Raw genomic sequence first — 56,821 nt, forward strand, 5'->3', positions numbered from 1 at the left:
CAATGTGGTGGTTAACCGACAAGATCCGCTTACCCGTCCACCGCTCGCCGATGATGTTGCGCTGAGTAGCTTTGGCGGCGCCGCTGACTTTAAAAATATCGGCACGATTGAGCAGCAAGGTGAACTTTATCTATCCGCCGATTTAAAACCGTTAATCCCGGTTAGCGAATTAAAGATTAAAGGCCAGCATAATATCGCCAATGCCCAAGCGGCACTGGCCATTGGCCGCGCCGCAGGTTTGCCGATGGCAGACATGTTGGCGGCGCTGCGCGAATTTACGGGTCTGGCTCATCGCTGTGAGTGGGTCGGCCAGGTGCAAGGCGTCGATTACATTAACGACTCCAAAGGCACCAACGTCGGCGCTACTTTGGCAGCCATTAATGGTATGGCGCCAGCTACAGGAAAGCTGGTGGTGTTGTTGGGTGGCGTGGCGAAAGACAGAGATTTTTCTTCGCTTATTCCCGCACTCAATGCCAACGCCAAAGCCGTGATTCTTTACGGTCAAGATGCCGATGTGATCGCGACCTCATTGGGCGATAAGGTCGACACCATTGTGCGCGCTCAGGGTTTGCAAGATGCCGTCGGCGCGGCAGCGCGTGTGGCGACAGCGGGCGATGCGGTGTTACTAAGTCCGGCCTGTGCAAGCTTTGACGAATTCAATAACTACAGCGAGCGCGGCGATGCGTTTCGCCGTTACGCGCAGGAGGCGGCCCATGCTTAAGCTGGATCAGCCTCTGTTACGCGGTGTTGAGCCGGACTGGACGCTGGTGTGTCTGTGGTTTGCGCTTATGTCCATTGGGGTGGTGATGGTGGCCTCGGCATCCGTGGCCTTTGCTGGCGCTACCTACGATAACAGTTGGTTCTTTTTACAGCGCCACATGCTGTTTATGTTGCTGAGCTTGGCGATTGCGACAGTCATTTTTCTTCTGCCTTCCGAATACTTACAGCGCTTTAACTTGCTGTTTATTATTGGTGCCGTCGCTTTACTGGTATTGGTGTTGGTGCCGGGGATTGGCAAGCGGGTGAATGGCGCGCAGCGCTGGATAGATTTGGGAGTGTTTACGCTGCAAATATCCGAAGTGGCTAAGTTTGCGGTTATTGTTTATTTCTCCAACTATTTTGCCAAGCGCCATCCCAATGCCGTTAGTAGCTGGAAAGAATTCGGCCGCTTGATTGGACTCTTGGGCATTATTCTTATGCTGCTGGTTCTGGAACCAGATTTTGGCGGTACCGTGGTGATTGGTGCTACCGCTATAGCCATAATGTTTATCGCCGGCCTTAAACTGCGTTACTTTGTGCCTTTGGCTTTGGGCGCGGTGGGCGTGTTGGCAACCCTGGCGGTGGTAAGCCCCTACCGCATGAAGCGTCTGGTCACCTTTATGGACCCCTGGGCAGATCAGTTTAACGCCGGCTATCAGCTAACTCAGTCCCTGATCGCGTTCGGGCGCGGGGAGTGGTTAGGCATGGGACTAGGGAACAGTGTGCAAAAACTATTTTATTTGCCCGAAGCCCACACTGATTTTATTTTTGCCATTCTCGCCGAAGAGCTTGGCCTGATCGGTTGCTTGTTGGTGCTGGGGCTGTTTGCTGCACTGATTATCAAGTTACTGGCAATCTCCAAGGCCTGTCGTCAGCACGGCAACTACTTTCTGTGTTACTTCGTATTCGCCACCGCAGTTCTTTTTACCTTGCAGGTATTTATCAATATTGGCGTGGCCAGCGGGTTGCTGCCAACCAAAGGCTTGACGCTGCCGTTTATCAGTTACGGCGGCAACAGCTTGTTGGTTAGCTGCGCCCTGATGGCCGCCGTTTTGCGCGCAGATATGGAAATTAGAACTATACCTAAAGCGCGCGTGCCTGTAACCAATCCTTCGCGTGTGCGTCAGGACAGCGCCGTGGCTGGAGGTGCAGCGTGAGCCGCATGTTGATTATGGCCGGTGGTACCGGCGGGCATGTGTTTCCGGCACTCGCTGTTGCGCGCGAGCTGCAGAGCCGCGGGCACACTGTTAGCTGGCTGGGTACCCAGCGCGGTATTGAAGCGCGCCTGGTACCAGAGGCGAGGATTGAGCTGAATTTTATTTCTGTTGAGGGTGTGCGCGGTAAAGGCGCGGCCGGTTTGCTTAAGGCACCTTTCTTAGTCAGTTATGCAGTCTTGCAGGCGCTTAAAATTTTGCGCCGGGTTAAACCGTCAGTGGTTATTGGCTTTGGTGGCTTTGCTTCGGGACCGGGGGCAGTGGCAGCAAAAATTCTGCGCCTGCCTTTGCTTATTCACGAACAAAATGCGGTGGCGGGTACCACTAATAAACTCTCAGCCAAGTTCGCCCAGCGAGTGCTCACTGGCTTTGATCAGGTGCTGCCGGGTGGCGAATGGGTGGGCAACCCGGTGCGCGACGAAATTCGCAATTTGCCTGCGCCCGCCGAGCGGTTTTCCGCCCGCGCGGATCAGCCGATTAACTTACTGGTGTTGGGCGGCAGCCTGGGCGCATTGGCGATTAACGAATTAGTTCCCCAGGCGTTGGCAATGCTGCCGCCCGAGCTGCGCCCACGGGTACAGCATCAATGCGGTGCCAGGCACGAAGAGGCTACCACCCAGGCCTATGTTCGCCACCAGGTGGAAGCATCGGTCAAACCATTTATTTCCGATATGGCCGAAGCCTATGCCTGGGCCGATTTCGTGATCTGTCGTGCCGGAGCACTGACTGTGGCTGAGCTGGCGGCAGCGGGAATTGGGGCGCTGTTGGTGCCTCTGCCTTCGGCCATCGACGATCACCAAACACATAACGCTGCGGTTCTCGCCGGTGCCAGTGCCGGTATCAGCGTACCGCAAAGAGATTTAACGCCAGAGAGTCTGGCTAAACTGCTGCAGGAAAGACTTTTGCACCGCGACACTTTATTACAGCTGGCCGAGCGCGCCCGCACTGTGCATAAAGGTGATGCCGCCGCAAAAGTCGCCGACGCCGCAGGGGAGTTGATGCATGGATAAAACCATACCCTATTACGAAGTGCCGGAGATGCGTCGCATTCGCCGCATTCATTTTATCGGTATCGGTGGCGCCGGTATGAGTGGTATTGCCGAGGTGTTGTTGAATCAGGGTTATTTAATTTCTGGCTCGGATTTAAAAGAATCCAGTGTGACCCAGCGTCTGAAAGAAAAAGGCGCCGAGGTTTTTATCGGCCACAGCGCGGAGAATATCAGCGGTGCTGATGTAGTGGTTAACTCCAGCGCCGTGGATGAGAACAACCCCGAAATGGTAGCCGCGCGCAGCAACCGGGTGCCGGTAGTGCGCCGCGCCGAAATGCTGGCCGAACTGATGCGTTATCGCCACGGTATTGCTGTCGCGGGCACCCACGGTAAAACCACCACCACCAGTTTAATGGCCTCGGTGTTAGCCGCTGCCGATCGCGATCCGACTTTTATTATTGGCGGTTTGGTTAACAGTGCTGGCAGTAACGCGCAGTTGGGACAGAGCCGCTACCTGGTGGCCGAAGCTGACGAGAGCGACGCGTCGTTTTTGCACCTGCAACCCATGGTGGCGATCGTGACCAACATTGACGCCGACCACATGGATACCTACGAGGGCGACTTCTCTCGTTTAAAGCAGACCTTTATCGAATTTTTGCACAACCTGCCTTTCTACGGCTTGGCGGTGGTCTGTGGTGATGACCCTATCGTGCAGGAAATTATGCCCGAAGTATCGCGTGCGATTACCACCTATGGTTTTTCTGAGCAGTGTGACTTGCGCGCGGTGAATATTGTGCAAGACAAAATGCATTCAGAGTTTGATGTGGTGCATGGCGATGCTGCGCCTTTGCATGTACGTCTGAACATTCCAGGGCAACACAATATTCTAAACGCGCTAGCGGTTATTGCGGTGGCGCGCGATGAGGGCATTGATGACAGCGCCATAGCCAAAGGGCTGGAAAACTTTGCCGGGGTCGGGCGCCGCTTTCAGGTATACGGCAACTATCCGGTGGGCGATGGCGAAGCCATGCTGGTGGATGACTACGGACATCACCCGCGCGAAGTGGCGGCCACCATTAAAGCCATTCGCGACGGTTGGCCAGAGCGCCGTTTGGTTATGGTCTACCAGCCTCATCGCTACACTCGCACCCGCGATTTATATGAAGACTTTGTCGAGGTGTTGTCGGCGGTGGACACATTAGTGTTGCTAGAGGTGTACAGCGCTGGAGAAGAACCTATTCCGGGAGCCGATGGTCGCCATCTGTGCCGCAGCATCCGTACTCGCGCTCAGGTGGACCCTATTTTCGTTGAAGGTATCGACGGCGTGCCGGGCGTGATGCGCGACATTGTACAGCCGGGCGATATTGTCATTACTCAGGGGGCTGGCAACGTCGGCGCCCTGGCCCAAGAGCTGGCCAAGCGTCAGTTGGTGGAGTAGATCGTGGCGACTATTGATAACAGTTTAATTGCGCAATTTGGTCGCGTCGGAGTCTTGTACGGCGGTCAGTCGGCGGAGCGTGAAATTTCCCTGAAAAGCGGCGCGGCAGTCATGGCTGCTTTGCAGCGCTTGGGGGTTAACACCGTGGACTTGGATATTGGCGCCGACGGGATAAACCAATTGCAGCAGGCGCAAATTGATCGCGCTTTTATTGCGCTGCACGGGCCGGGTGGTGAAGACGGTCGCATTCAGGCGGTACTGGAATACTTGGGTATTCCGTTTACCGGCTGCGATGTGCAGTCCTCGGCCATCGCCATGGACAAACTGCGCACCAAACAATTGTGGCGAGGTGTGGGCGTACAAACCCCGGACTTTGTTTTACTCAATGACAACAGCTCGTGGCAGTTGGTGATTGAGCAGCTTGGCGGCGAAGTGATGGTGAAGCCGGCGCACGAAGGCTCAAGCATTGGCATGGCGCGCGTCGATAACGCAGATGCTTTAGCCGCCGCTTATCGCAAAGCGGCTGAGTTTGATGCTGTGGTAATTGCCGAGCGGGTGATACGCGGGCCCGAGTACACCGTGGCCATTTTAGCCGGTGAAGCCCTCCCGCCCATTCGCCTGGAAACTCATCATCACTTTTACGACTTTGATGCCAAGTATCTGGCCAGTGACACCCGTTATATCTGCCCCTGCGGTTTAGACGAAGTGCGCGAGTCGGCCATTCGCGCTCAGGCACTGGAAGCTTTTACCGCTATTGGTTGTCGCGACTGGGGGCGGGTGGATGTTATGGCCGATGAAGAAGGCGAGTTTTACATGCTGGAAGTGAATACGGTTCCGGGAATGACTAACCACTCGCTGGTGCCCATGGCTGCTAAGGCTAAAGGTATGGACTTTGATGAGCTGGTATTAAAAGTACTGACGGAGAGTTTACAGCGATGAGCCAGCACGCCCGGCGCGCTAAAGGTTATCGGCAGGCCACTCCCAAGGGAGCGGTCAAACGCGGTGCCCCGCGTTTTGTCGGCCTGCGCCGAGCGTTTGCGCTACTGCAAAAAGCCAGTGTCGTGGCTTTAGTCGTAGCGCTGGGTGCAGGGCTTTATCATTTTGGCGGCCAGACGCTCGGCGCATTGTTACAGCACCCGGTGGATGAAGTTCGGGTTGAGGGGCAGTTTGCGCAAATCAGTCGTGAGCAGGCAACCAATCTGATTGGCAACGCCATTGATCGCGAGTACGTCGAGCTGGATTTAGCTCGGCTGAAAGAAAAACTCGAGGCTCACCCCTGGGTCGAGCGAGCGGTTATCAGCCGCGAGCTGCCCAGCGCACTGAGCGTTACTTTAATCGAGCAAGTACCTATTGCGCGCTGGGGAAAAAGCGGCTTTTTAAATCAGCGCGGTGAGGTGATTTACACCGAGCAAATTGACAGCTTGTCGCAGTTGCCCGAGTTATCCGGCCGCGATATTGAGTCGGCAAAAATTATGCGGCAGTACCAGGATTTTTCGCGTCTATTGCGCTCGCGCAACTTAGGTATTGCCCGGCTTTGGGTAGACGAGCTGGATACTTGGCGAATTCAGTTGGAAAGTCGTACCGAGCTGGTGCTGGGTAAAGACGAGCTGCCGGAAAAGCTACAGCGGTTTTTGCGCGTGTACGACGAACACTTAGTACAGAACTTTGATGCAGTAGAACGCATCGACTTGCGTTATGCCAATGGCCTTGCAGTGTCCTGGTCCGATGAGTATGACGTAACGATTGAGACAACGGGATAAACCACACAGTGAATCAATACAACACAGCAGTTTTGGGGAAAAGAGGTCCTATCAATGGCGGGCTCTAATGACAACAAAATGGTAGTGGGGCTGGATATTGGCACATCCAAAGTGGTGGCCATTGTCGGCGCCGTCACGCCCGAAGGCGAGTTGGAAATTGTCGGCATAGGTTCGTGCCGTTCTAATGGCCTGAAAAAGGGTGTGGTGGTAAATATTGAATCCACTGTGCACTCCATTCAGCGCGCGGTCGAAGAGGCCGAGCTAATGGCGGGCTGCCAAATTCACTCTGTTTATGCAGGCATTGCCGGCAGCCATATTCGCAGCCTTAACTCGCACGGCATAGTGGCGATTAAAGACCGCGAAGTGTACAGCCAGGATATTGACCGGGTGATTGATGCCGCCCAGGCGGTGGCGATTCCGGCGGATCAAAAAATTCTGCATATTTTGCCGCAGGAATTTTTAATCGATGATCAAGAGGGCGTGAAAGAGCCCCTGGGTATGAGTGGCGTGCGCCTTGAAGCCAAGGTGCACTTGGTAACTTGCGCGGTAAATGCTGCGCAGAATATTGAAAAATGCATTCGTCGCTGTGGGCTTGAGGTGGAAGATATTATCCTCGAGCAGTTGGCTTCCAGTTACTCGGTGCTTACCGACGATGAGCGAGAGCTGGGCGTGTGTATTGTCGATATCGGCGGCGGCACCACAGACATTGCCATTTTCACCGACGGCGCCATCCGCCATACCGGCGTCATTCCCATCGCTGGCGATCAAGTTACTAACGATATCGCCATGGCGTTGCGCACACCGACGCAGCACGCCGAAGAAATCAAAATTAAATACGCCTGCGCGCTTGCCAAGCTAACCGGCCCTGATGAAACCATCAAGGTGCCCAGTGTGGGTGATCGCGGCTCGCGCAGTTTGTCGCGCCAGGCATTGGCTGAAGTGGTCGAGCCACGCTATGACGAGCTGTTTACTCTGGTGCAAGCCGAACTGCGCCGCAGCGGTTTTGAAGACATGCTGCCCGGCGGCATCGTATTAACCGGTGGCACCGCAAAAATGGAAGGTGTGGTTGAGCTGGCCGAAGAAATTTTTCACATGCCTGTGCGCCTGGGGGCGCCAGCCAATATTTCTGGGTTGTCCGACATAGTCAACAACCCGATTTACTCCACCGGTGTGGGGCTTTTGCAATACGCGCTGAAGCAACGTCAGGGCGAACATTCTGCAACACCGGCCAGCGACGGCGAACCCGGGTGGTTCGCACGGCTGAAAAAAATGTTTCAAGGCGAATTTTAAATTTTTCACTTTTTAATTTTTCATTTTACGGACGATGAGAGGGGACTACCATGTTTGAACTAGTAGATGACATGCCACAAAACGCAGTGATTAAAGTCATTGGTGTGGGCGGTGGCGGCGGTAACGCCATCAAACACATGATTGCCAACCAGGTAGAAGGGGTAGAGTTTATCTGCGCCAATACCGATGCTCAGGCGCTTAACGACATCGATGCCAAAGTCGCGTTGCAACTGGGCAACAGCATGACCAAGGGTTTGGGGGCAGGTGCCAACCCCGAGGTGGGCCGTCAGGCGGCGATGGAAGATCGCGAGCGCATTGCCGAGTCTCTGCGCGGCGCCGATATGGTGTTTATTGCCGCCGGCATGGGCGGCGGCACTGGCACCGGCGCGGCGCCCATTGTTGCCGAAGTGGCGCGCGATATGGATATTCTTACGGTTGCGGTGGTGACCAAGCCCTTCCCGTTTGAAGGCCGCAAGCGGATGCAAATCGCCGACGCGGGCATCAAAGAGCTGCAAGAGCGAGTTGACTCGTTGATTACCATCCCCAACGAAAAGCTGCTTTCAGTGCTGGGTAAAACCACCAGCCTGCTGGACGCTTTTAAAGCCGCCAACAGTGTGTTGCAAGGCGCGGTACAGGGCATTGCCGATCTCATCATCCGCCCCGGCATGATCAACGTCGACTTTGCCGATGTGCGCACCGTTATGTCGGAAATGGGTATGGCGATGATGGGTACCGCTCACGCCCAGGGTGAGAATCGCGCTCGCGAAGCGGCCGAAGCGGCCATCCGCAGCCCGCTGCTGGAGGATGTAAACCTGCAGGGCGCGCGCGGCATTCTGGTGAACATTACCGCCGGTATGGATTTGTCGCTGGGCGAGTACGGCGAAGTGGGCGATACCATTGCCGAATTCTCTTCCGACGATGCCACCATTGTGGTGGGAACGGTTATCGATCCGGAGCTGTCTGACGAGCTGCGAGTCACGGTAGTGGCAACCGGTTTGGGCGCTGCCGAGGAAATGGCCAAGGCCCCTACCAAAGTAGTCGTGGATAACACCCGTCGCGCTGACGGCCAGGTTGACTACGCGGCTTTGGATCGTCCCACTGTGATGCGCAACGGTGCCAGTGCCCAGGCAGCAGCGGCTCCGGCGGCTGATCGCGATATGGAATATCTGGACATTCCGGCGTTTTTGCGTCGCCAGGCAGACTAATGCAGTGCCGGGGTGCGCTAACGCGCCCCGGGTAACTTGCATCCCTGGGTAACTGTGCTCCTCGCAACTTGCACCAGAGTTGGGCGAAAAGCGGTTAAAACTGGTGAACTTGGCGAAATTTTGCTATAGTCCGCCGTTTTAGACAGCCGTATTTTCAGGCGGCGTCGCGGTTAGTGCAAAAAATGGCTCAAACCAGTGCTTGGTATGGGTCGCACATGCTGCGAGACAGTCGCGCCTGCCCAGATGTTTGTCCAAACCATCGACATTAGAGCCATACCGTAAAATGATCAGACAGCGTACGCTAAAAAATGCCATTCGCGCCACAGGCGTTGGCTTGCACACCGGCCAGAAGGTTTATCTGACCCTGTTACCCGCTCCAGTAGACTCCGGCATCGTATTTCGCCGCGTGGATCTGGACCCGGTGGTGGAAATTGAAGCCAAGGCCGAAAACGTGGGAGATACCACCCTCTCTACCAGTTTGGTCAAGGATGACGTTAAGGTATCAACCGTTGAGCATTTGCTCTCCGCCATGGCCGGGCTTGGCATTGATAACGCGATTGTCGAGGTAAGTGCTCCCGAAGTGCCAATTATGGACGGCAGCGCCGGGCCTTTTGTCTTTTTGATTCAGTCAGCCGGTATCCAGGAGCAGGCCGCAGCGAAGAAGTTTATTCGCATCAAGCGTCCGGTCACTGTCACCGATGGCGACAAGTCCGCAAGCTTTGTGCCTTTCGAAGGCTTCAAAGTGTCTTTCTCTATCGAGTTTGATCACCCGGTTTTTCAGGGGCGCTCTCTGGAAACCTCGGTGGACTTCTCCAGCACCTCCTTTGTAAAAGAAGTCAGCCGTGCGCGTACCTTCGGTTTTATGCATGAAATCGAATATTTGCGCTCCAAGGGTTTGGCCAAAGGCGGCAGCGTCGATAACGCCATTGTGGTGGATGAATACCGCATTTTGAACGAAGACGGCTTGCGCTACGAAGATGAGTTTGTAAAGCATAAGGTTCTGGACGCCATCGGCGATTTGTACCTGTTGGGTAACAGTCTGATTGGCGAATTTAAGGCTCACAAGTCTGGCCATGCCCTTAACAACAAGTCGCTGCGCCAGCTGATCGCCCAACCCGATGCCTGGGAAGTAGTCACTTTCGATGACGAGACCGCTGCGCCTATCTCCTACATGAAACCCCTGCTGGCGGTATAAAATCGTCAAATTTAAGGCCTGTGGATTGTACTCTGCGGGCCTTTTTACTATAGTTGGCGACAATTTCCTGCAAGCTAATCGTTATAAGCGCGGCACACAATTATAATCGCCGCCCCAAAAAGTGTCGGTTAGTTAGCACTCAATAACCCGAAAAGTCGCTAATATAGTGCTATGAAAATCATATTGGTCAGTAAACGTCACGGTCATGCCCGCAGCATTACGCTGGGTGGGTGGACGCGTGCCGTGCTGTCCGTATGCATTTTGGGGTTGCCTGCGGTAGCAGGGGTGCTGGGCTACCACTTATTGGTGGCGCAGGCTGGGCACAGTGATGTTTTCACCGCCGAAACCCGCCGAGCGTGGGAGGCGGCTTTGGCCCAGCAGAAGGAGCAGGTGGTTGAAAACCAGCGCCGCGCCCGTGCCGAAGTCGCCGCACTAACCCTAAAGGTAGCCGAGCTGCAGGCCCGCTTGGTGCGACTGGATGCACTGGGTGAGCGCCTGACCACCATCGCTAAGCTCGATCGCGGCGAGTTTGATTTTTCCCAATCTCCTGCATTGGGTGGCCCCGAGGGCGAAACTCTGGGCGATGCCTATGCCCCGCCCGACTTTCTTAGCGCCATTGATGATCTTACCCGGCAAATTGAAAACCGCGAGCAGCAGCTGGAAACCCTGGATGCTCTGCTGGTTAACCGCCGTCTAAAAGAAGATATTTTTGTCGCTGGCCGGCCTATCGAAAAAGGCTGGATGTCGTCGCGCTTTGGCCGCCGTACTGACCCCTTTAGCGGCAAGGCCGCCTGGCACGGCGGGGTAGACTTCGCCGGTAAAGAGGGCGCCAATATTATCGCCGTGGCCTCGGGCGTGGTTACCTGGTCCGGCGAGCGCAGTGGCTACGGCCAGTTGGTTGAGATTAACCACGGTAATGGTTTTACCACCCGCTACGCCCACAACAAAGAAAACACAGTAGATGTGGGCGATGTGGTGAAAAAGGGCCAGGTTATTGGCCTGATGGGCTCTACCGGCCGTTCTACCGGCCCCCATGTGCACTTTGAAGTGTACAAAAACGGTCGCGCCGTCGATCCGGCCTCTTATATCCATCGCACCCTGCGATAACTCTTCTTCCAACCCCGCAATTATTTATTCCTCTGGCGCCTACCGGGTCGCTGGAGACACTGATTTATCTATTCGGATTTTTAACATGTTAGGCAAAATTACCAAATTTATCGTCGGTTCTAAAAACGACCGGGTACTCAAGCGCATGCGCAAAGTGGTTGCGCGCATTAACGGGCTGGAAGAGCAAATGCAGGCGTTGTCCGACGCCGAGCTTAGAGCAAAAACCGACGAGTTTCGCGAGCGTTTTCAAAACGGTGAAAAGTTAGACGCGATTCTGCCCGAAGCCTTTGCCGTGGTGCGCGAAGCGGGTCAGCGCACTCTGGGTATGCGCCACTTTGATGTCCAGATGATTGGCGGTATGACCCTGCACGAAGGCTGCATTGCTGAAATGCGTACTGGTGAGGGTAAGACATTGATGTCCACCCTGCCGGCTTACCTGCGCGCCATTACCGGCCTGGGTGTGCACATCGTAACGGTTAACGACTATCTTGCCAGCCGCGACGCCGCTTGGATGAAACCCCTGTACAGCTTTTTGGGCATTTCTGTCGGGGTTATCTACTCCGGGCAAGACCCGCAGAGCAAACGTGAAGCCTACGCTGCCGACATTACCTACGGCACCAACAATGAATTTGGCTTTGACTACCTGCGCGACAACATGGCTATGTCCAAAGCCGACAAAGCCCAGCGCCCACTGCACTTTGCGGTGGTAGACGAGGTGGACTCCATCTTGATTGACGAGGCGCGTACGCCGTTGATTATCTCTGGGCCCTCGCAAAACAGCTCGGAAATGTATCAGCGTATGAACAAGCTGATTGGCAGCCTGTCGCGTCAGCAGGAGGACGAAGAAGACGGCGATTACTTTGTTGATGAAAAAAGCCGCCAGGTCGAGCTGACCGAGCAGGGCCACCAACATGTTGAGCAGCTGCTGATTGATGCGGGCCTGCTGCCTGCCGAAGACAGCCTTTACTCGGCCGCCAACCTCAGTCTGCTGCACCATGTGAATTCGGCGCTGCGCGCCCACGCACTGTTCCATCGCGATGTTGAATACATTGTGCAAAACAGCGAAGTGGTATTAATTGATGAGCACACTGGCCGCACCATGCCGGGCCGGCGTTTGTCCGAGGGCCTGCATCAGGCGATTGAGGCAAAAGAGGGTGTGCGCATTCAAAGCGAGAGCCAGACCCTGGCGTCGACCACTTTCCAGAATTTGTTTCGTTTGTATCCCACGCTGTCGGGCATGACCGGTACCGCCGATACCGAAGCTTTTGAATTTCGCGAAATTTATGGCCTGGATGTGGTGGTTATTCCCACCAACAAACCCAAGCAGCGTATCGATAAGAACGATTTGGTGTATCTGTCCATCGAAGAAAAGTTCGATGCGATCGTGCACGACATCGAGGAATACCGTAATAACAATGCGCCGATTCTGGTGGGTACGGCTTCCATTGAAACCTCTGAGGAAATGTCCCGTCGCCTGCAAAAGGCCAAAATTCCGCATCAGGTATTGAACGCTAAATACCATGAAAAAGAGGCCGAAATTATCGCCCAGGCAGGCCGCCCGGGCACCGTAACCATCGCCACCAATATGGCGGGTCGGGGTACGGATATTGTGTTAGGTGGTAACTGGGAGGCCGAAGTGGCCCAACTGGAAAACCCCACCGAAGTGCAAATCGAAAAAGTTAAGGCCGACTGGAAAGAGCGCCATCAGTTAGTTATTGAAGCCGGGGGTTTGCACATTATCGGTACCGAGCGCCACGAGTCGCGTCGTATCGATAACCAGCTGCGCGGCCGCTCGGGCCGTCAGGGCGACCCGGGTGTGACCCGTTTTTACCTGTCGCTGGAAGATAACCTTATGCGTATCTTTGCCTCCGACCGGGTGCGCAACTTTATGCAGGCGCTGGGTATGGATAAGGGAGAGGCCATTGAGCACCGCATGGTGAACAACGCCATCGAAAAAGCCCAGCGTAAAGTTGAAGGCCGCAACTTCGATATTCGTAAGCAGCTGCTGGAGTTTGATGATGTTGCCAACGATCAGCGTCAAATTGTTTACCAGCAACGCAACGAGCTGCTCGAGGCAGATGATATTTCCGATACCATCACCAATGTGCGCGCCGATGTGGTTCACGATGTAGTCAGCACACATGTTCCGCCGCAATCCATTGAAGAGCAGTGGGATATTCCCGCGCTGGAAAAACAACTGGAAGCCGACTTTGGGCTGCAACTGCCAGTGCAAAAGTGGCTGGATGAAGACGACAACCTGCACGAAGAAACTCTGCGCGAACGCATTTTGAGTGAAGTGCAGGGCGCCTACGACGCCAAGTGCGAGCGCATTGGTGAAGCGGTGGGCAAACCGGATGCCATGCGCGAGCTGGAACGTCAGGTTATGTTGCAGGTGCTGGATAACTCCTGGAAAGAGCAGCTGGCCAGCATGGATCACCTGCGTCAGGGCATTAACCTGCGCTCATACGCACAGCGCAACCCCAAACAGGAATACAAGCGCGAAGCCTTCTACCTGTTCCAGCAAATGCTGGATACCGTCAAAGAAGAAACCATTAAACTGCTGGCGCGGGTTGAACCCATCACCCAGGAGCAAATGGACCAAGTGGAGCAGCGTCGCCGCGAGATGGAAGAGCAGCAACGCCGCCAAATGCAGTTAAAGCACGAGCAGGCTTCTGCCATGGGTGAGGCGTCGCAAGGCGCGTCCGAGCAACCGGGCCAGCAGGGCAGCGCTCCCTACACCCGCGATGGGCGCAAGGTCGGGCGCAACGATCCCTGCCCCTGTGGTTCGGGGCAGAAATACAAACAGTGTCACGGTAAATTAAGTTAAGCGAGACGATAAATGGCCGTAGGTGAATATCCGTTTCCGGTTATGCCCCCCATTGCGGGGGTTTCTATTGGGGTTGCTGCAGCAGGTATAAAAAAGCCCGGCCGCAACGATTTATTGTTGTTCTCGTTGTGCGAAGGCGCCAGCGTGGCCGGGGTATTTACCCAAAACGCCTTTTGCGCCGCGCCTATTAAAATTTGCCGCGAGCATTTACGACACGCCAGCCCGCGTTTGCTGGTGGTTAACTCGGGTAACGCCAATGCCTGCACCGGTAATAGCGGCCGCGCCAACGCGCTAAGTGTGTGCGACCAGGTGGCCAGCCAGTATGGCTTAAGTACAGCCGAGGTATTGCCCTTTTCCACCGGTGTTATCGGCGAGCCACTGCCCGTGGGTAAAATTAATGCGGTTGTTCCCGCGCTGGTGCAAAGCGCGCAGGAAGATAACTGGCAACTGGCTGCGCGCGCCATTATGACGACCGATACTCGCCCCAAAGGCGCGACACGCCAGGTAGAAATTGATGGCACCATCGTCACCGTCAACGGTATCGCCAAAGGCGCCGGCATGATCAACCCCAACATGGCCACCATGCTGGGTTTTATCGCCACCGACGCGGCAATCGATAAAGCAGCCTTGCAGACTCTGGTGCGCGAAGCGGCGGGCCTTTCGTTTAACCGCATTACCATCGACGGTGATACCTCCACCAATGACGCCTGCATGGTGATGGCATCGGGTAAGGCAGGCAATAACTATATTGCTGATACACAGTCAGACGCTTACCAAACATTAAAAACGGCGATTAGCGAGGTGTGTACCGAGCTGGCGCAAATGATTGTTGCCGATGGCGAAGGCGCCACCAAATTTGTCACCATTGATGTAAAAGGCGGCGCCAGCCACGACGAGTGTTTAAAAGTTGCCTACGCCGTGGCCCACTCACCGCTGATTAAAACCGCGCTGTTTGCCTCCGACCCTAACTGGGGCCGCATTGTCGCCGCCATTGGCTACGCCGGAGTCGAAAGTCTGGACGACACATTGGTGACGGTGCACTTAAACGACGTGCTAATCGTCGAAAACGGCGGCCGCGCCGACTCCTACACCGAAGAGCAAGGCCAAAAGGTAATGAGTGGCGAGCGCATCGGCATTCACATCGATCTCGGCCGTGGCGATTGCAGCGAACTGTTGTGGACGACGGACCTGTCTTACGAATACGTTCGCATTAACGCCGACTACCGAACTTAGTATTTCTGCTTTATGCATAAACTCATCCACGTTGCCGTCGGCGCCATTGCCGACGGCAACGGCAATATCCTGCTAGCCAAACGCCCCGAGCACGCCCACCAGGGTGGCTTGTGGGAATTTCCCGGCGGCAAGGTAGAGCCCGGCGAAACCTTATTACAAGCGCTCGATCGAGAACTCTACGAAGAGCTGGATATTCGCGTACTAGGCGCCGAGCCTGTAATTGAAATTATCCACGACTATGGCGATAAAACCGTCTGGCTCGATGTGCACAGGGTAACGGCGTTTAACGGTGAGCCATTGGGCAAAGAGGGGCAGCCCCTAAAATGGGTGCCGGTGGCTGAGTTAAGCCGCTATCAATTTCCCGCCGCCAATTACCCTATTGTTAACGCCCTTACACTGCCCAATAGGTTGTTAATTACCGGCGATTTTTCCGATGCTGAGGACTTTGGCCGCAAGTTAACCCAGGCGCTTCGGGCGGGCATAAGTTTAGTGCAACTGCGCGCCCACCAGCGCAACGACCAAAACTACCTGGAGTTGGCCAAGCACGCCGCCGACCTGTGTGCTAAGTACCGGGCGAAGCTGGTACTAAATCGCCATAACTCTATCGACTTGCTCAAGCAAATACCGGCGAACGGTGTACACCTGACCTCGGCGCAGTTACAAGACCCAGTAGAAATACCAAAGGGAATACTCTGGGGCGCATCCTGCCACAATGTATCGCAACTGCAGCTGGCGGCAGAACGCGGCGCCCATTACACGACTCTATCGCCGGTAAAGCCCACTCTGAGCCACGCCGGTTCGCCTGTGCTAGGGTGGGATGACTTTGTCCAGCAAGTAAAAAAGGCCGCGATTCCAGTGTATGCCCTGGGCGGCATGACAGAGGCCGATTTACCCATCGCCAAACAAAAAGGCGCCCAGGGTATCGCCGCCATCTCGGCTTGGTGGGGGAAAGGTGGCTTGACGCTTGATATCTGATGTCGGACGCATCAGACCTCCGGCGTCAGTCGTCAGACTTTATTCACTCAAACTCATCATTCTGCGCCTGGGCATCTTCCCCGGGTATTCGATGCCCTTCATTGGCCCATTCCCCTAAATCAATCAACTTACAGCGCTCGCTACAAAAGGGGCGGAAGGGATAGTCGTCACTCCAGGTAATGGCTTTTTGGCAGGTGGGGCAGTTGAGTTTAATTGGTGTGTCTTGGCTCACGGGTATCTCGGGCAATGTAGTATTAGGGATTAGTAGTTGGCGGCTTTGGCAAGTTGCAAATATTCTTGGTGAAGCGCGTCAACTTGCGGAGCTAGGTCTTCTAAAGTGCCGTGATTGTGCAGAATGTCGTCCGCCTTGGCAAGGCGCTGGGTTCGCGTCAGCTGGGTGGCCATTATGGCTTTAATTCGCTCTGCATCCGAATTATCACGGACCGCAGCGCGCTGTATTTGTTCGGATTCGTCGCAGTCAATAACCAGAATACGCGACGCCAGTTGATGTTGGTCCGTCTCCAGCAGCAGCGGCGATACCAGCAAAACATAAGGCGAGGGCGCTTCGTTAAGCTGCTGAATAATCAGCTCGCGAATAGCCGGGTGCAGCAAAGCCTCCAGCCAGGCCTTGGCTTGAGGGTCGTTAAAAATAATCTCCCGTAACGCGCGCCGGTTTAACTCGCCGCCAGGCAGCAAAATGCCAGCGCCAAAATGCTCGGCAATAGCGTCAAGGCAGGCAGTACCCGGCTCCACCACCTCCCGCGCCGCAATATCGGCATCCACTACGGTAATACCATGTGCGGCAAATAAATCCGCCGCCGCACTTTTACCGCTGCCAATGCCGCCAGTTAGGCCGATGGTGAAAGACATAGGGTGTGACCTTTGGGTGAATATTTATGTTTGATGCGCTAAGGCGCGTCTATTTTATGCCCGAGTCGCCGGGCGTTGCGAGGTACTTTTGGTCTTGGCCAAAAGTACCCAAAAGCCGCGCCCCAACATCTGGCCCTTCGGGTTCCCTCATTCCAATCGATTTTAGCGGGCCGTATCGATAGGCCGTCCATGGCCTAGCGATACTTGCGCAAACGTCCTGTTTGCTTACCCGCTAAAATCGATTTCCATTCGGCCTAGATGTAAACGGGGCAAAAAGCGGCGCTTCGTAGTTGAATTTTGAATCAATACCTCTATGCGAGAGAAATCTTTAAATTTGATCGAGCCAACTTACTAGGCTTTCTACACAGTCATAGCGTGGAGCCAATTGGGGTTTTCGCCCGTTTACAACTGAGCCGAGCGGAGGCCGAGTTTAGGGGTTGAGCGCTCTGGATGAGCGCGAAAGGTCTAAGCGCACATGGACGTGCGGTTTAGACCGACCGCTAAAATTGGCTGGAGGGATGGGTGAGGTCTAGCGTTTGCAGAGCACCGCTTTGCGCGTAACCGAACGACAGCAGGCTGTGCTTGCTGGCCGGACGCCTAGCGACCGCAGGGGCCAGTTGTTGGGCGAGGTTTTGACGTGAAGGGAATCACTAATGCCGTGGGCGCATGGAAGCGCAGGAACGGCGGAGTTACTTTTTACCCTTAAAAAGTGACTCGCAACGCCCGGCGACACGGGCAAAGAAAAAGCCGCGCGCCAGCGCAACAGTTTGTTCAGACCTCAGACGTCGGTCATCTGACCGGCTTTTAACCCACCATCGCTATCTGCAAATACCGCGCGACAATCTCATCCCCCCACAGCATGGCAATCCATCCGGCAATGGCCAGGTAAGGCCCAAAGGGAATGGGAATATTTTTATCCCGACCTTTAATCACAATCAGTGCAACGCCAATTAACGCACCCACCAGCGACGATAAAATGATAATTAAGGGCAGCATCTGCCAGCCCATCCAGGCGCCCAGGGCGGCCAGCAGTTTAAAGTCACCGTAGCCCATGCCCTCTTTGCCGGTTAACAGCTTAAACACCCAAAACACCGACCATAGTGACAAATAACCAAATACCGCCCCCCACAGGGCGCTGGGTAAGTCGGTTATCAGGCCAAAGCTGTTCACAATTAACCCCAGCCACAGCAGCGGCAAGGTGATGTTATCCGGCAACAATTGGGTGTCAAAATCAATAACCGTTAGCGTTAGCAGCGCCCAGGTAAAAACCAACACCGCCGCCGCCTGCCAGGTAACGCCAAAATAAAACACCACCGCTACCGACAGCAGTGCGGTTGCCAGTTCAATAATTGGGTAGCGCGGCGATATACGAACCTGGCAATTGGCGCAGCGACCTTTTAGCAGTAAATAACTAATAACCGGAATATTCTGCCAGGGCTTAATGGGTGTTTTACACTTGGGGCAATGGCTGGCGGGAAAAGCCAGTCCCAGTTTTTCATCGGCCGGGGCTGGTTGTTCCAGTAGCTCGCAACATTGGCTTTTCCAGGAGGTCTCCAATATTTTGGGTAGACGGAGGATTAGGACGTTTAGAAAGCTGCCTAATGCTAAGCCAAAGAAACATGTGCATAAATATATAAACCAAGATGGTAATTGTTCTATCATTTTCAGTATTAGACCACCTGCCCGATCTGGAAGATTGGCATGTACATCGCTATCATCAAGCCGCCCACTAGCACACCCAGAACAGCCATGATCATGGGCTCAAGTAATGAGGACAGACTGTCCACTTTGTTGTCTACCTCGTCCTCATAGTATTTGGCTACTTTGTCGAGCATTTCATCTAACGCGCCCGACTCCTCACCGATAGAGGCCATTTGAATTAATAGCGATGGGAATATACCTTGATTTCGAATCGCAGTGTTCAGCTGGACGCCGGTAGATACCTCTTCTCTCACTCGTAGGATTGCATCAGCGTATATCCTATTGCCGGCCGCGCCTGCGACAGAAGTCAAAGCATCAATTAGAGGTACACCAGCTGCGAAAGTGGTGGCTAGCGTTCGAGCAAATCTGGCCATAACAGACTGATAGAGGATGTCTCCAATAATGGGTATTTTTAAAGAGAATCTATCTACTAAATATGCAAACTTTTTATTTCGAAGCTTTAATTCTTTAAATGCAAAAAAAGCTAAAATTAGAGCTACAAAAAAGTAAAGCCAGTAAGCTTGAGCGAGTTCAGATAAGTGCAATACAAACAGCGTGAAGGCTGGCAGCTCGGCACCAAAGCTGCCAAAAGTTTCAGCAAACTGAGGAACCACTTTTACGAGAAGAATGGCGGTAACAATAATGGCAACTACAACGACCGCGATGGGGTAGGTTAGTGCTTTTTTAATTTTTGCTTTTAGAGCTTCGGTTTTTTCTTTATACGTTGCGATACGATCTAGCATTGTTTCCAGTGCGCCGGACTGTTCGCCCGCTTCAACTAGATTGCAAAATAAATCGTCAAAGTAGCGAGGGTGCTTACGCAGAGATGGGGCAAAGCCCGTGCCGGAGGCTACGTCGTCCCGGATCTCGAAAATTAGATCTTTCACGGAAGGGTTGTCTACGCCGTCAGCGACAATTTCAAAGGCTTGAACTAGTGGTACGCCCGCTTTCATCATGGTCGCCATCTGGCGGGAGAATACCGCAATATCGCTGGGTTTAATTTTCTTTTTGCCGCTGCCAAACAGGGGTTTTGGTTTCTTTTTGACAGTTTTAACGACAAAGCCTTGCTTTTGTAGCTGTGCTCGTATTAACGCGGGACTTGTTCCTGATATCTCGCCCTGTACAGCTTTGCCTTTTTTGTCGAACGCCTTATATAAATAAGCTTGGCTGGTAATTGCTTTGGTGTTGCGTCTAGTTTTACTTGTTTTTGTTGCAGTTGCAGTGGCCATAATTTAGTCCTTGGTGACTCGGTTGGCTTCTTCCAGGCTGGTTAAGCCCTGTGCAGCTTTTCGTAATGCTGAAACCCGCAAATTATTAAACCCGGCGGCTTTAGCGGCTTTGGCAATTTGCAGAGAATTCCCCCCTTCCATTATAAGGGAGGATATCTCAGGGGTGATGCGAACCACTTCATATACCCCAACCCGTCCCTTATAACCTTTTAAGCAGGCATCGCAGCCTACCGGGTGATAGAGTTCAAACTCTTCCCGCGGTATGCCAATATCGTCAAAACCTTCTTCGCTTAAAATCTCATCCGGTATGTCGTCTGCCGGTTTACGGCATTTGGTGCACAGCCGCCTTGCCAATCGCTGTGCAATAATCAAGCTAACACTGGTGGCCACGTTAAAGGCGGGTACGCCCATATTCAAAAGGCGGGTCAGTGTTTCTGGTGCGCTATTGGTGTGCAGGGTAGAGAGTACCAAGTGCCCGGTTTGCGCCGCCTTAATGGCAATTTCGGCGGTTTCCAGGTCGCGAATCTCCCCCACCATCACAATATCCGGGTCTTGCCGCAGGAATGAGCGCAGCGCCTCGGCAAAGCTCAGCCCTACCTTGGTGTTCATTTGCACCTGGTTAATGCCTTCCAGGTTAATTTCCACCGGATCTTCGGCTGTGGATATATTGCGCTCTTCGGTATTCAGAATATTAAGCCCGGTATAAAGGGAGACCGTTTTGCCGCTACCGGTGGGCCCGGTCACTAGAATCATGCCCTGGGGCTGCTCCAGGGCCTCCAGGTACATCTGTTTTTGGTCGTCCTCATAGCCCAGGGCGTCAATACCCAGCTTGGCAGAGCTGGGGTCCAAAATTCGCAGCACAATTTTCTCGCCAAACAGGGTAGGTAGGGTATTTACCCGAAAATCAATGGCTCGGGTTTTGGATATCTTCATCTTAATCCGGCCATCCTGCGGCACCCGGCGTTCGGAAATATCCATTTGTGACATAACCTTTAAACGCGCCGCCAGGCGGGTGGCCAGGTTAATGGGCGGTTTGGACATTTCCCGCAAAATACCATCGGTACGGAACCTTACCCGGTAGGCTTTTTCATAGGGCTCAAAGTGAATATCCGAGGCGCCAATCTTTATTGCATCCAGCAGAATTTTATTAATAAAGCGCACAATGGGCGCTTCGTCGGCCTCGCTGGTGGTGTCTTCCTCTTTAACCTCGCCGCCGTCGGTTTGCAGGTCCAGGTCTTCATCGTCCAGGCCGCCCAGGGCGTCGCTTAAGCTTTCTTCATTGGCATTTATATAAGCTTCAAGGGCGGGGGCCAGCTTGTCCGCCTCTACCAGCACCGCCTCGGTATTAATGCCGGTATTAAATTTAATTTCATCCAGCGCGTGCAGGTTGGTAGGGTCCACCATGCCCACAAACAGTCGGTTACCCCGGCGCATTAATGGCAGGGCGTGGTGTTTTTCAATCAGCTTGGGATCTACCAGTTTTTGTGGCAGGGCGCTGGGGCTGATGGCACGAATATCAAAAACCGGGGTGCCAAACTCATCAGCCGCTATTTGCGCTACGGTGCGGGCATCCAGAATATCGTTTTGCACTAAATACAGTGCAAAGGGCAGCTTTTGTTTATTGGCCTGGGCCAGGCCGTCTGCGGCCAGGGTCTCGTCCAATACCCCGTCCATTACCAATCGTTTTGCCAATCCGCTGAGTGCTGCCATAGCTTAGGTGCTTTTGTTGGTGTGGTTTGTAGCTTGTGCCGCTAACGCCCTGTAAATACTGGCGAATAGCAAAGATTAGCTACTTTACGAACTGCGACGGTCTTTGGCAATGCCTGTTGTTGTTTGGTTACCGCTGGATCGCCATTTGGGTGACGTATTTTGTCAGATGGTGAGGCTTTGCGGCAGTCTTGGGTGGTGGGTGATGCGGTCGCAGGCAGTAATTGGGCGTTTCGTTAAACTGGCCCGAGCTTTGCTAAAGCTTGGTCAGGCCCTTGGGGTCGGTTTAAAAACAATGATTTCAAACTGAGCATACATTGGAGGCTCTGATGAAGAAGCAACAAGGTTTTACTTTGATTGAATTGATGATCGTAGTAGCGATTATCGGTATTCTGGCGGCGATTGCTTTGCCTGCTTACCAAGATTACACTGCTCGTTCGCAGGCAACTGAAGCTTTAAAAATTAGTGCGGGAATTCAGTCTGACGTAGGTGTATTTCTAGCCAACGAGGGCTCCCTGGGCATTAGTTCAGCCGCTGCAACTGCTGCTGGAGACCTTGAGGGTAAATATGTAAGTGGTGTTTCTGTGGCTGAGGGTACAGGTATTATCACTGTTAACTTCGGTAGCGGCGCCCTCTCTAGTCAAAGTATGACTTTGACTCCCTATGAAAATACTGCCGGTGGCCAAATTGCATACTGGGAATGTACTGGTTTGACTAATGCTTCGCATCTGCCAAGCACTTGTGCTCCTTAATACCCTTTTGGGTAAAGTTTGATGGAAGCCCGGTTTTACCGGGCTTTTTTGTCTAAGGGGGGGGGATGAAACACAACGGCTTCACTCTATTAGAGTTAATGATTGTTGTGGCGATCATTGGCATTATCGCATCACTGGCTTTTCCTGCTATGCAGACCTATATGGCTAGATCGCAGGCGATGGAAGGTATCAAAGGAACGGCGGGATTGCGGGCATCGGTAGCTCAATATTTTGCCGAAAATGCGTCTTTTCCTAATGGCGCGGATCTCCAAAATATTGAGGCTGGTATTGAGGGTAAATATTATTCCGCTGGAGGTGTTGCTCTCGCATCTGGCGTAATTACGGTCAATTTTTCCGCTGGACTTTTGTCTGGTGAAGCTTTAACTTTAGAGCCTACTCAGAATGCCGCTGGAAACCAGATCTCAGGTTGGCGTTGCGCTGGGCTTGATGTCAGCTATTTACCTGGTAGCTGTCAATAAAGGTCGAAGGTCAGGGTCAGGTCTTTGACTTTTGATCAATCTTTTCTAGCCTAGTTGACACCATGGAGTCGATTATGGCTAGGCCCTTACGAATAGAGTATCCCGGTGCTCTGTATCACATTACCTCTCGCGGTGATCGTCGCGAAGCGATTTATATTAATGACGATGATCGGCAAGCTTTTCTTGATGTATTGACCGCTGTGTGCGCCCGATTTAACTGGGTTTGTCACGCCTACTGTTTGATGGACAACCATTACCACCTTTTAATCGAAACGCCGGATGCCAACCTATGCAAGGGTATGCGGCAGTTGAACGGTGTTTATACGCAGCGGTTTATCGCATGCACGGGTGTGTTGGCCATGTGTTTCAGGGGCGCTATAAGGCGGTTCTGGTGGAAAAAGGTGCGTACCTTCTGGAGCTGGCGCGGTATGTGGTGTTAAACCCTGTGCGGGCGAGGATGGTGGCACAGGTCAGCGATTGGCCCTGGACCAGCTACAACGCCACGGTTGGGCAGGCGAGGGCAGCGGAGTTTTTGCAGGTGCATTGGCTGCTTTCTAACTTTGGACGCCGCAAATCGAGCGCTATCGCTAAATATAAAAAGTTTGTTGCCGAGGGTGTTAGCAAGAAATCGCCCTGGTGTGAATTGAGTGGCCAGGTACTGGGCTCGGACGAGTTTGTTGAGCAGAGCCGAGAGTTAATCCGCGATAAAAAATTGCTGGACGAGGTGCCGCGAGCGCAATACCGCCCGGAGCCTGCGTCGTTATCGTTTTATGAGCACGCGAGCCCATCACGCAATGAGGCTATGGCCAAAGCGTATGCCAGTGGTGGCTATACGCTTAAAGAGATTGGGGCACACTTTGGTTTGCACTATTCAGCGGTAAGCGTGCTGGTGCGGAATCAAAAATCAAAGACCTGACCACGGGGAGGGGCGGCTGGTGATAGTTTCTAAGCGTTTTGCGTCTAATCTCAGACCTCAGACCATCATTACCCGACCACCCGCATAGACAAATCCACCGCTCGGCAGTGCTTGGTCAGTGCCCCAACGGATATCCGGCTGATATTTTTAAACAGCGCTTTTTGCGCATTAATTTGTGAAATATCCACCCCGCCGGACAGTTCCAGTTGAGCGGTAAATTCCCGCCTTTCTAAATGCCGGTTTACCTCAGCCAAATCCATTTCATCCAGCATGATGATGTCTGCACCGCTTGCGAGTGCTTGGTCCAGTTCGGCCAGGGTTTCAACTTCCACCTCAACCGGTTTGCCGGGGGCGATGTCGCGCGCTTTGGTCACGGCATTTTCAATACTGCCTGCGGCGGCTATGTGGTTTTCTTTGATTAAAAAGGCGTCGAACAGGCCGATGCGGTGGTTGTGGCAGCCGCCGCAGGTGACGGCGTACTTTTGCGCCAGGCGCAGTCCGGGCAGGGTTTTACGGGTGTCCAGAATCTGGATGGGCAGGTCTTTAACAAGTTCGGCGTAGTGGTGTGCGGTGGTGGCAACGCCGGATAGTAGCTGGACAAAGTTAAGCGCGGTGCGCTCGCCGGTTAGTAGTGAGCGGGCTGGGCCCTTAAGCTCAAACAGGATGCTATTGGCGCTCGCCTGCTGGCCATCTTCAGCGTGCCAGGTAATGGTGACGCCTGGGTCCAGTTGGCGGAAGGTTTCCTCTACCCAGTCGCGGCCGCAAAAGATGCATTCTTCGCGGGTAATCACCCGGGCGTGTGCAATCTCGTGGGCGGGCACCAGCAAGGCGGTAATGTCGCCATCGCCAACATCTTCGGCCAGCGCCGCGGTAACATTGCGGACGATATCGGCGCGAAGGGCGGGCAGGCTTTGGGCGGGTTTTGAGGTCATGGCGGTGCCCTGTGGGTTAAAAGGCGCTATTGTACTGGGTTGTGGCGCCAAAGCGCACCCTCAGCCGGGTTGCAGGAAATGGTGGTGTTGAGAAAAAGCGGCGCCAAGGGATGGTGGTAGTGCCTAGCTACACCATAATTCCCTGTTCTGCGTTCTGCGTTCTGCGTTCTGCGTTCTGCGTTCTGCGTTCTGCGTTCTGCGTTCTGCGCTCGCCTGTATATTCTCGCGCCACCGTTATGGTAAAAAGTTATAATTTTCTGTAATTAATTTCCGGCGGGCATAAGAGGCGGAGTCCTTTAGTGATAACTGTGATATATCGCCCATTGTGTAAAACTTCTGCGGTAATTGCCGATATAGAGTTTTATACTACAAGCTGAAAAATTCCCTACCGGGTGCATTGACATGTCCAGTTCAGGTTCAAAAAACCGTGAAAATGTTGTTCCGCTAAAGCCGGAGCAAAAGCGCTCTGCCGAAGCGGCACTGGCGCGTATGCCCGCGCCCATGCATCAGCTGCGGGAAAAGTCGCGCATGCAACTACAAGTTATGCTGCGCGATCTGTTCGACAAGGCCGATGATGCCCTGTTTGAGTTGGCCGATAAGGCCACCAATAACCACGAGCAAAACCTGTTTTTCGATTCTATGCGCCAGGTGCGCCTGCGCCGTAAAGAGACTGAAGCGGAGTTTTTTCGCCGTATCGACATCGGTTTTGCCCGTCTGCTCTCGCCCGAGAGCTTTGCCGACCGGGTAGAAGAGCCCGAAGTGTCGCTGGACAATATGGCTTTGGTAGAGAACGACGAGCTGGAAGAAATGGTGGCCAGCGAAACCATGGTCAACCGCGCCAGCGAGCAGTTTGCCGAAAAACTCCAGCACCTGACTCTGCGTATGGACCAGTTGGTTCCTGCCAAGGTGTATTTAAAGAACAACCCCGTAGGCCCCGAGGTTATTTGCCAGGGGTTTGTGGCGGCTGCGGGCGCCATTGAAATTGATGTAAAAGCGCGCCTGGTGCTCTTTAAACTGTTCGACCGCCAGGTGATGAGCCAGCTGGGCGAGGTTTACGAGCTGCTTAACCAGCAGCTGATTGACGCCAATATTCTGCCCTCAATGCGTGGCACGCCCAAAGTGCAGCGCGAGCAGCACCGTAAGCCAGCACCAGGTGCAGCCGATAGCGATGCCGCGCAGGCGGGCTATGGCGAGATGGATGAGGGCTCGGAACAGGTACTGCTGCAACTGCGTGAGCTGCTGCAGGGTCAGCGCGGCGGCGCTCAGGGCTCAGGCGCTCCGGCGCCTGCTGCTGCAGGCCAGGGTTCGGGTTTGTCATCGCAAGATGTGCTGTCTTTATTGAGCATGGCGCAGCAGCGCACGGTGGAGCGCGGCCAACCGCTGGCTTCTGCCAGTGAAGTAAAATCGCTGCTAAGCGGCTTATTGGCGCAAAGCGGCGCACCCAACAAAGATATCAACCAGGTGGATGAAGACGTAATCAACCTGGTGAGCATGATGTTTGAGTTTATTCTCGAAGATCGTAGCCTGGCGGCCCCCATGAAGGCACTGCTGGCCCGCTTGCAAATTCCCATGATTAAAGTAGCCATTGCCGATAAGTCGTTTTTTGGTAAGGGTGGCCACCCGGCGCGCCGTTTGTTAAACGAAATGGCAACTGCCGCTCTGGGGTGGCAAGATACCGGCGAAGAAAATCGCGTCAAAGACGCGCTCTACCGCAAGGTTGATGAAACCGTGGGCCGGGTGCTGGCCGATTACAGCAAGGATGTCAGTATTTTTGAGGTGCTGCTGCTGGAGTTTCGCGCCTTTCAAGAGAAAGAAAAGCGCCGCGCCAAAATTTTGGAGCAGCGCACTATCGATGCCGAAGATGGCAAGGCTAAATCCCAGCGCGCCCGCGCCGAGGTAGATGCGGCCCTGGCAGAGATAACCGCAGGCGTCGAGGTGCCCCATGCGGCGGCTCAGCTGTTGGCGGCAGCCTGGTCTAATGCCATGTTTATTACCTGCCTGAAAGAGGGCGCTGACAGCGAGGCCTTTGAAGCGCAGCTGAATACCGCCCGTGATCTGGTGTGGAGTACGACCGCCACTATGGACACCGAAAACCGGCAGAAACTGTTAAAGCTGGTGCCGGGCCTGCTGGCGCGTTTGCGCAAAGGGTTGGAGGATATTGCCTTTAATCCCTACCAGATGGGGCAAATGTTTAAGGCCTTGGAAAAACTGCACCTGGATATTTTGCGCGGCAAGGTCGAAGTATCGCCGCCACCTCAGCAAACAGCTACAGAGGAAAACGCGCCTGCCGCTGAGTCGCAGATGGAGCCGTCAGATAATCTGGTGCCCGAGCCTACCCTGGCCGAGCAGGCCCATGCCGATGCGATGGTAGAGTTGGTGCCCGAGAGCGAAGACTTTTTGGATACTCAGCACTTGGCGTTGGTGTCTAACCTTACTCAGGGCTCTTGGTTTGAAATGACGACCGATTCTGGCGATAAATGCCGCTGTCGCCTGGCCGCGATTATTAAGCCCACTGGCAAATACATTTTTGTTAACCGCACCGGCATGAAAGTCGCCGAGCAAACTCGCGAAGGCCTAGCTTGTGCGCTGCGCGATGGCAAAATGCAGCTGCTGGATGACGGTATGCTATTTGACCGGGCGCTTGAGTCTGTGATTGGCAGCTTGCGTCAGTCGCGCGGGGTGTAATGATTGCGTCAGATATCTGAGGCTTGATGTCTGGCGCTAGGTTTTTACTAACGGAAAATTTTAGCGGGTGTAAAAGTCTGCTGCTTTCTTGCTCTTCCATTGTCATAACGCTGCTCTGCCTCGCTTTGCGTTGTTTATCTTCTGTTTCTCGCTTAGACCTTGCTGTCTGTCAAAGCTATACTTCGGCCTCTGGTAAATTCGGAGAGACGTGTAGTGAGCTTTGTAATTGCGGACGGCTGGTTTGAAGGGGTAAAGCATTGCCCATCGCCCAACTTCGGCGAGCGTCCTGCCGGGAGCGACATCAGTTTATTGGTAATTCACAATATCAGCCTGCCTCCAGGTGAGTATGAGAATGGCCATGTCGAGCGATTTTTCACCAATTGCCTGGATGCCGAGGCTCACCCTTACTTTGCCGAAATAGCCCAGCTGCAGGTTTCGGCGCACGCCTTAATCAGCCGCTCGGGCGAGTTGGTGCAATTTGTCAGTCTTGACGACCGCGCCTGGCATGCGGGGCGTTCGTGCTTTGCCGGCGTAGAAGAGTGCAACGATTACAGCATTGGTATTGAGCTGGAAGGCACGGATACAGACCCCTACACCGACGCCCAGTATCAGACCCTGACACAAGCGGCGCAGGCTATAATGCGAAAGTACCCTGGGGTTACCTCGAATAGAATTGCCGGGCACAGTGATATTGCTCCAGGGCGTAAAACAGACCCCGGCGATGCATTTGATTGGGCGCGTTTTTTACAGGCCTTGAAGCATGACACCCCTTGAGCAAAAGCAACTAAACGGATTGGGACTATGACATTCTTAAGTTTGGTGATTGTGCTGCTACTGGTGCAGTGGTGGGGTTCGGGCAGACCACTGCAAAAGGATGCCTGGCTATTGCGGTTTTGGTTGTGGCTGGACAGCAAAGCCAATCTGCCGTTGCCGCTAAAGGTGTTTTTAGCAGTCGCTACGCCCGTTGTGGTTGTGGTGTTACTGGTGGCCTGGGTTCACGGCGAGGTGGCCGGCTTGTGGCTGCTGTTAATCAATATTGCGGTATTGCTGTACAGCTTGGGGCGCGGCAAGTTTAGCGAGCCGCTACAAGAGTACATAGCGGCGGCCCACAGTGATCAGTCGGTGCGGGCGACGCATATCGTCGATGAAATGAATCTCGACCCGCAGCTGCGCAGTGAAATGCACGAAGAAGACTGGCTGACTTTAAATCACGATGCATTGCGAGTGTTTTCCTATCGCGGCTTTGAGCGCATGTTTGCCGTGCTTTTCTGGTTTTTGCTATTAGGGGCGCCTGGCGCCCTGGCGTACCGTTTGTTGATTATTCTCTGGTCGCAAATGCTCGAAACCAACCATAAGGGTGCACCCTTAATGACCAAGGTGGTTACTTGGATTGAGTGGCCAGCCGCGTGTTTAATGGGGTTGTCGTGGGCGCTGGTGGGTAATTTTGATGCCTGTGTCAAACCTTTGCGGCAGGGGGTGACCAATGCGTCTGAGCCTACGCCCGTCTACCTTGCCCGGGTATTGCGCGGCGCACTGGGAGAGGACATTGCCGACGATCAAAAGGCCGCCACTAACACGGCTACGCAAACCGTGAAGATAGAGCCGGCCTACAGCTTGAGCTTGGTAGAACAAATTGGCGGTATGTTCTCGCGCGCACTTTTGTTGTGGGTGGTACTGGCTGCCGTGGCAACATTAATTTTTTAATCAATTGGGGGAATACGCCATGCCATCGTTCGATGTGGTGTCAGAAGTCGATAAGCATAATTTAACTAACGCCGTGGACCAGGCGGGTCGTGTGGTCACTGGGCGTTACGATTTTAAAGGCGTGGAGGCTGCTAAATTCGAGTTAAAAGAATACTTGGTTACCATGACCGCCGAAGGCGATTTTCAGCTCAAGCAAATGCTGGATATTCTGCAGAGTGCGCTGATGAAAAACGGCATCGACATCGCCTGCCTGGACACCAAGCCACCGCGCCCCAGCGGCAAACTCACAGTGCAAGAAGTGGTGGTGCAAACCGGCATTGAACAAGATCTTGCGAAAAAGATCGTGAAAATGATCAAAGAGCAAAAGCTGAAAGTACAGGCGCAGATTCAGGGCGATCAACTGCGGGTAACCGGTAAAAAGCGCGACGACTTGCAGAGTGTGATCGCGTTTCTAAAAGGCGCGGATATCGACCAACCACTGCAGTTTAATAATTTTCGGGATTAATAATTTAATAGGTGGCGCTAAAGGCGCCGCCTTTGTTTTTCATCTGACATCCGACCTCAGACGTCCGACATCATTTTCCTCTCGCATTTCCTCCACCCAATAAACCGTCGCGCCCGCCACGGCAATTGGCATCACAAAAATGTTCACAACTGGAATCATACTGCCCAGCATCACCAGGCCGCCAAAGCTGTAGCTGGTGAGCGGCGCGGCGCCGAGTTTTTTACGTAGTTGGGGGAAGGGCGTTTGGTGATTATCCGCTGGGTAGTCCACATACTGAACTGACATGCACCAGGCGGCCCACAGGGTGGTAATGGCCAGCACAATCAGGTTTAGGCCGGGAATAAACCAGCTAATCATCACTACGAGCAGCACCAGCAGGCCTCGGGTAAAAAAGTACCACAGCTTGACCAGTTCACGCCCGAGAGTACGGGGGATTAGCTGAGCCCAAGTTTCTTCGGGTGGGCTGGTGCCGGTGAGCTTGGTTTCTATTTTTTCGGCTAGAAACCCATAAAACGGAGCGGCAATTAAGTTAGTGAGCAGGTTGAAGCTATAACCGTAAAATACAAGCAAAGCCAGGGCGAAAACGGCCCATAGCACCCAGGCTAAAAATTCCAACCAGCCGGGTAGCCAGCCCATCAGCATAGTTAATACATCGCTGAATAAATGAACTAGTGCAATGGTGGTGAGGATAAAAACCACCACATTGGCCAGCAGCGGCACTACGATAAAACGCCTGAGCCCCGGGGTGGTAATTAGATGTGCCCCGCGGCTCAGGTAGTCGAGCGCCTTGGCAGGATTGCCCCGCACTTATTTGGCTCCGGCTTGCTCCAGCGCGGCGATATAATCATCCGCGTGGCGATGGGTTTTAATGGTTTGCAAAAAAGTTTTACCTTCGGGGCCTTCGGCGTTTAAGTCGCGGCCCTGCTCGGTAAAGAACTTTACAAAAGTGGCAAAGTTTTCTTCGCGCATGCCTCGGTAGGCTTTTTCCAGTAGGTGGTAATCCTGGTTAATGCCATCGGGGGCAGGGTAGTTAAAAAAGCTTTTAATGCGCTCGTCATCAAATACTTCGCCCAGTACTTTTTGCTTGTCTTTTTTCAGTGTCATTGTTCGTCTAACTTCTTCAGTAGGATTTCGTTAACGGCCTGAGGATTCGCCTGGCCTTTGCTGGCTTTCATGATCTGGCCGACAAAAAAGCCCAGCATTTTGGGGCGTTTTTTCTCGTCGGCGTTTTTGTAGTTGTCCACCTGAGCCTGATTGTTGGCGATGACTTCGTCCACCATTTTCTCAATCGCGCCTGTGTCGGACACCTGTTTTAAGCCGCGCTTTTCAATAATGCTGTCTGGCTCGCCTTCGCCACTGGTCATGGCCTCGAACACCTGTTTGGCAATTTTGCCCGAAATGGTGCCGTCTTTGATACGGCTGATCAGTTGCGCCAAGTGCTCGGCGCTTACCGGGCAGTCCGCCAGTTTTTGCTCGGACTTATTCAGGTAGGCGGCCAGGTCCACCATAACCCAGTTGGCGGCAAGCTTAGGCTCGCCCGAGGTTTTGGCAACGCTTTCAAAGTAATCCGCAGTGGCGCGCTCGGCGGTCAGCACGGTGGCATCATAGCTGGATAGGTTGTAGTCGCTGACAAAACGATCGCGCTTGGCGTCCGGCAGCTCTGGCAAATTGTTTTTAATTTCGGCGATATAGTCATCGTCTAGAATGACTGGCAACAAGTCGGGGCAGGGGAAGTAGCGGTAGTCGTTAGCGACTTCCTTGCTGCGCATTGAGCGGGTTTCGTTTTTGTCGGCATCGTACAGGCGGGTTTCCTGCACCACTTTGCCGCCGTCTTCGATCAAATCAATCTGGCGCTCAACTTCGACGTTAATGGCTTTTTCCACAAACTTAAACGAGTTGATGTTTTTGATTTCGCAGCGGGTGCCGTATTCCTCTTCACCTTTTAAGCGCACCGAGACATTGGCGTCGCAGCGCATAGAGCCTTGAGACATTTCGCCGTCGGAAATGCCCAGGTAGGTGATGATGGAGTGAATTTTTTTCAGGTAGGCCACCGCCTCTTCGGCCGAGCGCATGTCCGGCTCCGAGACGATTTCAATTAGCGGAGTGCCGGCGCGGTTTAAGTCGATACCGCTCATGCCCTGGTAGTCTTCGTGCAGGGATTTACCCGCGTCTTCTTCCAGGTGAGCGTGGTGCAGGCGGATGGATTTGGTCTCGCCGTTTTCCAGCTCAATGTCGATCACGCCCGGGCCAACGATAGGCTCTTCCAGCTGAGTGGTCTGGTAGCCTTTGGGCAGGTCGGGGTAAAAGTAGTTTTTGCGCTCAAACACCGAGCGCTTACCGATCTCGGCATTCATCGCCAGGCCGAACATAACCGCGTAGCGAAACGCCTGTTCGTTAGCTACCGGCAGGGTGCCGGGCATGGCCAGATCAATGGCGCAGGCCTGCGAGTTGGGGGCAGCACCGAAAGCGGTGCTGGCGCCCGAGAATATTTTTGATTGGGTGGAAAGCTGTACGTGAATTTCCAGCCCGATCACCGTTTCCCATTCCATAGTGCTTACCTCTTACGCTGTTTCGGGGGCCAACTGCTGGTGAAAGTCAGTGGCGAGCTGGAATTGATGGGCCACATTGAGCAGCTTGCTCTCGGCAAAATAGTTGCCGATCAGCTGCAGGCCCACGGGCTTGTTGTCCACCATGCCGCAGGGTATCGACAGACCGGGCAGGCCCGCCAGATTGGTGGCGATGGTGTAGATATCTTCGAGGTACATAGCCACCGGGTCGTCCGACTTGGCGCCGAACTCAAACGCCGGTGAGGGCGAGGTGGGGCCGAGCACCACGTCAACCTGGTTAAAAGCGTCCACGAAGTCCTGCTTGATGAGGCGGCGCACCTGCTGTGCCTTGTTGTAGTAGGCGTCGTAGTAACCCGCCGACAGGGCGTAGGTGCCCACCAGAATACGGCGTTTAACTTCGTCTCCAAAGCCTTCGCCGCGCGAGCGCTTATACAGATCGGCCAGATCTTTCGGATCGTCGCAGCGGTGGCCGTAGCGCACGCCGTCAAAACGCGACAGGTTGGCGGAACACTCGGCGGGGGCGATTACATAATAAGCGGGAACCGCCAGGTGAGTGTGGGGCAGGCTGATGGATTTGGTGGTCGCGCCCAGCGATTCGTAGACTTTAATCGCCGCCTGCACCCGCTCGGCGGTTTGCGGGTTTAAGCCCTCGCCGAAGTACTCTTCGGGGATGCCGATGGTCAGGCCTTGCAGGCTATCACCGAGTTTGGCCGTGTAATCTTCTAGGGGTTCGTCCACGCAGGTGGAGTCTTTGGCATCGAAGCTCGCCATGGCGTTGAGCATAATGGCGGAGTCTTCGGCGGTACGGGTTAAGGTGCCCGCCTGGTCCAGGCTGGAGGCGAAGGCGATCATGCCCCAGCGCGATACCCGCCCGTAGGTGGGCTTGAGGCCGGTCAGGTTACACAGTGCCGCCGGCTGGCGAATCGAGCCGCCGGTATCACTGGCGGTGGCTGCTGGTGCCAACAGCGCTGCGACGGCGGCGGCCGAACCACCCGAGGAGCCGCCGGGGACACAGTTGGTGTTCCAGGGGTTTTTTACCGGGCCGTAGTAGCTGGTTTCGTTGGACGAGCCCATAGCGAATTCGTCCATATTGGTTTTGCCCAGCATGACCGCGCCCGCTTTTTGGTAGTTCTCGACGATGGTGGCGTCGTAGGGGGCGATAAAGTTGTCCAGCATCTTGCTGCCGCAGCTGGTGCGGATGCCGGTGGTGCAAAAGATATCTTTGTGAGCGATAGGTACGCCGCACAGGGGGCTGTTGTCGCCCGCGGCCAGGCGCTGGTCAGCGGCCTCGGCCTGGGCCAGGGCGGCCTCTTCGGTGACGGTAATGTAGCTGTTGTAGGTGCCGTCGCGCTCTTTAATCCGCTGTAAATAATGGCGGGTCAGCTCGACGCTGGAAAATTCTTTACTGCGCAGCCCCTCGATAAGCTGGGCAATGGTTTTGGTATGCATGTACAGGGTCCTTGCGTAGGATGAGCTGTGAATTCGTCTTGGGTCCGGGTGCGCCGCGCTTATTCGATGACTCGCGGCACCAGGTACAGGCCGTCTTCGGTGGCCGGGGCCATGGCCTGCAGGGCGTCGCGCTGATCGGTTTCGGTTACCTGGTCGGCGCGCAAACGCTGCACCGCATCCAGCGGGTGGGCCATGGGGGCAACGCCTGCGGTGTCGGCCGCCTGCAGTTGGTCTACCAGCTCTAAAACCTGAGAAATACTGTCGGCCGTGGCGCCGGCGGCCTCGGTGGAAATTTCCAGTTTTGCCAGTTCGGCCAGTTTTTCGATATCGGATTGATTTACAGCCATGGGCTTAGCTCCGCCTTGCTCGCGCGTTCGCGCATTGGTCAAAAGTTGGCAATTTTAAGGGGTGATTTGGCAAGTGCCCACTAAAATGAAGACAAAAATGCCGAGATTGCCCGAAAAGGCGCTAAAGTTATCACATTTGCGCCTTGCCCTAAATCCCTGCCGTTGATAGAGTGCCAGCATTGGCGAGAGGTCTGCCGTGAGCGCGTATTGACGCGCCGGAAGGCCGCCCCACACGAACACCTTAACCCTGCCCTCGGGGTGGTAAGTAACAGAATTTTGCTGCTCGGGCTGCTACCACGTCAGCCCGGGCACTTTTAGTATCTTAAGGCCAGCAATAAACATGTTTAAATATCTTCGCGGCGCTTTTTCCAACGACCTTTCTATTGATCTCGGTACAGCCAACACGCTTATTTATGTGCGCGGACGCGGTATCGTGCTCGACGAGCCCTCCGTAGTGGCCATTCGCCATCACAACGGGCAAAAAATTGTCGAGGCGGTGGGCACCGAAGCCAAACGCATGCTGGGCCGTACCCCAGGCAATATTACCGCCATTCGCCCCTTAAAAGACGGCGTGATTGCCGACTTCCAAGTTACCGAGAAAATGCTGCAGCACTTTATTCGCAAAGTGCACGAAAATAGTTGGTTTGCCCCCAGCCCCCGGGTGTTGATCAGTGTTCCCTGTTTATCCACCGAAGTAGAAAAGCGCGCGATTCGCGAATCGGCCCTGGGCGCCGGCGCCCTAGAGGTACGCTTAATAGAGGAACCCATGGCGGCCGCCATTGGCGCGGGCCTAAAAGTGGCCGAGGCCAGTGGTTCGATGGTGGTGGATATCGGTGGCGGTACGACCGAAATTGCCGTAATCAGCTTAAACGGCGTGGTTTACTCCGATTCTGTGCGCATTGGTGGTGACCGCTTTGATGAGGCCATTGTCAACTATGTGCGCCGTCACTACGGCAGCATTATTGGCGATGCCACCGCCGAGCGCATCAAGCAAGAGATTGGTTGCGCCTACGCCAGCAGTGAAGTGCGCGAAATTGACGTACGCGGTCGCAATCTGGCCGAGGGTGTGCCCCGCAGCTTTACCTTAAACAGCGACGAAATTCTCGAGGCCCTGCAAGAGCCTTTGGCCGGTATCGTCCAGTCGGTGAAAAGCGCGCTGGAGCAATCTCCGCCCGAGCTGGCCTCGGATATCGCCGAGAGCGGTGTGGTATTGACCGGCGGGGGCGCCCTGCTGCGCGACATTGACCGTTTACTGGCCAACGAGACTGGTCTGCCGTTTGTGGTGGCGGAAGACCCGCTGACCTGCGTGGCTCGCGGCGGTGGTCTGGCCATGGAAATGAACGACAAACGCAATATTGATTTGCTGTCATCTTGATTTTTAGTGGCGCCCGCGAGGGCGCCGGTTTAACTCTGCTTCTGGTACGTCGGAGCAATAGCCATTAAAACGCTGTTTACCAAAGGCCCCGCCGTCAGTTCTCGCTTTGCACTGTTCAGCCTAATTGCGCTGACGCTGGTGCTATTGTCCCTGTACACCGATATTCTGGATGAGCCGCGTCGCCAGCTGAGCGTTATCGCCAAACCCTTCTATCAGGTAACCGATTGGCCCGGCAAGCTTAACGAGTGGCGCAAAGACACATTCGTCTCCCACGGCACTCTGGCCGAGGAAAATCAGCGCCTGGAAACCGAACTTTTGATTCACCAGCGCAAGCTCCAGCAAATGGCGGCCCTGGCGGCGGAAAACGCTCGCTTGCGCCAGCTATTAAACGCCACTGAACTGTTGGAAGACGATGTGCTGGTGGCGGAGCTTATCGGCGTCTCGCCCAACCCTTTGAGTCATACGGTCGTGCTTAATCGCGGTAGCGAAGACGGCGTTTACGAGGGCCAGCCGGTGCTGGATGCTCAGGGCCTGGTGGGCCAGGTAACCGAGGTGGGGCCCGACAGCGCGCGGGTGCTGTTGGTGTCGGATCCCTCTCACGCGCTGCCGGTGCAGGTAAACCGCAATGGTGTGCGCAGTATTGCCGAGGGTACGGGCGATTTGCATCAGCTCAAATTGCGCCATGTGTCCAACACCACTGATATCCGCGAGGGCGATTTGCTGGTCAGTTCCGGCCTGGGACAGAGGTTCCCGGCGGGCTATCCTGTTGCGGTGGTGGAGAAAGTAGTGCGCGATCCCGGCCAGCCCTTTGCCGAAATTATTGTCAAACCCATGGCCGAGTTGGACCGGGTGCGCAATGTTCTGCTGGTATTCGACGCGCCTGTGGTTGATCAGTAATGTTGTGGTTGGATCGGGTTGGCCAGTATCTGCTGGTGCTGACAACATTGCTATTCGCCCTGTTGCTGGATATCTACCCCCTACCGTTCGATTATCAGATCTTCCGCCCGCAGTTTGTACTGCTTGTGGTGATTTACTGGATTAACGTCTTGCCGCAAAGCACCAGTATGACGCTGCTGCTGGTACTGGGTTTGGTACAGGATATTGTGGTGGGTACGCCCCTCGGGCAGCACCCTTTAATGCTGACGGTGGTAGGTTATCTGTGTCTGCGTACCTATCGCCGCGTGCGCCATTTTGCCCGTTGGCAGGCGGCGCTCTGGGTGTTCTTTTTGGTGGTATTGGCGCAGCTGCTGGCCTACTGGGTGCAGTCGCTTTTGGGGCGCGAGTTTGCCGCCGCCGAGTTTATGCTGCCGGCGTTGGCCAGCGCCAGTGTCTGGCCGCTTTTGTCACTGTTGCTGGACGGCTTGCGGCGCAGGCATCGTATCGCCCGGCAGGTCTAGGAATTCGGGAGGATAGATGACGCCGCTTTATCTTGCATCCGGTTCACCGCGTCGGCGTGAGTTGCTGACACAAATTGGCGTTAAGTTCCAGCGTGTGGCGGTAGATGTGCCTGAAGTGCAGGCGCCGAGTGAAACACCATCGGACTATGTTCAGCGTTTGGCTTTGGATAAAGCCCGCGCGGGGTTGCGCGCATTGGACGGCAAGCCGGGTGTTGTCTTGGGGGCTGATACCCTGGGGGTGCTGGATGGCCAAGTGCTGGAAAAGCCGTTAAGCCGTGAACATGGCGCCGATTTGCTGCGTGCCATGTCGGGCCGCGAGCACACCGTTATGACCGCGGTGGCAACCACAGACGGCGAGCGAGAGCTGCTGCGCCTGGTACAGAGCCAGGTTAGGTTTCGGCCGTTAAGCGAAGATGACATAAGCCGCTATTGGCTCACTGGCGAGCCCCAAGACAAAGCCGGTGGCTATGCCATCCAGGGTTTTGGTGCGGTATTTGTCAGTGAGCTGCGTGGCAGTTATTCGGCGGTGGTGGGCCTGCCCCTTGAGGCGACAGCGCAAATGTTGAGCGAGTACAATATCCCTGTCTGGCAATCGTAAAGAAATCTGAGGTGAAAGAGCGGCGGTGAGCGAAGAAATTCTAATTAACGTATCGCCGGTGGAAACCCGAGTGGCATTGGTGGACAACGGTGTGCTGCAAGAGCTCCACATTGAGCGCAGCCATCGCAAAGGATTTGTGGGCAATCTGTACAAGGGCAAGGTGGTGCGGGTACTGCCCGGCATGCAAGCGGCTTTTGTCGATATCGGCCTGGAGCGCACGGGTTTTATTCACGCTCAAGATCTGGTGCCTGAATTTGTCGAGGGAGAATCCCGGCGTGCAGAGTTGCCGGATATCCGAACTTTGGTGCGCGAAGGCCAGACGATCTTGGTGCAGGTCAGTAAAGATCCCATCAGCACCAAAGGCGCGCGCTTAACCACGCATATCACGCTTTCCTCCCGCTATTTGGTTTATATGCCCAACAGCCCGCATATAGGCGTATCCATTCGTATTGATGATGAAGCCGAGCGCGACCGCCTGCGTTCGGCGGTAGAAAGCGCAGTAAAAGAGAGCGATGGTCGCGGTGGTTTTATTGTGCGTACCGTGGCCGAGGGGATTGATGAAGACGCGGTCGTGGCAGATATTCCCTTTTTGCAAAAGCTCTGGCAAGACCTTAACGATAAGCTGGCGGCAGTGGATGTGCCCGCGGTGGTTTATCAGGATATGCCGCTTACCCTGCGTTCGCTGCGCGATCTGGCGCGCTCACCAATTGAAAAAATTCGCGTCGATTCGCGGTTAAGCTGGACCCATATGCGCGAGTTTGCCAATGACTATGCGCCCCAGCTAATCAATATTATCGAGTGTTATCAGGGCGAGCGCCCGCTGTTGGATTTGTACGGGGTTGAAGACGAGATTGCGCGCGCTCTAGATACCCGGGTGCCGTTAAAGTCCAGCGGTTATTTAATTATTGAGCAGACCGAGGCCATGACCACAGTGGATGTAAACACTGGTGCGTTTGTGGGGCGGCGCAATCTCGAAGAAACCATTTTTAAAACCAATATGGAAGCGGCGGGGGCCATCGCGCGGCAGTTGCGGGTACGCAATATCGGCGGAATTATCGTGTTGGATTTTATCGATATGCAAGACCCCGAGCATCAACGCCAAGTGCTGCGCACCTTAGAAAAAGCGCTGGAGAAAGATCACGCTAAAACTAAAATCACCGGCGTGTCGGAGCTGGGGCTGGTGGAAATGACGCGCAAGCGCACCCGTGAGTCCTTGGGGCAAATGCTGTGCGAGCCCTGCCCAATGTGCCGCGGTCGTGGCGAAGTGAAGTCTGCCGAAACCGTATGCTATGAAGTGTTTCGCGAAATTTTGCGTGAAGCGCGCGCCTACGATAACGAAAAATTTCTGGTGCTCGCCGCCTCGGTGGTAGTGGACCGATTGCTGGATGAAGAGGCCGCCTATGTCGCGGACCTGGAGGCGTTTATTGGGCGTACCATCGAGTTTCAGGTGGAGCCACTGTTTAATCAAGAGCAGTACGACATTGTGCTGGTTTGAGTCAGATGATGGTATGACAGTGGTATGAGACGGTTTGTGCGTCTGACATTGCGAATTTTTTACCTCACTGTGGCGTTCACGCTAATCGCGCTTGCGATTGTGGTGCAGCTGGGGCGCAGCCTGACCTATCTGGTAAGCGATTACCGCGAAGAGCTGGCCGCTGTTTTATCGCAGCAAACGGGCACCCGGATTGAGTTGGGTGCGCTAAATGCCCATTGGTCCGGTTTGCAGCCGTTGCTGGAGGCCGATGAGATTCGCATATTCGGCGGCGCCGATAATCATGTGTTGCTGGCCATGGACGAGGCGCAATTGCGGCTGGATTTAGTCTCTTCACTCTGGCAGTGGGCCCCCGTTTGGAGCAGTGTGACGTTGCGCGGTGGCGCCATCACTTTGCAACAGGATGATGCTGGCCGCTGGCGACTGCGCGGCAGCCGCGAGGGTGGCAAGCCCATGTCGGCCGAGTTGCAAGACAAGCTCTTCGATATTCTGCTGGCCTCGCGCCGCATCGGCATTGAACAGACGCAGGTGGATGTCCAGTTTCACTCCGGCGAAAGTATCAATCTGAAGTCTCCCAACCTGTTATTGGAAAATCGTGGCAGCTTCCACCGTTTGCTGTTACAGCTGGGGTTGCCAGAAAACCCACACGCGTTTTATTTAGTAATGGAAGCGGACGGCGATCCGCGTAGGCAGCGCAGTGAATTACAAGGTTATTTGCAGCTGCGTGACTTTCCCCTCGCACGAGTGGCGTCCACTTTGCCAGAGCAGTGGCTACAAAATTCCGCCGTGGACATTTCTGGCCGCCTCGATGCCACCATCTGGCTACGGCGGGATAAAGACCGCGAGCCTTTGCGTTTACAGGGGGATTTACGGCTTGCCGATGCCGGGCTTGAGACCAACTCAGTAAACCTGAGTGTCGATCATTTGCAGACAGATTTGGCGGGACACTATCGGCAGGGTGAATGGCAATTGGGGTTCAAGTCACTGTTTCTCGCCGCTGGAGGCGTGTCCCAGAGCGGATTGAATATATCCCTTGGCCAGGCGTCGGCACAGGCGCCTTTGCTGGCGCGCATGGAGCAGTTGGATTTAACCTGGCTCAGTCGTCAGCTGCAGGCAAGCGGAGCATTTTCCCATAGCGAACTGCTTACTCAATTGTTACAGGATCTCAAGCCGCGAGGTCAATTGCGCTCGCTGCAACTGACCTTGCCGCCAAAGGACTGGACGCAAATGAATATTGCCGCACAGCTACAGGATGTTGCGGTAGAAAGCTGGCGAGGCGTGCCCGCTTTTAGTGGAGTGGGTGGTTACCTGCAATCAAATTTATCCCATGGTCAGATCCAGCTCAATGCGCCGCACGGCTTTTCGATGGCGTTCGACAAGGTTTACGCAGAGCCTTTGGCGTTTGACTCCGCCGGCGGTACGGTAGCTTGGCGAGTGCTGCCAGAGGAAAATGATATTGATGTCTACTCTGGCCCGCTTGAGTTAAGTGATGGCGCCGAGCGGGCGCGGGGCGTGTTTCATCTGTCACTACCTATTAAGCGGAACACTGGCCCCATTGATTTAACCATCGCTCTGACGGCCACCGACGTATTGGCTGAGCAGTACCGCAAGTATTTACCCGAGGTGGTGCCGCAGTCGCTCACCGATTATTTGCAGCGCGGCATTGGTCGCAATAATCCAGGAGTTGCCGAGCGAGGCGCTTTTATTTATCGCGGCACCTTGAATGAAAAAGGCCCGCAAGCCTACAGCGTGGGGTTGGATTTACAGCTGCAGAAGGCGTCGTTTCTCTATCACCCGGATTGGCCGCCGGTGCAGGATGTCAGTGGCCGCTTAGTGGTGGATGACGGTGATTTGCACGGTCGTATTAATGTTGGCGAGATTTATAACAGTGCCATTGTCGATACGCATATCACTCTCAGTGATAACCCGCATGATGATGGCAAGTGGCTTCAGCTGACCGGCAAGGTCGACGGTATTGCCAGCGATGGCCTGCGGATTTTGCGCCAGAGTGTTCTGCGTCGCTATGTCGGCAGCCAGATGGACAGCTGGTATCTGCACGGCGATTTGCTCGCCGCGGTGGATCTGGGAATTCCGCTACAGTCGGGCGCGCAAGGCGCCTATCAAAAGCTGACCATGGATGTGGATGCTTCCATGTTTGCGCTGGATAATTTCAATCTCGAGCTGTCCGACTTGAGCGGCAGAATTTCCTACGATTCTGCAACAGGGCTGGACTCCGAGGATCTGACCGCTCAGCTGTTTGGCTCACCCACTCATATTGATATTGGCACTGTGCGCGATGAGCATGCTACAGCTCTCACCACTATTGATGTTAAAGCTGCCGCCAGCGCTGTCCAGCTGGCTGATTGGAGCGGTCAGCCAATGCTGAATTTTGTCCGCGGCCAGTTACCCTTGGATGTACACATTGAGCTAAATCACAACTACTCGCGCGAGCCAGACGCCAGTGATGATGCGCGGGTAGCTGCGGTGTCGGTCGAGGCGGATTTGCACAGTGCGGCTATTGATCTACCTGCGCCTCTCGGCAAACCGAAAGGGGAATCGGGACTGCTGACGTTAAATTATATTCTCGGCGCCCAGACGGCGCTGGCGGATGTGCACTATCTGGATCGTTTGCGGGCCATGTTGCACTTGACACAGGACGGTAAAAAACTAATGGGCGGTGCTATCAGTTTGGGCGGAGAGCCCGAGCTTGCCGCCGAACCCGCACTGCGTATTACCGGCGAGCTAAACTCGATTGACCCGCAGGCTTGGTTGAGCACCTGGGACAAAGTTAAAACAATGCGCGGCCAAGGCTCGGATGCAGACTTCGCTAATGCCGGTGCGACCCTTGGTATACCCATTGAAGCCGAAATTCTACTCAAGCAGCACAGCATAGCCGGGCTGAAATTGCAGGACCTGGCGCTGAGTTTCAAGCAGCTGCCTGAAGCCTGGCTGCTGGGGTTGGAGCATCCATTGGCAAGCGGTGAGTTGTTCTGGCCCATGGCTGCCGGAGAGCCTTTGCAGCTGGACTTAGTCAGTTTGAATTTACCCGCAAGTTTATTGGAACCCGCTGCGAATGACTCCGAGCAACAGCAGGGTGAAAATGACAATGGCCCGGTGGCAAAGGTGTGGCAGCAGTTGCAAACCTGGCCTGCAGTCGATGTATCTGTGGCGGCGGTAAGTGTAGATGATAAGCCCTATGGTCAGTGGCAGTTCGCTTTTCGCCCAGAGCCGGGACGGCTGAACTTTGTCGATGTGCAAGGCGATATACGGGGTTTGGGTGTGGCTGGCGTAGCGCCGAGCAGTGGTGCGCAAGTGTCTGTATTGTTGAACGAAGAGGGCGTGCAAACTGAGTTACAGGCCCTGCTGAGCGCCACAGATATGGGGCAGGTGTTAAGCGCTTGGGGTGCGCCCGCCAGTATTGAAAGTGAGTCGGCGCGCTATGGTCTGGATTTGGGTTGGCCGGGAGCGCCGCAGGATTTTGCCCTGGCAAAGCTGGTCGGCCAGGTGCAGGCCAATATCGAACAGGGGCGTTTTATTCGCACCAATGCCGGTGCCAGCGAGGGCTTGCTGCGTTTGATGGGGCTGTTTAATTTTGATTCTCTGGCACGCCGGGTGCGCTTGGATTTTTCCGATCTTTATAAAAGCGGATTGACCTTCGACCATATCAACGGTGGCTTAACCTTTGCCAGTGGCACCTTGAATATAACCGAGCCTGTGCAGATGCAGAGCCCGTCGGGGCGGATGCAGCTTTTGGGGGCGGTGGATTTGGTCGAGCAAACCTTGGATACCCGGCTGGTGGCGACCATCCCCATGGGGGGGAATTTAACCGTGATTGCCGCTTTGGCAGCGGGCCTGCCGGCAGCTGCCGGGGTGTTTGTGCTCAGTAAATTATTTGAAGACCAGATGAATAAGGTAACCAGCGTCAGCTACAAAATTAGCGGCAGTTGGGACGACCCGGTATCTGAGTTTGAAGGCGTTGCCGAAGATCTTGGCGCCGAGTGATAGCGGCGCCTTATTTTTTTGAATCAATCGGCCTCGGCCAGAGTGTCGCGTAGGCAGCGAAACAATTTGCGCGCATGGGCGGGCGGTTTATTCTGCGATTTTTCTTTTTGCGCCTGGCGCACCAACTGACGCAGGTGCTGAATATCGACGTTGGGATAGGCTTCGATAAAATCTGACACTGCCTGTTTGTCGCCCGAGAGCATGCGATCGCGCCACTGCTCAATTAAATGCTGACGTTGCACGCTCAAAGAGCCCTGGGCTTTGATCGCCTCCAGACGAGCTTTGACCTCATCGCCATCGACCTTGCGCATCATTTTGCCGATAAACTGCAAATGCCGACGGCGCGCTTCGCGCTGACGAATTCGATGCATCTCGACGATGGCGGCGTGTACTTCCTCTGGCAGCTCGATACTGGCCAGCTGAGTGTCGCTTAATTCGGTGAGCTGTTGTCCCAACTCTTGCAGGGCGTGCATTTCTCTTTTGCGCTGGCTTTTACTGGGGCCTTCGTCAAATTCTTCGTCGTAATCTATTGTATCGTTCACAGCGTTTACTCTTCGTTGAGCTCGTCAAAGCCCGCTTCAATCAGTTGGCATACAGCGTTGAGGGCGTCTTCGGCGCGTTCACCCTCAGCGTGCACACAAATTTCTGTTCCCAGGCCCGCAGCCAGCATCATCAGGGCCATCATGCTGGTGCAATCGGCTCTTTTATCGCAGTGATGTATCTCCACCTTGCAGGGTAGCTCTTTGCCCAGTGCCACCAGCTTGGCCGCGGAGCGGGCGTGAAGGCCTTTGCGATTGACGATGGTGACAGTGCGTTGTGGCATTAATGGGACTCGTGCAAATTGTCATTCAGCTCGCGATGGCGAACCTGAACGTTCTCCAGGCTGCGGCTAAAATGCTGTTGTAGTTTTTCACACAAATACACCGAGCGGTGCTGGCCGCCAGTACAACCGATTGCGATGGTGATGTAGCTGCGGTTGTTGGCTTGGTAGTGTTCCCACCAACGATCCAAAAAATGGCTGATGTCTTGATACATCTGCTGCACCAGCGGTTCCTTGTCTAGAAACGAAATAACGTCGGCGTCTTTACCGGTTTGTCGGCGCAGGTTTGGATCCCAGTGTGGGTTGGGCAGGCAGCGGGCGTCGAACACCAGGTCGGCGTTGTTCGGCGGGCCATGCTTGAAACCGAAAGATTCAAACAGTATCGCCATGCCTTCACTGGCAGGCTCAGCCACTCGGGTTTTAATTAAATCGCGCAGCTGATGCAGATTTAAATCGGTGGTGTTAATGACGATATCGGCGGTATCGCGCATGGGGCCGAGCAGCTGGTGCTCGGTGTTAATCGCCTCATTCAGGTGGCGATGCTTATCGCTCAGGGGATGCTTGCGCCTGGTTTCACTGAAGCGCTGCACAATTTTCTTGGTTTCGGCATCCAGAAACACCACAGTGAATGGCAAATGGGCGTCTTTCAGGGTATGCACCATCTGCGGAAAAATACCCAAGTCTTGCCAGGCGTCGCGAATGTCTATGCCGATGGCAAAGTTCTGATTTTCAGCGTCTTTGTGAACCTGGATTTGCGCCACCAGCGCCGGCAGTAAGCTGACCGGTAGGTTGTCGATACAGTTGTAGCCCGCATCTTCCAGCGCATTCAGGGCTGTACTTTTACCCGAGCCCGATAGCCCGCTGACAATCACTAAATGCATGGTATTTAATCCGGCTGATCTATTGCGGCTTGATACAGCTGCTCTGGCGACTCGGCCCGGCGCAAGGCGTCACGGTAGGGCGCTTCATTTAATGCTGAGGCAAGCGCTGCCAGGGTTTTTAAATGGTCATCTTCGGCTTCGGCCGGAACAAGCATGGCAAATACGACATCCACCGCTTCGCCGTCGATAGCGTCGAAGTCGATGGGCTCTTCAAGGGTGATGAGTGCCCCGAGGGTGGAGTCGCAGCCGGGAATACGGCAGTGGGGAATGGCGATGCCATGGCCGATGCCGGTGGAGCCTAACTTTTCCCGTGCGATAAGCCGCCTGAAAATATCATCGGCATCCATTCCCGGCACCTGCTCGGCAATGGTGTTGGCGAGAATTTCCAGGGCGCGCTTCTTACTCACGCCTTCGATGCGACATAGGGTACGCTGGGGGGAGAGTATTTGATCTATTTGCATGATATCAGCGGTGGCTTTTCAGCTTTTCTTTGTGCTTAATCAACTGGCGATCAAGCTTGTCGGTTAGGGCGTCGATGGCGGCGTAAAGATCCTCGGAGTCAGCGTCGGCAAAAATATCTTTGCCATTGACGTGAATAATAGCTTCGGCTTTTTGGGTGTTTTTTTCGACTTCGAGAATGACGTTGATGCTGGTAATAAATTCGCTGTGGTGGGTCAAACGCTCCAGCTTGGTGTGTACATAGTTATTGATGGCATCGGTAATTTCCAAATGATGACCACTGATGTTCACTTGCATACTAGAGTCCTCTGTTGTCTGGGGCGGCAGTTTGCGCCGCCCCGGAAATGTTACACCAGGCTTTTACGCTCGTTGGACGGCGGAATATTGAGAGATTCCCGGTATTTGGCGATGGTGCGCCTGGCAACCTGAATGCCTTGCTCGGCCAGCATTTGCGTGATCTTGCTGTCGCTGAGGGGCTTTTTCGGGTTTTCGGCGGCAATCAGCTTTTTAATGATAGCTCTAATTGCGGTCGAGGAACATTCACCCCCTGAATCGGTACTGACGTGGGACGAGAAAAAGTACTTCAGCTCGAAAATACCCTGTGGGGTGTGCATATACTTTTGCGTCGTCACCCGCGAGATGGTCGATTCGTGCATTTCTACCAGCTCGGCGATATCGTGCAACACCAGAGGCTTCATGGCCTCGGCGCCATAGTCGAGAAAACCGCGTTGTTTTTCTACGATGCAGGTGGCCACTTTTAACAGGGTTTCATTTCGGCTTTGCAGGCTTTTCAAAAACCAGCGCGCCTCTTGTAAATTGTTCTTTAAAAAGGTGTTTTCGCGGCTGGAGTCGGCGCGTTTTACCAGTGATGCATAGCCCGTGTTAATGCGCAGGCGTGGCGCGATGTCCGGATTTAGCTCCACTGTCCAGCGCCCCTCGCGCTTCTCGACAAACACATCCGGCACCACGTATTCGGTTTCGCGGGTGTCGATAATGTCACCCGGGTGCGGATTGAGGCTCTTTATCAGCGCCACCGCCTGGGCAAGTTCCGGCTCTTTGAGACGGGTTTTACGCATCAATTGGCGGTAATCGCGGCTGCCAAGTAGAGGTAGGTACTGCTGTACGATCAGCTTTGCGGCGTCGAGAAATGGAGTGGATTTATCGAACTGGGACAGTTGCACCAGCAGACAGTCGGTCAGGTTTTCACTGCACACCCCCGAGGGATCAAACTGTTGCAGGCGGCGTTTAACCGCCTGAACTTCGTCTAGCTCAAGCTCTTCGAGGTTTTCGCTGAGGCCTTCGTATATCTCTTCTAGGGTGGTGCTAAGTAGTCCACTGGGCTCGACGGCGTCGATGATTGCCATGGCGATCAGCTCGTCGCGCTCGGACAGGGGCGTGAGATTGAGCTGCCACATCAAGTGATCGTACAGAGATTCGGTGCTGCCACGGCGGCTTTCAAAATCGCTGTCATCGCCTTCGTAATTACTGGCCGGCAGCGCGGGGCCAGAGCTTTCGTAGACGTCATCCCAGCTGGTGTCGACGGGTAGGTCTTGGGGGATGGCCTCACTCCACTCGCTGTCGGCCTGGGGGTCGCCATCGTTGTCACTGCTGTTAGTTGGTGTCTCGGAAGTGGCGTTAGCCGTTTCGCGCGCCTCAGCGGTCTCATGGGTGTCGTTAGCTTCAGAGTTTTTATCGCTCTGTTCGCTGTCGAGGTTTTCCTCCATTTCCAGCATAGGGTTGGAGTCTAGCGCCTCTTGGATTTCCTGTTGTAAATCCAGAGTAGACAACTGCAGCAGGCGAATGGCCTGCTGCAGTTGAGGTGTCATAGTGAGCTGTTGGCCCAGCTTAAGCTGTAGCGATTGCTTCATAATTTTTGATGTTTCTTTCGGGCATTAATCGCAGAGTGTAGTCAGCCTACTGCTCGCAGGCAACACGTTTAAGCAATGTTTATGCCTGAGGCGCAAAAAAATTTAAAAGTCAAGATGGGCTGAGGCGATGTGGGCGCTTAGAGCATGAAGTTTTCGCCCAGATACACTTTGCGTACCTTCGCATTACTGAGGATGTCCTCTGAGTTGCCTTCGGCGATGATATGTCCCTCGGACACAATATAGGCTTTTTCGCAGATGCCCAGCGTCTCGCGCACATTGTGATCGGTGATCAAAATGCCGATATCCCGGTCTTTCAGGTGGCGCACAATCTGCTGAATGTCGCTCACCGAAATGGGGTCGACCCCGGCGAAGGGTTCATCTAGCAAAATAAACGCGGGGTTGGTGGCCAGGGCGCGGGCGATCTCAACGCGGCGCCGCTCGCCGCCAGACAGAGCCATGCCCAGGCTGTCGCGAATGTGAGTGATGTGAAACTCGTGCATCAGAGATTCCAGCTCATCCTTGCGCTGCTCGGCACTGAGATCTTTGCGAGTTTGCAAAATGGCGAGAATGTTATCGGCCACCGAAAGCTTGCGAAACACCGAGGCCTCTTGCGGCAGATAACCAATACCGGCGCGGGCACGCCCGTGAATCGGCAGTGAGGTGAGGTCTTGTTCGTTCAGGCTGACACTGCCGCGATCGGCTTTAACCAGACCTGCAATCATGTAAAAGCAGGTGGTTTTACCGGCGCCGTTTGGGCCCAGTAGGCCGACGATTTCGCCGCTGGAGACGCTGAGGGAAACATCGATAACAACCTGGCGGCCTTTGTAGCTTTTAGCCAGGTTTTGGGCTTTCAGTGTTGCCATGCTTACTGCTCGATTGCCGCCGGTGGAATGGTCATTTGAATACGGTCCTGGCCCTCGGCATCGCTCTGGGCGTTAACCAGCTCTTGGGTCAGATCGTAGTGAATGCTGTGTCCGCGCATAATCGCCCCGTCCTGCTCGAGCTTGGCAGCTTCGGTCATAGAAACGGTGTTGTTGGCGCTGTCATAGACAATTTCGTTGGCTTCGGCACTGACTATGCCGCGTTCGGCGCTGGGCTTTTGTTGGAAGTGAGCAGGTTTGCCCTTGGCGGTGACGACCTTAACGCTGTTGTCGGGGGTAAACTCCACCGTAATGGTGTCTGCTTTTATCAATAGTGACCCCTGTTGTAACAGGGCATTGCCACTGTATGTGATGCGCCCATTTTTCTGGTCGAAGGTTTGGGTGTCGGCCTGCAGCTGGAACGGTTGCTCGCGGTCGTCCGGCAAAGCCTGGGCTTTGAGGGTAAAAAGCAGGGTCGCAAGAAATGCGGCGGTGATAACCGAAAATTGCGATTTAAAGGGGATCATAAAGGCTTTTTACCTCGGCTAACAATTCTATTTGGCCTTCATCCAGGTCGGCATTCAGCCCTGTGGCAGTAGTCTTGCCGCGAGCGCTGAGCATAGTAACAGGTTTGCTTGTGTGGGCGTATTGGCGTTGTGTGTCGATCAGTAAGTCATCGGTGCTGATGGTGACGCGGCCGAACTTCGGGTGATCGCTGTGGGCCGTAACCTCCTGTTCCAGCATTAACGTCTGGTGTTGATTGTCCGCGGTGCCGCGTGCTGCGCTTAAGTACCAAGGAGCTTTACCTTCGCTGTAGAACTCTAACTGCGGGGCGATGATATCGCCGCGGTTTTGTCCTTCCGCCTGATAATAATCGACTCGTTCGGCATGCAGCGTGTGCTTTAAAGTACCGGCGGTGTCGTAGGCGCGATCGCTCATGCCGATGATGTAGGTTTCGGGGGCAATGCTGACGCCTGCTCGGGTATCCGTCTCGCCGAGGTTGATGTCGCGGGGGGAAAACTGCAGTGCGACAAACACTAATAGGGCGCATAGGGCGATGGGGACAAACCAGGTTTTGGGCTGGCGCTGGCGCATCTTTAGCCTCCGGTGTGGCGCGCTATGGCCTGTTCAAAATTGCCTTGCGCTTGCAAAATTAAATCGCAGGCATCGCGCACGGCGCCTTCGCCGCCAGCGCGGTGGCTAATCCAATGGGCGTATTCGGAGACACTGGCATGGGCATTGGGCACGGTAAGCGCTAATCCAACGCGGGTCATGATGGAAAGGTCGGGCCAGTCGTCGCCCATGTGGGCAATTTCTTCGGTTTTCAGGTTTAGTTCGCTAAATACTTCCTGTAGTGCAGCCCATTTGTCTTCGCGGCCCTGAATGAGCAGGTCGATACCCAGTTCGCGGGCGCGGCGGGCGACCACTTCGCTGCTGCGTCCAGTAATAATGGCCACCTGCACCCCGGTGGCCATCAGCGATTTAATGCCTTGGCCGTCCTGGGTGTTGAACGTTTTCATTTCGTTCCCTTGATTGTCGAAGTAAAGGCGGCCGTCGGTGAGCACGCCGTCCACATCCAGAATCAGTAATTTGATGCGCTTGGCCAGCGCCAGGGTTTGTTCAGTCATAGAGTCGCTAAATTCAGTTATAAAACGCCGGCGCGCAGCAGGTCGTGTAAATGGACAACGCCGATGGCGGTTTGATCGTGCGCCGCGACAATCAGCGAAGTGATTTTTCGCTCTTCCATGATTTTAATGGCCTCGGCGGCCAGAGTTTCCTCGTTAATGGTTTGCGGTGCATGGGTCATAACCTCTGCCATGTGAGCGTGCTTGAGGTCGATATTGCGATCGATACAGCGACGCAGGTCGCCGTCAGTAAATACCCCCACCAGCTTGCCTTGATCCTGCACTGTCGTCATGCCCAGGCCTTTGCGGCTCATTTCCAGTAAGCCTTGCGGTAATGTGTCGTCGGGGGCGACGCGCGGAAGCTGGTCACCTTCGTGCATGATGTCGCTCACACGCAACAGCAGTTTGCGCCCGAGTGCTCCGCCGGGATGCGAAAAGGCAAAGTCCTCGGCGGTAAAGCCACGTGCCTCAAGCAGGGCAATGGCCAGAGCGTCTCCCAGTACTGTGGTGACGGTGGCGCTGGAAGTGGGGGCCAGTGCTAGCGGGCAGGCCTCGCGCTCCACCGCGATAGATAGATGCACCTCAGCGGCTTTCGCGAGCACTGAGTCGGCGTCGCCGGTCATACTGATCAAGGGAATGCCCAGGCGTTTAAACAGGGGCAGTAGCGTCAGCAGTTCGGCAGAGTTGCCCGAATAGGAAATGGCAATCAGGACATCTTTGGCCGTCACCATGCCCAGGTCGCCGTGGCTGGCTTCGCCCGGGTGCATAAAAAACGCCGGCGTGCCGGTGCTTGCCAGGGTGGCGGCGATTTTTTTGCCCATATGGCCCGACTTACCCATGCCCGAGACAATGACCCGTCCCTCGCATTGCAGCATCAAATCACAGGCGCGGCTCAGGTCGCCATTGACGCTGTTGGCCAAGGCGGCCACGGCGTCGGCTTCCAGGGCGATGGTGCGCCGAGCAGAGGCGGCGTAATCAAATTGGCTCATAGCTATCCTGTATTACGTGGCCCGGAATTATACGACAATCACGCCAAGAGCAGCACATAGTAACCGGCATAGAGTGCCAGTAGTGCTAGACCCATAAATTTGCCCAGGCGGGCGCCACCGCGGCCGCGGTAAATGTAGGCGCTTATATACAGCGCCAGCGCGAGCAATGCAGTCAAGCCGGCCATAGCGGCATAGTCGCGACCAAAAACGCTGGCTTCCATAGTGAGCGGAGCAATGATCTCCGGAATTGCCATCACGGCGAGAATATTGAACAAGTTGGAGCCGATGACATTGCCGATGGCGATATCGTGATGGCCTTTGAGGGCGCTGGCTACTGAGGCGGCAAGCTCTGGCAGGCTGGTGCCTACGGCTACGACCGTAAGCCCAATAATCAGTGGGCTTACGCCGAAGGCGAGCGCCAGCTCGCTGGCCCCGCGCACGAGTAAGTCGGCGCTGATAATCAGCAGTACCAAGCCGATGGCAAACCACAGCAGCGCGCGGCCGCGGGTCATTTGTGGGATTTCCTCGTCCACTTCTTCCGGGTGGTGGCGTTTGCTCCAGATAATTAAATACATCGCACAGGGCAGGGCAAATAACAAAATTAAACCCTCGGTGCGGGTCAATTGCGCATCAAACAGGAACCATCCGGCCAGGGCGGTGACCAATAGCAGCACCGGAAGCTCGATTTTGAGTAAATGATTTTGAATTGGCAGGGCCGCAATCAGGGCGGTAACCCCAAGTACCAGGCCGATGTTGGCGAGGTTAGAGCCCAGTGCATTTCCTACTGCCAGGTCGCCGGCATGGCGTAGGCCGGCATTGATGGACACGATGACTTCGGGTGCCGAGGTGCCAAAGGCAACAATCGTCAGGCCGATAATCAGTTTGGAAATGCCAAAGGTGCGGGCCAGAGCTGCACTGCCACCGACAAAGCGATCGGCGCTCCAAATGAGGCCGACAAAGCCGATGATGACAAACAGTACAGGAAGCCAAAGGGTGCTCATAAAATCATTCTCAGGGTGTGGAGTAGGTCCGGTCAGTGGTGCACGCCGGTGTAGGCCGACGCGGTGTGAAATGGTATAGTTTTACGTCTCACGCAGCAATTCCCAGGGGCTATTCGGGCCCGTATTATGTGTAATTTAAGAAAGGACAGTGACATGAAAAAGATGGGCCTGATGGTGTTTGCCCAGCGTTTTTGGTTGGCTTTAGGGCTGATGTTTGCAGCGCAGTTCGCGCATGCGGCCGATCCCTACGAGATCGTGGACGATGTGACCAATAAGCTGGTTGGTGCAGCGCGTGACTTTAACAAGGATGGTGACAAACAGGCTTTCGATAGCAAAGTGCTGGACACACTGGAGCCGGTGGTTGCTTTTGATTACATCGCCCGGGTGGTTATGGGGGATTACTACGAAAAAGCTTCGCAGCAGCAGCGCGAGGCGTTTGCCGAAACCTTCAAGAAAGACTTGGTGGGAACCTATGCCAAAGGTATCGCGACCTACGTGGACAGCGATATCCAGTTGCAGCGCGGCGCCGATGTGGGCGACAAGCGCCGGGTGACGGTAGAGCAGCAGGTTAAATACCAGGGGGCGACTCATAAGTTGTCTTATACCATGGGTAAGAATCGCGAAGGCCAGTGGAAGTTAATTAACCTAGTTCTGAACGGGGCTAATTTGGGCAGCTCTTTCAGCAGTCAGTTTGAACAGTTGGCCAGCAAGTATAATGGCGATGTAGATAAGATCACCGCCAACTGGAGCAGCTCCGGCAACTCTTAAGCGTCAATCCTGCTTTATATCCGCCGGCGTGTGCGCCAATGGGTGCGCGCGGCGGCGCAATCCGGTAACATTCCCGCCCTGAGATCCATCCATCTGCGTTATTAATGCGACGCGGTTAAGCCCAATAGGGACCCTATGCAAGCCGAACAAATTCAGGCGCTGATTGAAAGCGCTATTGCCGATAGTCAAGCTCAAGTGCAAATTGAGGGCAATCACGTCCATGTGCGTGTCGTTAGCCCCGCGTTTGCCGGTGTTAGCCCGGTCAAAAAACAGCAAATGGTGTATGCCGTACTGAATGACAAAATCGCCACTGGTGAGATTCATGCCGTACATATGCAAACCCTGACTCCGGAACAAGCGGCGCAATAGTACAGGTAACCCATGGATAAACTGATGATCAACCGGGCCGGTCCGCTCAAGGGCGAGATCCGTATTTCCGGTTCAAAAAACTCGGCGTTGCCCATTTTGGCGGCGACTCTGTTGGCCGATAGCCCGATTCATATCTCTAACCTGCCACACCTGAACGATATCACTACCATGTTAGCGTTGTTACGCTGTATGGGCGTGGGGGTGATGATTGACGAACGTATGTCGGTCGAGATTGACGCCAATGCCATCGACGATTTTACCGCTCCCTACGAGCTGGTAAAAACCATGCGCGCCTCCATTTTGGTGTTGGGCCCTATGCTCAGTCGCCACGGGGTGGCCAATGTGTCTTTCCCCGGCGGTTGCGCCATTGGCTCGCGTCCGGTGGATATTCACCTGCGCGGCCTGGAAGCCATGGGTGCCACCATAGAGGTGGATGAGGGTTATATTCGCGCGCGCAGTAACGGCCGCTTGAAAGGCGCGCATATTTTTATGGATACCGTCACAGTGGGCGGGACTGAGAACCTGCTGATGGCAGCGGTACTGGCCGAAGGGCGCACTGTGCTGGAAAATGCCGCACGCGAGCCCGAAGTGGTTGACCTGGCAAATTGTCTGGTTGCCATGGGCGCCAACATTGAAGGCATAGGCACAGCCACGTTGACCATCGACGGTGTCGAGAGTCTGTCCGGTTGCCGTTATAACATTATGCCGGACCGCATCGAGACAGGTACCTATCTGGTGGCAGCTGCCACCACGCGTGGCAGTATTCGAGTTAAAGACACCCGCGAAGACATTCTTGAGGGGGTTCTGTTAAAGCTTGAGGAAGCTGGTGCTCATATCGCTACGGGCCCCGACTGGATAAGTCTGGATATGAAGGGTAACCGCCCGCGAGCAGTCAGCCTGAAAACGGCCCCTTACCCGGCCTTTCCGACGGATATGCAAGCGCAATTTACTGCCATGAATGCAGTGGCTGAAGGTGCCAGCTCGGTGACCGAAACCATTTTTGAAAACCGTTTGATTCAGGTGCACGAGCTGAACCGCATGGGTGCCAAGATCACCCTGCAGGGCAATACCGCGCTTATAGAAGGCGTCGAGTCGTTAAAGGGCGCCCCGGTTATGGCGACGGACTTGCGCGCCTCGGCGAGTTTGGTTATCGCCGGTATGGTGGCCGACGGCACCACCTTGGTAGATCGTATTTACCATATTGATCGCGGCTACGAATGTATTGAAGAAAAACTGCAAATGCTGGGGGCGAGTATTCGCCGAGTGCCCAGCTAAGCTACAGGCCAGAGCAACCACGCATGAGTGAAATGATTACCATCGCGCTGACCAAAGGGCGCATTCTCAAAGAAACCCTGCCACTGTTGGCGGCGGCGGATATTCATCCGGAAGAGGATATCGATAAAAGCCGCAAGCTGGTATTTGCCACCAATAAACCAGACGTGCAGTTGTTGGTATTGCGCGGCGCCGATGTGCCAACCTACGTGCAATTCGGCGCTGCAGACATGGGCATTTCGGGCAAGGATACCCTGATGGAAAACGGCGCCGACGGTCTTTACGAGCCGCTGGATCTACACATTGCCAAGTGTCGCTTGATGACTGCCGCCATTAAAGATGCGCCGGCCAAGCCAGGTCGCCTGCGCGTCGCCACCAAGTACGTCAATATCGCTAAGCAGTATTACGCGACTCAGGGGCGCCAGGTGGATATTATTAAGCTTTATGGCGGTATGGAGCTGGCACCGATTATGAATCTGGCCGATGAGATCGTGGATATTGTCGATACCGGCAATACGCTAAAGGCCAACGGCCTGGAAGCGCGCGAGCATATCGCGGACATCAGCTCGCGCCTGATCGTCAACAAGGCCTCAATGAAAATGAAGCACGTGGGTATCCAGGCCATTATCGATGGTATTTCTGGCGCTCTCGCGGACGCGTAAACGACGACACATTTATTGCACTGTAGATTTGATTCCATGACTGAAGCACTGATTGCCCGTTTGAACAACCAGGATGCCGACTTTACTACGAAGCTGGATGCGTTGCTGGCCTGGGACTCCGTATCGGATCATAAAGTGGCCGAAGCGGTGGCGGATATTCTGCATCAGGTAAAAGAGCGCGGCGATGCCGCCGTAGTGGAGTACACCAATCGTTTTGATCGTCGCGAGGTGCAATCGTTTGCTGAGTTGGTCGTGCCCCCGGAGGCTCTGCAGCAGGCTTTGCAGGCCATTGACCCGGCTCAGCGCGAGGCGCTGGAAGAGGCCGCGCGACGTGTGCGGGCCTATCACGAACATCAGCGTCAGGAATCTTGGCGTTACACCGAAGCCGACGGCACGGTGCTGGGGCAAAAAATCAGCCCGATGGAGCGGGTGGGTTTGTATGTGCCGGGGGGCAAGGCGTCTTATCCGTCGTCGGTGTTAATGAACGCTATTCCCGCCAAGGTCGCCGGAGTCGATGAGCTGACCATGGTGGTGCCTGCTCCCGATGGCGAGTTAAACCAAACCGTGTTAGCCGCCGCCGCTATCGCCGGTGTTGATCGGGTGATTACCGTCGGCGGAGCCCAGGCCGTGGCCGCTCTGGCTTATGGTACCGAAACTGTCGCCCGGGTGGATAAAATCGTCGGCCCCGGCAATATCTTTGTTGCCACGGCTAAGCGTGCGGTTTTCGGCCAGGTAGCGATTGATATGATCGCCGGGCCCTCGGAAATTTTAGTGTTGTGCGACGGCCAGACAGATCCAGACTGGATTGCCATGGATTTGTTCAGTCAGGCCGAGCATGACGAGCAGGCGCAATCAATCTTGGTCAGCCCGGACGGTGATTTTCTGGATAAGGTTGAAGCCTCCATGGCGCGCTTGCTGCCGACTATGTCCCGCGAGCCGATCATCCGCCAGTCGCTCGCCAATCGCGGCGCGCTAATTAAAGTGGCCAATATGGACGAGGCTATTGCCCTGTCCAACAGAATTGCGCCCGAGCATTTGGAGGTTTCGGTCGCAGACCCCGAGGCGCTGTTGCCAAGCATTCGCCATGCAGGCGCCATCTTTATGGGGCGCCACACGCCCGAAGCTCTGGGCGATTATTGCGCCGGCCCCAATCATGTGTTGCCTACCTCGGGTACGGCGCGATTCAGCTCGCCCTTAGGTGTTTACGACTTTCAAAAGCGCAGCTCGATTATCTTCGCCTCGCCCGAAGGCGCCTCGACCCTGGCTCACACCGCAGCCACCTTGGCGCGCAGCGAAGATCTGGAAGCGCACGCCCTGTCGGCGGATTACCGCAAGCGCTAAACTTTCGCTGAACGCTGAACGCTGAACGCTGAACGCTGAACGCTGAACGCTGCGCGTGCCGTTACGTTTTTAACGGCGCTTTATGCTACTATGCGCGCAATTTTTCGCTAGTAAAGCAGCGCATTTGCGCCGAGCAGAGGCAAAACCCATGCACTGTCCTTTCTGTAGCGCCGAAGAAACCAAGGTGATCGACTCCCGGCTGGTGGCCGAGGGGGATCAGGTGCGGCGCCGGCGCGAGTGCCTTTCCTGTCACGAGCGTTTTACTACCTATGAAATAGCCGAGCTGGTGATGCCGCGTATTATCAAGCAAGACGGCACACGCGAGCCCTTCGATGAAAACAAGCTGCGCGCCGGCTTGCAGCGCGCCTTGGAAAAGCGGCCGGTCTCGGTGGAGTCTATCGAAACGGCCATTGCCAACATCAAGCATTTTTTGCAGGCCACCGGTGAGCGCGAGGTACGTTCACGCAGGCTGGGTGAGAAGGTGATGGACGAGCTGCGTGAATTGGACGAGGTGGCCTATGTTCGCTTTGCCTCGGTGTATCGCAGTTTTAAAGATTTACATGAATTCCGCCAGGAAATTGATCGCCTGGAAGGACAGGAGCGCGACCCGGTTTAATGTCTGTAACACAACATCACAGTGTCTATATGGCCGAGGCGCTCAGCTTGGCGCGGCGCGGCCTGCAAACCACCACCCCGAACCCCGCTGTCGGCTGTTTGTTGGTGCGCGATGGTGAAGTGGTTGGCCGCGGCTGGCACCGGGTGGCCGGTGATCATCATGCTGAGATCAACGCCCTGCGCGATGCCACTGTTAATAGTGGTGGTAACCCAGATGATCCGAAAGCTGTGCGTGCCGCCTGCGAGGGAGCTGATTGTTATGTCACTCTCGAGCCCTGCAGCCATACCGGTCGCACTGGCCCCTGCGCCGAGGCTCTAGTCTCGGCGGATATTGCCCGGGTTATCTACGCCATGGAAGATCCCAATCCTCAGGTGGCCGGAAGAGGGTTCGAAATATTGCGCGAGGCCGGCATAGAAGTGCTTGGTCCGGTGCTGGAAGATGAGGCGCTGGCCCTCAATAAAGGTTTTGTAAAGCGCATGACCCGTGGCTTGCCGCTGGTGAGCTGCAAGCTCGCGATGAGCCTCGACGGCCGCACCGCTATGGCCAGCGGAGAGAGCCACTGGGTAACCGCGCGCCGCGCCCGCGAAGATG

The 56,821-nt window shown here is 54.8% G+C and carries 57 protein-coding genes (2 of these 57 cut by a window edge); 34 read left to right on the plus strand and 23 right to left on the minus strand.

The annotated features are described in order from the left end of the window. The 13 genes from murD to NHM04_RS14425 form a co-directional block, all read left to right on the plus strand. Window positions 1-721 carry the 3' portion of a UDP-N-acetylmuramoyl-L-alanine--D-glutamate ligase gene (gene murD / locus NHM04_RS14365; RefSeq protein WP_254264450.1) on the plus strand. The gene continues 632 nt to the left of window position 1, outside the view, so only the last 721 of its 1,353 coding nucleotides appear in the window; its start codon lies off the left edge, out of view; it ends in the stop codon at window positions 719-721. Continuing rightward, window positions 714-1,916 carry a putative lipid II flippase FtsW gene (ftsW, locus tag NHM04_RS14370; RefSeq protein WP_254264451.1) on the plus strand — a complete coding sequence of 401 codons (1,203 nt, stop codon included), beginning with the start codon at window positions 714-716 and terminating at the stop codon, window positions 1,914-1,916. Before murD ends, ftsW begins: the two co-directional genes overlap by 8 nt. A gap of 5 nt (window positions 1,917-1,921) precedes the next feature. Continuing rightward, on the plus strand, window positions 1,922-2,983 hold the full coding sequence (gene murG / locus NHM04_RS14375; RefSeq protein WP_254266645.1) for an undecaprenyldiphospho-muramoylpentapeptide beta-N-acetylglucosaminyltransferase: 1,062 nt from the start codon (window positions 1,922-1,924) through the stop codon (window positions 2,981-2,983). After that, window positions 2,976-4,400, plus strand: a complete 1,425-nt coding sequence (murC, locus tag NHM04_RS14380; protein ID WP_254264452.1) for a UDP-N-acetylmuramate--L-alanine ligase — start codon at window positions 2,976-2,978, stop codon at window positions 4,398-4,400. The genes murG and murC overlap by 8 nt, the downstream gene beginning before the upstream one ends. Window positions 4,401-4,403: 3 nt before the next feature. After that, window positions 4,404-5,339 carry a D-alanine--D-alanine ligase gene (locus NHM04_RS14385; RefSeq protein WP_254264453.1) on the plus strand — a complete coding sequence of 312 codons (936 nt, stop codon included), beginning with the start codon at window positions 4,404-4,406 and terminating at the stop codon, window positions 5,337-5,339. Further along, entirely contained in the window at window positions 5,336-6,160 is an 825-nt protein-coding gene (locus NHM04_RS14390) for a cell division protein FtsQ/DivIB (RefSeq protein ID WP_254264454.1), read from the plus strand. The genes NHM04_RS14385 and NHM04_RS14390 overlap by 4 nt, the downstream gene beginning before the upstream one ends. Before the next feature lie 54 nt (window positions 6,161-6,214). Further along, window positions 6,215-7,450 carry a cell division protein FtsA gene (gene ftsA, locus NHM04_RS14395; protein WP_254264455.1) on the plus strand — a complete coding sequence of 412 codons (1,236 nt, stop codon included), beginning with the start codon at window positions 6,215-6,217 and terminating at the stop codon, window positions 7,448-7,450. Window positions 7,451-7,500: 50 nt separating this feature from the next. Further along, window positions 7,501-8,655: a cell division protein FtsZ gene (ftsZ, locus tag NHM04_RS14400; RefSeq protein ID WP_254264456.1), complete on the plus strand. Its 1,155-nt coding sequence runs from the start codon at window positions 7,501-7,503 to the stop codon at window positions 8,653-8,655. A 283-nt stretch (window positions 8,656-8,938) separates the two neighbouring features. Continuing rightward, on the plus strand, window positions 8,939-9,850 hold the full coding sequence (gene lpxC / locus NHM04_RS14405; protein WP_254264457.1) for a UDP-3-O-acyl-N-acetylglucosamine deacetylase: 912 nt from the start codon (window positions 8,939-8,941) through the stop codon (window positions 9,848-9,850). 171 nt (window positions 9,851-10,021) lie between these two features. Next, the gene (locus tag NHM04_RS17385; protein ID WP_254264458.1) at window positions 10,022-10,957 is read left to right on the plus strand and encodes a M23 family metallopeptidase; all 936 of its coding nucleotides are present in this window, start codon (window positions 10,022-10,024) and stop codon (window positions 10,955-10,957) included. A gap of 85 nt (window positions 10,958-11,042) precedes the next feature. After that, complete coding sequence (gene secA / locus NHM04_RS14415) at window positions 11,043-13,784, plus strand: preprotein translocase subunit SecA (protein WP_254264459.1); 2,742 nt, start codon at window positions 11,043-11,045, stop codon at window positions 13,782-13,784. A gap of 12 nt (window positions 13,785-13,796) precedes the next feature. Further along, window positions 13,797-15,017 (plus strand): bifunctional glutamate N-acetyltransferase/amino-acid acetyltransferase ArgJ, encoded by a 1,221-nt coding sequence (argJ, locus tag NHM04_RS14420; RefSeq protein ID WP_254264460.1) that lies wholly within the window; start codon window positions 13,797-13,799, stop codon window positions 15,015-15,017. Between the two features lie 12 nt (window positions 15,018-15,029). Next, window positions 15,030-15,992 carry a Nudix family hydrolase gene (locus NHM04_RS14425; protein ID WP_254264461.1) on the plus strand — a complete coding sequence of 321 codons (963 nt, stop codon included), beginning with the start codon at window positions 15,030-15,032 and terminating at the stop codon, window positions 15,990-15,992. A gap of 43 nt (window positions 15,993-16,035) precedes the next feature. Here NHM04_RS14425 and yacG read toward each other — a convergent pair whose 3' ends face one another. The 5 genes from yacG to pilB all read right to left on the minus strand — a co-directional run bounded on the left by yacG (window position 16,036) and on the right by pilB (window position 21,502). Next, window positions 16,036-16,224: a DNA gyrase inhibitor YacG gene (gene yacG / locus NHM04_RS14430; protein WP_254264462.1), complete on the minus strand. Its 189-nt coding sequence runs from the start codon at window positions 16,222-16,224 to the stop codon at window positions 16,036-16,038. A 29-nt stretch (window positions 16,225-16,253) separates the two neighbouring features. Continuing rightward, complete coding sequence (gene coaE / locus NHM04_RS14435; RefSeq protein ID WP_254264463.1) at window positions 16,254-16,862, minus strand: dephospho-CoA kinase; 609 nt, start codon at window positions 16,860-16,862, stop codon at window positions 16,254-16,256. An 804-nt stretch (window positions 16,863-17,666) separates the two neighbouring features. Further along, the gene (locus tag NHM04_RS14440) at window positions 17,667-18,524 is read right to left on the minus strand and encodes an A24 family peptidase (RefSeq protein WP_254264464.1); all 858 of its coding nucleotides are present in this window, start codon (window positions 18,522-18,524) and stop codon (window positions 17,667-17,669) included. 8 nt (window positions 18,525-18,532) lie between these two features. Beyond that, on the minus strand, window positions 18,533-19,792 hold the full coding sequence (locus tag NHM04_RS14445) for a type II secretion system F family protein (protein WP_254264465.1): 1,260 nt from the start codon (window positions 19,790-19,792) through the stop codon (window positions 18,533-18,535). A gap of 3 nt (window positions 19,793-19,795) precedes the next feature. Next, entirely contained in the window at window positions 19,796-21,502 is a 1,707-nt protein-coding gene (gene pilB, locus NHM04_RS14450) for a type IV-A pilus assembly ATPase PilB (RefSeq protein WP_254264466.1), read from the minus strand. A gap of 326 nt (window positions 21,503-21,828) precedes the next feature. On the opposite strand from pilB, the gene NHM04_RS14460 reads away from it, so the two are divergent. The 4 genes from NHM04_RS14460 (at window position 21,829) to NHM04_RS14480 (ending at window position 23,646) form a co-directional block, all read left to right on the plus strand. Beyond that, complete coding sequence (locus tag NHM04_RS14460; RefSeq protein WP_305881949.1) at window positions 21,829-22,251, plus strand: pilin; 423 nt, start codon at window positions 21,829-21,831, stop codon at window positions 22,249-22,251. 65 nt (window positions 22,252-22,316) lie between these two features. After that, window positions 22,317-22,730, plus strand: coding sequence for a pilin (locus tag NHM04_RS14470; RefSeq protein WP_305881950.1), 414 nt, complete (start codon window positions 22,317-22,319; stop codon window positions 22,728-22,730). Window positions 22,731-22,804: 74 nt separating this feature from the next. Further along, entirely contained in the window at window positions 22,805-23,170 is a 366-nt protein-coding gene (locus NHM04_RS14475; RefSeq protein WP_254264467.1) for a transposase, read from the plus strand. Continuing rightward, window positions 23,122-23,646 (plus strand): hypothetical protein, encoded by a 525-nt coding sequence (locus tag NHM04_RS14480; protein WP_254264468.1) that lies wholly within the window; start codon window positions 23,122-23,124, stop codon window positions 23,644-23,646. Before NHM04_RS14475 ends, NHM04_RS14480 begins: the two co-directional genes overlap by 49 nt. A 68-nt stretch (window positions 23,647-23,714) precedes the next feature. Here NHM04_RS14480 and nadC read toward each other — a convergent pair whose 3' ends face one another. Continuing rightward, the gene (gene nadC / locus NHM04_RS14485; protein WP_254264469.1) at window positions 23,715-24,578 is read right to left on the minus strand and encodes a carboxylating nicotinate-nucleotide diphosphorylase; all 864 of its coding nucleotides are present in this window, start codon (window positions 24,576-24,578) and stop codon (window positions 23,715-23,717) included. A 402-nt stretch (window positions 24,579-24,980) separates the two neighbouring features. On the opposite strand from nadC, the gene NHM04_RS14490 reads away from it, so the two are divergent. The 4 genes from NHM04_RS14490 (at window position 24,981) to NHM04_RS14505 (ending at window position 29,472) form a co-directional block, all read left to right on the plus strand. Beyond that, window positions 24,981-27,263 carry a DUF1631 domain-containing protein gene (locus tag NHM04_RS14490; RefSeq protein ID WP_254264470.1) on the plus strand — a complete coding sequence of 761 codons (2,283 nt, stop codon included), beginning with the start codon at window positions 24,981-24,983 and terminating at the stop codon, window positions 27,261-27,263. A 213-nt stretch (window positions 27,264-27,476) separates the two neighbouring features. Next, window positions 27,477-28,037, plus strand: coding sequence for a 1,6-anhydro-N-acetylmuramyl-L-alanine amidase AmpD (ampD, locus tag NHM04_RS14495; RefSeq protein WP_254264471.1), 561 nt, complete (start codon window positions 27,477-27,479; stop codon window positions 28,035-28,037). Between the two features lie 27 nt (window positions 28,038-28,064). Continuing rightward, entirely contained in the window at window positions 28,065-28,967 is a 903-nt protein-coding gene (gene ampE / locus NHM04_RS14500; RefSeq protein ID WP_254264472.1) for a regulatory signaling modulator protein AmpE, read from the plus strand. A 19-nt stretch (window positions 28,968-28,986) separates the two neighbouring features. Continuing rightward, entirely contained in the window at window positions 28,987-29,472 is a 486-nt protein-coding gene (locus tag NHM04_RS14505) for a YajQ family cyclic di-GMP-binding protein (RefSeq protein ID WP_254264473.1), read from the plus strand. 39 nt (window positions 29,473-29,511) lie between these two features. Here the strand turns inward: NHM04_RS14505 and cysZ are convergent, their stop codons facing one another. Genes cysZ through gatC form a run of 5 tightly spaced genes read right to left on the minus strand, consistent with a single transcriptional unit; the run spans window position 29,512 to window position 33,835 of the window. Beyond that, entirely contained in the window at window positions 29,512-30,279 is a 768-nt protein-coding gene (cysZ, locus tag NHM04_RS14510) for a sulfate transporter CysZ (RefSeq protein WP_254264474.1), read from the minus strand. Then, window positions 30,280-30,576 carry a PA4642 family protein gene (locus NHM04_RS14515; RefSeq protein WP_254264475.1) on the minus strand — a complete coding sequence of 99 codons (297 nt, stop codon included), beginning with the start codon at window positions 30,574-30,576 and terminating at the stop codon, window positions 30,280-30,282. Further along, a complete protein-coding gene (gene gatB, locus NHM04_RS14520) occupies window positions 30,573-32,021 on the minus strand; it encodes an Asp-tRNA(Asn)/Glu-tRNA(Gln) amidotransferase subunit GatB (RefSeq protein WP_254264476.1) in 1,449 nt (482 codons plus the stop codon). The genes NHM04_RS14515 and gatB overlap by 4 nt, the downstream gene beginning before the upstream one ends. A 12-nt stretch (window positions 32,022-32,033) precedes the next feature. Beyond that, window positions 32,034-33,488, minus strand: a complete 1,455-nt coding sequence (gene gatA / locus NHM04_RS14525) for an Asp-tRNA(Asn)/Glu-tRNA(Gln) amidotransferase subunit GatA (RefSeq protein WP_254264477.1) — start codon at window positions 33,486-33,488, stop codon at window positions 32,034-32,036. A gap of 59 nt (window positions 33,489-33,547) precedes the next feature. Next, window positions 33,548-33,835: an Asp-tRNA(Asn)/Glu-tRNA(Gln) amidotransferase subunit GatC gene (gatC, locus tag NHM04_RS14530; RefSeq protein ID WP_254264478.1), complete on the minus strand. Its 288-nt coding sequence runs from the start codon at window positions 33,833-33,835 to the stop codon at window positions 33,548-33,550. A gap of 340 nt (window positions 33,836-34,175) precedes the next feature. Between gatC and NHM04_RS14535 the strand changes: the two genes are divergently transcribed. The 6 genes from NHM04_RS14535 (at window position 34,176) to NHM04_RS14560 (ending at window position 42,699) form a co-directional block, all read left to right on the plus strand. Further along, a complete protein-coding gene (locus NHM04_RS14535) occupies window positions 34,176-35,210 on the plus strand; it encodes a rod shape-determining protein (protein WP_020207959.1) in 1,035 nt (344 codons plus the stop codon). A gap of 72 nt (window positions 35,211-35,282) precedes the next feature. Next, on the plus strand, window positions 35,283-36,107 hold the full coding sequence (gene mreC, locus NHM04_RS14540; RefSeq protein WP_256527349.1) for a rod shape-determining protein MreC: 825 nt from the start codon (window positions 35,283-35,285) through the stop codon (window positions 36,105-36,107). Next, window positions 36,107-36,607, plus strand: coding sequence for a rod shape-determining protein MreD (gene mreD, locus NHM04_RS14545; RefSeq protein WP_254264479.1), 501 nt, complete (start codon window positions 36,107-36,109; stop codon window positions 36,605-36,607). Before mreC ends, mreD begins: the two co-directional genes overlap by 1 nt. Before the next feature lie 16 nt (window positions 36,608-36,623). Then, complete coding sequence (locus NHM04_RS14550) at window positions 36,624-37,205, plus strand: nucleoside triphosphate pyrophosphatase (RefSeq protein ID WP_254264480.1); 582 nt, start codon at window positions 36,624-36,626, stop codon at window positions 37,203-37,205. Window positions 37,206-37,230: 25 nt separating this feature from the next. Then, window positions 37,231-38,700, plus strand: a complete 1,470-nt coding sequence (gene rng, locus NHM04_RS14555) for a ribonuclease G (RefSeq protein ID WP_254264481.1) — start codon at window positions 37,231-37,233, stop codon at window positions 38,698-38,700. A 24-nt stretch (window positions 38,701-38,724) separates the two neighbouring features. After that, a complete protein-coding gene (locus NHM04_RS14560; RefSeq protein ID WP_254264482.1) occupies window positions 38,725-42,699 on the plus strand; it encodes a YhdP family protein in 3,975 nt (1,324 codons plus the stop codon). Window positions 42,700-42,722: 23 nt separating this feature from the next. On the opposite strand, the gene yjgA is transcribed toward NHM04_RS14560, so the two are convergent. From yjgA to NHM04_RS14620, 12 genes are all read right to left on the minus strand, one after another. After that, window positions 42,723-43,241: a ribosome biogenesis factor YjgA gene (gene yjgA, locus NHM04_RS14565; protein ID WP_254264483.1), complete on the minus strand. Its 519-nt coding sequence runs from the start codon at window positions 43,239-43,241 to the stop codon at window positions 42,723-42,725. Between the two features lie 5 nt (window positions 43,242-43,246). After that, window positions 43,247-43,522, minus strand: coding sequence for an HPr family phosphocarrier protein (locus tag NHM04_RS14570; protein WP_254264484.1), 276 nt, complete (start codon window positions 43,520-43,522; stop codon window positions 43,247-43,249). Next, entirely contained in the window at window positions 43,522-44,400 is an 879-nt protein-coding gene (rapZ, locus tag NHM04_RS14575; RefSeq protein WP_254264485.1) for an RNase adapter RapZ, read from the minus strand. Before rapZ ends, NHM04_RS14570 begins: the two co-directional genes overlap by 1 nt. Window positions 44,401-44,405: 5 nt before the next feature. After that, on the minus strand, window positions 44,406-44,864 hold the full coding sequence (gene ptsN, locus NHM04_RS14580; RefSeq protein ID WP_305881971.1) for a PTS IIA-like nitrogen regulatory protein PtsN: 459 nt from the start codon (window positions 44,862-44,864) through the stop codon (window positions 44,406-44,408). A 1-nt stretch (window position 44,865) separates the two neighbouring features. Next, the gene (gene hpf, locus NHM04_RS14585; RefSeq protein WP_254264487.1) at window positions 44,866-45,156 is read right to left on the minus strand and encodes a ribosome hibernation-promoting factor, HPF/YfiA family; all 291 of its coding nucleotides are present in this window, start codon (window positions 45,154-45,156) and stop codon (window positions 44,866-44,868) included. Between the two features lie 50 nt (window positions 45,157-45,206). Then, on the minus strand, window positions 45,207-46,727 hold the full coding sequence (locus NHM04_RS14590; protein ID WP_254264488.1) for an RNA polymerase factor sigma-54: 1,521 nt from the start codon (window positions 46,725-46,727) through the stop codon (window positions 45,207-45,209). A gap of 137 nt (window positions 46,728-46,864) precedes the next feature. Further along, the gene (gene lptB, locus NHM04_RS14595) at window positions 46,865-47,590 is read right to left on the minus strand and encodes an LPS export ABC transporter ATP-binding protein (RefSeq protein ID WP_254264489.1); all 726 of its coding nucleotides are present in this window, start codon (window positions 47,588-47,590) and stop codon (window positions 46,865-46,867) included. A gap of 2 nt (window positions 47,591-47,592) precedes the next feature. Next, window positions 47,593-48,114 (minus strand): lipopolysaccharide transport periplasmic protein LptA, encoded by a 522-nt coding sequence (gene lptA / locus NHM04_RS14600; protein WP_254264490.1) that lies wholly within the window; start codon window positions 48,112-48,114, stop codon window positions 47,593-47,595. Next, window positions 48,101-48,682 carry an LPS export ABC transporter periplasmic protein LptC gene (gene lptC, locus NHM04_RS14605; RefSeq protein ID WP_254264491.1) on the minus strand — a complete coding sequence of 194 codons (582 nt, stop codon included), beginning with the start codon at window positions 48,680-48,682 and terminating at the stop codon, window positions 48,101-48,103. The genes lptA and lptC overlap by 14 nt, the downstream gene beginning before the upstream one ends. Before the next feature lie 2 nt (window positions 48,683-48,684). Beyond that, window positions 48,685-49,236 carry a 3-deoxy-manno-octulosonate-8-phosphatase KdsC gene (gene kdsC / locus NHM04_RS14610; protein ID WP_256527350.1) on the minus strand — a complete coding sequence of 184 codons (552 nt, stop codon included), beginning with the start codon at window positions 49,234-49,236 and terminating at the stop codon, window positions 48,685-48,687. Next, window positions 49,233-50,201: a KpsF/GutQ family sugar-phosphate isomerase gene (locus tag NHM04_RS14615; RefSeq protein WP_305881951.1), complete on the minus strand. Its 969-nt coding sequence runs from the start codon at window positions 50,199-50,201 to the stop codon at window positions 49,233-49,235. The genes kdsC and NHM04_RS14615 overlap by 4 nt, the downstream gene beginning before the upstream one ends. Before the next feature lie 38 nt (window positions 50,202-50,239). Then, window positions 50,240-51,202: a calcium/sodium antiporter gene (locus tag NHM04_RS14620; RefSeq protein WP_254264493.1), complete on the minus strand. Its 963-nt coding sequence runs from the start codon at window positions 51,200-51,202 to the stop codon at window positions 50,240-50,242. 153 nt (window positions 51,203-51,355) lie between these two features. On the opposite strand from NHM04_RS14620, the gene NHM04_RS14625 reads away from it, so the two are divergent. The 7 genes from NHM04_RS14625 to ribD all read left to right on the plus strand — a co-directional run. Then, the gene (locus NHM04_RS14625) at window positions 51,356-51,970 is read left to right on the plus strand and encodes a phospholipid-binding protein MlaC (protein WP_254264494.1); all 615 of its coding nucleotides are present in this window, start codon (window positions 51,356-51,358) and stop codon (window positions 51,968-51,970) included. Between the two features lie 135 nt (window positions 51,971-52,105). Further along, complete coding sequence (locus tag NHM04_RS14630) at window positions 52,106-52,339, plus strand: BolA family protein (protein WP_254264495.1); 234 nt, start codon at window positions 52,106-52,108, stop codon at window positions 52,337-52,339. 12 nt (window positions 52,340-52,351) lie between these two features. Further along, on the plus strand, window positions 52,352-53,614 hold the full coding sequence (murA, locus tag NHM04_RS14635) for a UDP-N-acetylglucosamine 1-carboxyvinyltransferase (protein WP_254264496.1): 1,263 nt from the start codon (window positions 52,352-52,354) through the stop codon (window positions 53,612-53,614). A gap of 32 nt (window positions 53,615-53,646) precedes the next feature. Further along, entirely contained in the window at window positions 53,647-54,273 is a 627-nt protein-coding gene (hisG, locus tag NHM04_RS14640) for an ATP phosphoribosyltransferase (RefSeq protein ID WP_305881972.1), read from the plus strand. 36 nt (window positions 54,274-54,309) lie between these two features. Further along, window positions 54,310-55,614: a histidinol dehydrogenase gene (gene hisD, locus NHM04_RS14645; protein WP_254264498.1), complete on the plus strand. Its 1,305-nt coding sequence runs from the start codon at window positions 54,310-54,312 to the stop codon at window positions 55,612-55,614. A 148-nt stretch (window positions 55,615-55,762) separates the two neighbouring features. Continuing rightward, a complete protein-coding gene (gene nrdR, locus NHM04_RS14650; RefSeq protein WP_254264499.1) occupies window positions 55,763-56,230 on the plus strand; it encodes a transcriptional regulator NrdR in 468 nt (155 codons plus the stop codon). Continuing rightward, window positions 56,230-56,821, plus strand: the 5' portion of a protein-coding gene (gene ribD / locus NHM04_RS14655) for a bifunctional diaminohydroxyphosphoribosylaminopyrimidine deaminase/5-amino-6-(5-phosphoribosylamino)uracil reductase RibD (protein ID WP_254264500.1). The gene runs 563 nt beyond the window's last position; the window shows 592 of its 1,155 coding nt (coding positions 1-592); the start codon lies at window positions 56,230-56,232; its stop codon lies off the right edge, out of view. Before nrdR ends, ribD begins: the two co-directional genes overlap by 1 nt.

Source organism: Gilvimarinus sp. DA14 (genome assembly GCF_024204685.1).
Classification (GTDB): domain Bacteria; phylum Pseudomonadota; class Gammaproteobacteria; order Pseudomonadales; family Cellvibrionaceae; genus Gilvimarinus.

Coding starts and splice junctions, on each gene's coding strand:
- ftsW (WP_254264451.1), top strand. CDS start 714: ATGCTTAAGCTGGATCAGCCTCTGTTACGCGGTGTTGAGCCGGACTGG.
- murG (WP_254266645.1), top strand. CDS start 1,922: ATGTTGATTATGGCCGGTGGTACCGGCGGGCATGTGTTTCCGGCACTC.
- murC (WP_254264452.1), top strand. CDS start 2,976: ATGGATAAAACCATACCCTATTACGAAGTGCCGGAGATGCGTCGCATT.
- NHM04_RS14390 (WP_254264454.1), top strand. CDS start 5,336: ATGAGCCAGCACGCCCGGCGCGCTAAAGGTTATCGGCAGGCCACTCCC.
- ftsA (WP_254264455.1), top strand. CDS start 6,215: ATGGCGGGCTCTAATGACAACAAAATGGTAGTGGGGCTGGATATTGGC.
- ftsZ (WP_254264456.1), top strand. CDS start 7,501: ATGTTTGAACTAGTAGATGACATGCCACAAAACGCAGTGATTAAAGTC.
- lpxC (WP_254264457.1), top strand. CDS start 8,939: ATGATCAGACAGCGTACGCTAAAAAATGCCATTCGCGCCACAGGCGTT.
- NHM04_RS17385 (WP_254264458.1), top strand. CDS start 10,022: ATGAAAATCATATTGGTCAGTAAACGTCACGGTCATGCCCGCAGCATT.
- secA (WP_254264459.1), top strand. CDS start 11,043: ATGTTAGGCAAAATTACCAAATTTATCGTCGGTTCTAAAAACGACCGG.
- argJ (WP_254264460.1), top strand. CDS start 13,797: ATGGCCGTAGGTGAATATCCGTTTCCGGTTATGCCCCCCATTGCGGGG.
- NHM04_RS14425 (WP_254264461.1), top strand. CDS start 15,030: ATGCATAAACTCATCCACGTTGCCGTCGGCGCCATTGCCGACGGCAAC.
- coaE (WP_254264463.1), bottom strand. CDS start 16,862: ATGTCTTTCACCATCGGCCTAACTGGCGGCATTGGCAGCGGTAAAAGT.
- NHM04_RS14440 (WP_254264464.1), bottom strand. CDS start 18,524: ATGATAGAACAATTACCATCTTGGTTTATATATTTATGCACATGTTTC.
- NHM04_RS14445 (WP_254264465.1), bottom strand. CDS start 19,792: ATGGCCACTGCAACTGCAACAAAAACAAGTAAAACTAGACGCAACACC.
- pilB (WP_254264466.1), bottom strand. CDS start 21,502: ATGGCAGCACTCAGCGGATTGGCAAAACGATTGGTAATGGACGGGGTA.
- NHM04_RS14460 (WP_305881949.1), top strand. CDS start 21,829: ATGAAGAAGCAACAAGGTTTTACTTTGATTGAATTGATGATCGTAGTA.
- NHM04_RS14470 (WP_305881950.1), top strand. CDS start 22,317: ATGAAACACAACGGCTTCACTCTATTAGAGTTAATGATTGTTGTGGCG.
- NHM04_RS14475 (WP_254264467.1), top strand. CDS start 22,805: ATGGCTAGGCCCTTACGAATAGAGTATCCCGGTGCTCTGTATCACATT.
- nadC (WP_254264469.1), bottom strand. CDS start 24,578: ATGACCTCAAAACCCGCCCAAAGCCTGCCCGCCCTTCGCGCCGATATC.
- NHM04_RS14490 (WP_254264470.1), top strand. CDS start 24,981: ATGTCCAGTTCAGGTTCAAAAAACCGTGAAAATGTTGTTCCGCTAAAG.
- ampE (WP_254264472.1), top strand. CDS start 28,065: ATGACATTCTTAAGTTTGGTGATTGTGCTGCTACTGGTGCAGTGGTGG.
- NHM04_RS14505 (WP_254264473.1), top strand. CDS start 28,987: ATGCCATCGTTCGATGTGGTGTCAGAAGTCGATAAGCATAATTTAACT.
- NHM04_RS14515 (WP_254264475.1), bottom strand. CDS start 30,576: ATGACACTGAAAAAAGACAAGCAAAAAGTACTGGGCGAAGTATTTGAT.
- gatB (WP_254264476.1), bottom strand. CDS start 32,021: ATGGAATGGGAAACGGTGATCGGGCTGGAAATTCACGTACAGCTTTCC.
- gatA (WP_254264477.1), bottom strand. CDS start 33,488: ATGCATACCAAAACCATTGCCCAGCTTATCGAGGGGCTGCGCAGTAAA.
- gatC (WP_254264478.1), bottom strand. CDS start 33,835: ATGGCTGTAAATCAATCCGATATCGAAAAACTGGCCGAACTGGCAAAA.
- NHM04_RS14535 (WP_020207959.1), top strand. CDS start 34,176: ATGTTTAAATATCTTCGCGGCGCTTTTTCCAACGACCTTTCTATTGAT.
- mreD (WP_254264479.1), top strand. CDS start 36,107: ATGTTGTGGTTGGATCGGGTTGGCCAGTATCTGCTGGTGCTGACAACA.
- NHM04_RS14550 (WP_254264480.1), top strand. CDS start 36,624: ATGACGCCGCTTTATCTTGCATCCGGTTCACCGCGTCGGCGTGAGTTG.
- NHM04_RS14560 (WP_254264482.1), top strand. CDS start 38,725: ATGAGACGGTTTGTGCGTCTGACATTGCGAATTTTTTACCTCACTGTG.
- NHM04_RS14570 (WP_254264484.1), bottom strand. CDS start 43,522: ATGCCACAACGCACTGTCACCATCGTCAATCGCAAAGGCCTTCACGCC.
- rapZ (WP_254264485.1), bottom strand. CDS start 44,400: ATGCATTTAGTGATTGTCAGCGGGCTATCGGGCTCGGGTAAAAGTACA.
- hpf (WP_254264487.1), bottom strand. CDS start 45,156: ATGCAAGTGAACATCAGTGGTCATCATTTGGAAATTACCGATGCCATC.
- NHM04_RS14590 (WP_254264488.1), bottom strand. CDS start 46,727: ATGAAGCAATCGCTACAGCTTAAGCTGGGCCAACAGCTCACTATGACA.
- lptB (WP_254264489.1), bottom strand. CDS start 47,590: ATGGCAACACTGAAAGCCCAAAACCTGGCTAAAAGCTACAAAGGCCGC.
- lptA (WP_254264490.1), bottom strand. CDS start 48,114: ATGATCCCCTTTAAATCGCAATTTTCGGTTATCACCGCCGCATTTCTT.
- lptC (WP_254264491.1), bottom strand. CDS start 48,682: ATGCGCCAGCGCCAGCCCAAAACCTGGTTTGTCCCCATCGCCCTATGC.
- NHM04_RS14615 (WP_305881951.1), bottom strand. CDS start 50,201: ATGAGCCAATTTGATTACGCCGCCTCTGCTCGGCGCACCATCGCCCTG.
- NHM04_RS14620 (WP_254264493.1), bottom strand. CDS start 51,202: ATGAGCACCCTTTGGCTTCCTGTACTGTTTGTCATCATCGGCTTTGTC.
- NHM04_RS14625 (WP_254264494.1), top strand. CDS start 51,356: ATGAAAAAGATGGGCCTGATGGTGTTTGCCCAGCGTTTTTGGTTGGCT.
- NHM04_RS14630 (WP_254264495.1), top strand. CDS start 52,106: ATGCAAGCCGAACAAATTCAGGCGCTGATTGAAAGCGCTATTGCCGAT.
- murA (WP_254264496.1), top strand. CDS start 52,352: ATGGATAAACTGATGATCAACCGGGCCGGTCCGCTCAAGGGCGAGATC.
- hisG (WP_305881972.1), top strand. CDS start 53,647: ATGATTACCATCGCGCTGACCAAAGGGCGCATTCTCAAAGAAACCCTG.
- hisD (WP_254264498.1), top strand. CDS start 54,310: ATGACTGAAGCACTGATTGCCCGTTTGAACAACCAGGATGCCGACTTT.
- nrdR (WP_254264499.1), top strand. CDS start 55,763: ATGCACTGTCCTTTCTGTAGCGCCGAAGAAACCAAGGTGATCGACTCC.